General features: G+C 70.5%; 59 protein-coding genes (1 of these 59 only partly in view). 19 read left to right on the top strand and 40 right to left on the bottom strand.

Annotated features, from left to right (window positions below):
* Window positions 1–24 precede the first annotated feature (24 nt).
* The 29 genes from GPA10_RS37620 to GPA10_RS37480 all read right to left on the bottom strand — a co-directional run bounded on the left by GPA10_RS37620 (window position 25) and on the right by GPA10_RS37480 (window position 27,665).
* Complete coding sequence (locus GPA10_RS37620; protein WP_157169316.1) at window positions 25–1,152, bottom strand: DnaB-like helicase N-terminal domain-containing protein; 1,128 nt, start codon at window positions 1,150–1,152, stop codon at window positions 25–27.
* Complete coding sequence (locus GPA10_RS37615; protein ID WP_157169315.1) at window positions 1,152–2,393, bottom strand: DNA cytosine methyltransferase; 1,242 nt, start codon at window positions 2,391–2,393, stop codon at window positions 1,152–1,154. Before GPA10_RS37615 ends, GPA10_RS37620 begins: the two co-directional genes overlap by 1 nt.
* Window positions 2,390–3,262: an adenine nucleotide alpha hydrolase family protein gene (locus GPA10_RS37610; RefSeq protein WP_157169314.1), complete on the bottom strand. Its 873-nt coding sequence runs from the start codon at window positions 3,260–3,262 to the stop codon at window positions 2,390–2,392. The genes GPA10_RS37615 and GPA10_RS37610 overlap by 4 nt, the downstream gene beginning before the upstream one ends.
* Before the next feature lie 428 nt (window positions 3,263–3,690).
* Complete coding sequence (locus tag GPA10_RS37605; protein WP_157169313.1) at window positions 3,691–5,487, bottom strand: type IV secretory system conjugative DNA transfer family protein; 1,797 nt, start codon at window positions 5,485–5,487, stop codon at window positions 3,691–3,693.
* Between the two features lie 34 nt (window positions 5,488–5,521).
* Complete coding sequence (locus GPA10_RS37600; protein ID WP_157169312.1) at window positions 5,522–6,316, bottom strand: SPDY domain-containing protein; 795 nt, start codon at window positions 6,314–6,316, stop codon at window positions 5,522–5,524.
* A gap of 6 nt (window positions 6,317–6,322) precedes the next feature.
* On the bottom strand, window positions 6,323–6,931 hold the full coding sequence (locus GPA10_RS37595) for a hypothetical protein (RefSeq protein WP_198351823.1): 609 nt from the start codon (window positions 6,929–6,931) through the stop codon (window positions 6,323–6,325).
* Between the two features lie 65 nt (window positions 6,932–6,996).
* Window positions 6,997–7,860 (bottom strand): DUF317 domain-containing protein, encoded by an 864-nt coding sequence (locus GPA10_RS41985; RefSeq protein ID WP_198351822.1) that lies wholly within the window; start codon window positions 7,858–7,860, stop codon window positions 6,997–6,999.
* The gene (locus tag GPA10_RS37585; protein ID WP_157169311.1) at window positions 7,857–8,210 is read right to left on the bottom strand and encodes a hypothetical protein; all 354 of its coding nucleotides are present in this window, start codon (window positions 8,208–8,210) and stop codon (window positions 7,857–7,859) included. The genes GPA10_RS41985 and GPA10_RS37585 overlap by 4 nt, the downstream gene beginning before the upstream one ends.
* A gap of 42 nt (window positions 8,211–8,252) precedes the next feature.
* Window positions 8,253–9,059, bottom strand: a complete 807-nt coding sequence (locus GPA10_RS37580; RefSeq protein WP_343041757.1) for an SPDY domain-containing protein — start codon at window positions 9,057–9,059, stop codon at window positions 8,253–8,255.
* The gene (locus GPA10_RS37575; RefSeq protein ID WP_157169310.1) at window positions 9,056–9,445 is read right to left on the bottom strand and encodes a hypothetical protein; all 390 of its coding nucleotides are present in this window, start codon (window positions 9,443–9,445) and stop codon (window positions 9,056–9,058) included. Before GPA10_RS37575 ends, GPA10_RS37580 begins: the two co-directional genes overlap by 4 nt.
* A 622-nt stretch (window positions 9,446–10,067) precedes the next feature.
* Window positions 10,068–10,808 carry a hypothetical protein gene (locus GPA10_RS37570; RefSeq protein WP_157169309.1) on the bottom strand — a complete coding sequence of 247 codons (741 nt, stop codon included), beginning with the start codon at window positions 10,806–10,808 and terminating at the stop codon, window positions 10,068–10,070.
* Window positions 10,809–10,994: 186 nt separating this feature from the next.
* The gene (locus GPA10_RS37565) at window positions 10,995–11,870 is read right to left on the bottom strand and encodes a relaxase/mobilization nuclease (protein ID WP_157169308.1); all 876 of its coding nucleotides are present in this window, start codon (window positions 11,868–11,870) and stop codon (window positions 10,995–10,997) included.
* On the bottom strand, window positions 11,867–12,226 hold the full coding sequence (locus GPA10_RS37560; protein ID WP_157169307.1) for a hypothetical protein: 360 nt from the start codon (window positions 12,224–12,226) through the stop codon (window positions 11,867–11,869). The genes GPA10_RS37565 and GPA10_RS37560 overlap by 4 nt, the downstream gene beginning before the upstream one ends.
* 193 nt (window positions 12,227–12,419) lie before the next feature.
* Window positions 12,420–12,869, bottom strand: a complete 450-nt coding sequence (locus tag GPA10_RS37555) for a hypothetical protein (protein ID WP_343041755.1) — start codon at window positions 12,867–12,869, stop codon at window positions 12,420–12,422.
* Window positions 12,870–13,110: 241 nt separating this feature from the next.
* Window positions 13,111–14,910, bottom strand: coding sequence for a vWA domain-containing protein (locus GPA10_RS37550; protein ID WP_157169305.1), 1,800 nt, complete (start codon window positions 14,908–14,910; stop codon window positions 13,111–13,113).
* Window positions 14,907–15,998 (bottom strand): AAA family ATPase, encoded by a 1,092-nt coding sequence (locus GPA10_RS37545; RefSeq protein WP_198351821.1) that lies wholly within the window; start codon window positions 15,996–15,998, stop codon window positions 14,907–14,909. The genes GPA10_RS37550 and GPA10_RS37545 overlap by 4 nt, the downstream gene beginning before the upstream one ends.
* A 246-nt stretch (window positions 15,999–16,244) precedes the next feature.
* Window positions 16,245–16,466, bottom strand: coding sequence for a hypothetical protein (locus GPA10_RS37540; protein ID WP_157169342.1), 222 nt, complete (start codon window positions 16,464–16,466; stop codon window positions 16,245–16,247).
* Window positions 16,467–16,793: 327 nt separating this feature from the next.
* On the bottom strand, window positions 16,794–17,060 hold the full coding sequence (locus GPA10_RS37535; protein WP_157169303.1) for a hypothetical protein: 267 nt from the start codon (window positions 17,058–17,060) through the stop codon (window positions 16,794–16,796).
* An 869-nt stretch (window positions 17,061–17,929) separates the two neighbouring features.
* Entirely contained in the window at window positions 17,930–19,096 is a 1,167-nt protein-coding gene (locus GPA10_RS37530) for a hypothetical protein (RefSeq protein WP_157169302.1), read from the bottom strand.
* Between the two features lie 43 nt (window positions 19,097–19,139).
* On the bottom strand, window positions 19,140–19,583 hold the full coding sequence (locus GPA10_RS37525; RefSeq protein WP_157169301.1) for a hypothetical protein: 444 nt from the start codon (window positions 19,581–19,583) through the stop codon (window positions 19,140–19,142).
* 1,098 nt (window positions 19,584–20,681) lie between these two features.
* Window positions 20,682–21,851, bottom strand: a complete 1,170-nt coding sequence (locus tag GPA10_RS37520; protein WP_157169300.1) for a hypothetical protein — start codon at window positions 21,849–21,851, stop codon at window positions 20,682–20,684.
* Window positions 21,852–21,864: 13 nt separating this feature from the next.
* On the bottom strand, window positions 21,865–22,401 hold the full coding sequence (locus GPA10_RS37515; protein ID WP_157169299.1) for a hypothetical protein: 537 nt from the start codon (window positions 22,399–22,401) through the stop codon (window positions 21,865–21,867).
* Window positions 22,401–23,174, bottom strand: coding sequence for a glycosyltransferase family 2 protein (locus GPA10_RS37510; RefSeq protein ID WP_157169298.1), 774 nt, complete (start codon window positions 23,172–23,174; stop codon window positions 22,401–22,403). The genes GPA10_RS37515 and GPA10_RS37510 overlap by 1 nt, the downstream gene beginning before the upstream one ends.
* 222 nt (window positions 23,175–23,396) lie before the next feature.
* Entirely contained in the window at window positions 23,397–23,942 is a 546-nt protein-coding gene (locus tag GPA10_RS43135; RefSeq protein WP_246260434.1) for a hypothetical protein, read from the bottom strand.
* Between the two features lie 36 nt (window positions 23,943–23,978).
* The gene (locus tag GPA10_RS37500) at window positions 23,979–24,995 is read right to left on the bottom strand and encodes a DUF8094 domain-containing protein (RefSeq protein ID WP_343041754.1); all 1,017 of its coding nucleotides are present in this window, start codon (window positions 24,993–24,995) and stop codon (window positions 23,979–23,981) included.
* A gap of 199 nt (window positions 24,996–25,194) precedes the next feature.
* Window positions 25,195–25,812, bottom strand: a complete 618-nt coding sequence (locus GPA10_RS37495) for a hypothetical protein (protein ID WP_157169297.1) — start codon at window positions 25,810–25,812, stop codon at window positions 25,195–25,197.
* Window positions 25,809–26,678: a hypothetical protein gene (locus GPA10_RS37490; protein ID WP_157169296.1), complete on the bottom strand. Its 870-nt coding sequence runs from the start codon at window positions 26,676–26,678 to the stop codon at window positions 25,809–25,811. Before GPA10_RS37490 ends, GPA10_RS37495 begins: the two co-directional genes overlap by 4 nt.
* Window positions 26,679–26,818: 140 nt before the next feature.
* Window positions 26,819–27,229 (bottom strand): hypothetical protein, encoded by a 411-nt coding sequence (locus tag GPA10_RS37485; RefSeq protein ID WP_246260432.1) that lies wholly within the window; start codon window positions 27,227–27,229, stop codon window positions 26,819–26,821.
* Between the two features lie 124 nt (window positions 27,230–27,353).
* On the bottom strand, window positions 27,354–27,665 hold the full coding sequence (locus tag GPA10_RS37480) for a hypothetical protein (RefSeq protein WP_157169294.1): 312 nt from the start codon (window positions 27,663–27,665) through the stop codon (window positions 27,354–27,356).
* Between GPA10_RS37480 and GPA10_RS37475 the strand changes: the two genes are divergently transcribed.
* On the top strand, window positions 27,658–27,837 hold the full coding sequence (locus GPA10_RS37475) for a hypothetical protein (RefSeq protein WP_157169293.1): 180 nt from the start codon (window positions 27,658–27,660) through the stop codon (window positions 27,835–27,837). The genes GPA10_RS37480 and GPA10_RS37475 overlap by 8 nt on opposite strands.
* Before the next feature lie 17 nt (window positions 27,838–27,854).
* Here GPA10_RS37475 and GPA10_RS43130 read toward each other — a convergent pair whose 3' ends face one another.
* The 9 genes from GPA10_RS43130 to GPA10_RS37430 form a co-directional block, all read right to left on the bottom strand.
* Window positions 27,855–28,295 carry a hypothetical protein gene (locus GPA10_RS43130; protein WP_246260430.1) on the bottom strand — a complete coding sequence of 147 codons (441 nt, stop codon included), beginning with the start codon at window positions 28,293–28,295 and terminating at the stop codon, window positions 27,855–27,857.
* 444 nt (window positions 28,296–28,739) lie between these two features.
* A complete protein-coding gene (locus GPA10_RS37465) occupies window positions 28,740–30,254 on the bottom strand; it encodes an ATP-binding protein (protein WP_157169292.1) in 1,515 nt (504 codons plus the stop codon).
* A gap of 25 nt (window positions 30,255–30,279) precedes the next feature.
* The gene (locus GPA10_RS37460) at window positions 30,280–30,729 is read right to left on the bottom strand and encodes a DUF6238 family protein (protein WP_157169291.1); all 450 of its coding nucleotides are present in this window, start codon (window positions 30,727–30,729) and stop codon (window positions 30,280–30,282) included.
* 78 nt (window positions 30,730–30,807) lie between these two features.
* The gene (locus GPA10_RS37455) at window positions 30,808–31,392 is read right to left on the bottom strand and encodes a hypothetical protein (RefSeq protein WP_157169290.1); all 585 of its coding nucleotides are present in this window, start codon (window positions 31,390–31,392) and stop codon (window positions 30,808–30,810) included.
* Window positions 31,389–32,861 carry an SCO6880 family protein gene (locus GPA10_RS37450; RefSeq protein WP_157169289.1) on the bottom strand — a complete coding sequence of 491 codons (1,473 nt, stop codon included), beginning with the start codon at window positions 32,859–32,861 and terminating at the stop codon, window positions 31,389–31,391. The genes GPA10_RS37455 and GPA10_RS37450 overlap by 4 nt, the downstream gene beginning before the upstream one ends.
* An 88-nt stretch (window positions 32,862–32,949) precedes the next feature.
* Window positions 32,950–34,359 carry an SCO6881 family protein gene (locus GPA10_RS37445; RefSeq protein ID WP_343041753.1) on the bottom strand — a complete coding sequence of 470 codons (1,410 nt, stop codon included), beginning with the start codon at window positions 34,357–34,359 and terminating at the stop codon, window positions 32,950–32,952.
* Between the two features lie 36 nt (window positions 34,360–34,395).
* The gene (locus tag GPA10_RS37440) at window positions 34,396–35,094 is read right to left on the bottom strand and encodes a hypothetical protein (RefSeq protein WP_157169337.1); all 699 of its coding nucleotides are present in this window, start codon (window positions 35,092–35,094) and stop codon (window positions 34,396–34,398) included.
* Entirely contained in the window at window positions 35,091–35,405 is a 315-nt protein-coding gene (locus GPA10_RS37435) for a DUF6112 family protein (RefSeq protein WP_157169288.1), read from the bottom strand. Before GPA10_RS37435 ends, GPA10_RS37440 begins: the two co-directional genes overlap by 4 nt.
* Before the next feature lie 127 nt (window positions 35,406–35,532).
* Window positions 35,533–36,663, bottom strand: a complete 1,131-nt coding sequence (locus GPA10_RS37430) for a C40 family peptidase (RefSeq protein ID WP_157169287.1) — start codon at window positions 36,661–36,663, stop codon at window positions 35,533–35,535.
* 475 nt (window positions 36,664–37,138) lie between these two features.
* On the opposite strand from GPA10_RS37430, the gene GPA10_RS37425 reads away from it, so the two are divergent.
* The 17 genes from GPA10_RS37425 to GPA10_RS37345 all read left to right on the top strand — a co-directional run bounded on the left by GPA10_RS37425 (window position 37,139) and on the right by GPA10_RS37345 (window position 50,638).
* Window positions 37,139–37,894, top strand: coding sequence for a DNA-methyltransferase (locus GPA10_RS37425; RefSeq protein ID WP_157169286.1), 756 nt, complete (start codon window positions 37,139–37,141; stop codon window positions 37,892–37,894).
* A 204-nt stretch (window positions 37,895–38,098) separates the two neighbouring features.
* Window positions 38,099–38,713: a DUF4913 domain-containing protein gene (locus tag GPA10_RS37420; RefSeq protein WP_157169336.1), complete on the top strand. Its 615-nt coding sequence runs from the start codon at window positions 38,099–38,101 to the stop codon at window positions 38,711–38,713.
* Window positions 38,710–39,198 (top strand): hypothetical protein, encoded by a 489-nt coding sequence (locus GPA10_RS37415; protein ID WP_157169285.1) that lies wholly within the window; start codon window positions 38,710–38,712, stop codon window positions 39,196–39,198. The genes GPA10_RS37420 and GPA10_RS37415 overlap by 4 nt, the downstream gene beginning before the upstream one ends.
* A 240-nt stretch (window positions 39,199–39,438) precedes the next feature.
* Window positions 39,439–39,954 (top strand): hypothetical protein, encoded by a 516-nt coding sequence (locus tag GPA10_RS37410; protein ID WP_343041752.1) that lies wholly within the window; start codon window positions 39,439–39,441, stop codon window positions 39,952–39,954.
* 57 nt (window positions 39,955–40,011) lie between these two features.
* Window positions 40,012–40,746: a hypothetical protein gene (locus GPA10_RS37405; protein ID WP_198351820.1), complete on the top strand. Its 735-nt coding sequence runs from the start codon at window positions 40,012–40,014 to the stop codon at window positions 40,744–40,746.
* A 362-nt stretch (window positions 40,747–41,108) separates the two neighbouring features.
* The gene (locus GPA10_RS37400; RefSeq protein WP_343041751.1) at window positions 41,109–41,570 is read left to right on the top strand and encodes a hypothetical protein; all 462 of its coding nucleotides are present in this window, start codon (window positions 41,109–41,111) and stop codon (window positions 41,568–41,570) included.
* Complete coding sequence (locus GPA10_RS37395) at window positions 41,567–42,010, top strand: hypothetical protein (RefSeq protein WP_343041750.1); 444 nt, start codon at window positions 41,567–41,569, stop codon at window positions 42,008–42,010. Before GPA10_RS37400 ends, GPA10_RS37395 begins: the two co-directional genes overlap by 4 nt.
* A gap of 10 nt (window positions 42,011–42,020) precedes the next feature.
* Window positions 42,021–42,431: a hypothetical protein gene (locus GPA10_RS37390; protein WP_157169284.1), complete on the top strand. Its 411-nt coding sequence runs from the start codon at window positions 42,021–42,023 to the stop codon at window positions 42,429–42,431.
* A 30-nt stretch (window positions 42,432–42,461) separates the two neighbouring features.
* The gene (locus GPA10_RS37385) at window positions 42,462–43,361 is read left to right on the top strand and encodes a winged helix-turn-helix transcriptional regulator (protein ID WP_246260428.1); all 900 of its coding nucleotides are present in this window, start codon (window positions 42,462–42,464) and stop codon (window positions 43,359–43,361) included.
* Window positions 43,358–43,921, top strand: a complete 564-nt coding sequence (locus GPA10_RS37380; RefSeq protein WP_157169283.1) for a hypothetical protein — start codon at window positions 43,358–43,360, stop codon at window positions 43,919–43,921. The genes GPA10_RS37385 and GPA10_RS37380 overlap by 4 nt, the downstream gene beginning before the upstream one ends.
* Entirely contained in the window at window positions 43,918–45,159 is a 1,242-nt protein-coding gene (locus GPA10_RS37375; protein ID WP_425505887.1) for an MFS transporter, read from the top strand. Before GPA10_RS37380 ends, GPA10_RS37375 begins: the two co-directional genes overlap by 4 nt.
* A gap of 40 nt (window positions 45,160–45,199) precedes the next feature.
* Window positions 45,200–45,508 carry a hypothetical protein gene (locus tag GPA10_RS37370; RefSeq protein ID WP_157169281.1) on the top strand — a complete coding sequence of 103 codons (309 nt, stop codon included), beginning with the start codon at window positions 45,200–45,202 and terminating at the stop codon, window positions 45,506–45,508.
* A 57-nt stretch (window positions 45,509–45,565) separates the two neighbouring features.
* On the top strand, window positions 45,566–46,801 hold the full coding sequence (locus tag GPA10_RS37365) for an ATP-grasp domain-containing protein (protein WP_343041761.1): 1,236 nt from the start codon (window positions 45,566–45,568) through the stop codon (window positions 46,799–46,801).
* Window positions 46,802–47,017: 216 nt separating this feature from the next.
* Entirely contained in the window at window positions 47,018–47,857 is an 840-nt protein-coding gene (locus GPA10_RS37360; RefSeq protein ID WP_157169280.1) for an SPDY domain-containing protein, read from the top strand.
* 11 nt (window positions 47,858–47,868) lie between these two features.
* Window positions 47,869–48,654 (top strand): SPDY domain-containing protein, encoded by a 786-nt coding sequence (locus GPA10_RS37355; protein WP_246260426.1) that lies wholly within the window; start codon window positions 47,869–47,871, stop codon window positions 48,652–48,654.
* A 48-nt stretch (window positions 48,655–48,702) separates the two neighbouring features.
* Window positions 48,703–49,746, top strand: a complete 1,044-nt coding sequence (locus GPA10_RS37350; RefSeq protein WP_157169279.1) for a SpaA isopeptide-forming pilin-related protein — start codon at window positions 48,703–48,705, stop codon at window positions 49,744–49,746.
* A 151-nt stretch (window positions 49,747–49,897) separates the two neighbouring features.
* Window positions 49,898–50,638, top strand: a complete 741-nt coding sequence (locus tag GPA10_RS37345; RefSeq protein ID WP_157169278.1) for a hypothetical protein — start codon at window positions 49,898–49,900, stop codon at window positions 50,636–50,638.
* Between the two features lie 148 nt (window positions 50,639–50,786).
* On the opposite strand, the gene GPA10_RS37340 is transcribed toward GPA10_RS37345, so the two are convergent.
* The gene (locus GPA10_RS37340) at window positions 50,787–51,653 is read right to left on the bottom strand and encodes a serine peptidase (RefSeq protein ID WP_198351819.1); all 867 of its coding nucleotides are present in this window, start codon (window positions 51,651–51,653) and stop codon (window positions 50,787–50,789) included.
* Entirely contained in the window at window positions 51,650–56,224 is a 4,575-nt protein-coding gene (locus tag GPA10_RS37335; protein WP_157169277.1) for an AAA family ATPase, read from the bottom strand. The genes GPA10_RS37340 and GPA10_RS37335 overlap by 4 nt, the downstream gene beginning before the upstream one ends.
* Before the next feature lie 260 nt (window positions 56,225–56,484).
* Here GPA10_RS37335 and GPA10_RS43900 point away from each other — a divergent pair, with 260 nt between their 5' ends.
* Window positions 56,485–56,739, top strand: partial view of a hypothetical protein gene (locus GPA10_RS43900; RefSeq protein ID WP_343041749.1) — the 5' portion only. It continues 228 nt past the right edge of the window; only the first 255 of its 483 coding nucleotides appear in the window; the start codon lies at window positions 56,485–56,487; its stop codon lies beyond the right edge, outside the window.

Genomic DNA, 56,739 nt, shown 5'->3' with positions numbered 1-56,739 from the left:
TGGTGTCGGCCCGGACCGTCAGGGTTAGCGGGTGGTTCGCACGGGCGGTGCCGTACGGGGTGGCGGCCCGGCCCGGGGAACGCGCGGGGTGCGGGCCGGGCGCACGGTCTGTGGGAGGGGCGGGCGCGTGGCCTGCTGCCAGCGTGTGTGCAGGGTGGTGAGGTCGGCCAGGGCCCGTCGGCTGCCGGTGATCAGTTGGTGGGGGCTGTTGGCCGGGTCGTCGGCGTAGACGGTGATGCGCGCGGCGACGTCCGCGGCGCGGGCGAGCAGGGAGCGTTCCAGGATCTTCTCGGCCCAGTGCTCGGGTGAGCCGGCCGGTGTGGAGAGCAGGACCAGCAGACCGGCGGGGTCAACGCCGGGGGTGAGCAGACCTCGGTGCTGGGCTTGCCAGAGCACGGTGATGGGATCGACCGGGTCACCGCGGTGGGCCAGGGTGGTCAGGCACTGCCACAGCCCGCCGTGCAGCGGCAGCACGAAGTCGGCGGCGATGAGCCAGCGCATCTCCCGCACGTCAGCCGGGTGCGCGGTCGCGGTGGCCAGCAGGCAACGCTCCTCGTCCAGGGCATCCTCCTCGGGGCTCCTGGCAGGCGGCGGGGGGAGCGGGGTGCGGGGCGGAGAGCTGGGGTGCGAGGTGAAGGAGCCGGAGAGGCCGTCGAGGAACCGGACGAGGGTGTCGGCCCGCCGCATGGTGGTCTGCGCGCGGTGGGGCAGGGTGGTGTCGATGGCGGTCTGGGCCAGACGTGCGGCGTGGAGGCGCAGGCTGCGCCGGGCGTGGTCGGCGCGGATCATCCGCGCGTAGCTGACCGCGTGGCCCGGCCGGGGGCAGACCCGGATGAGGGTGTGCAGGTGAGAGGCGCTCAGACCGGGCGCCTGGGGGCGGGCCGCATCCAGGACGCTGTTCAGCCACGACGGGCTGCTGCGGAGCTGCTCGGGGCCGGGGGCCGGCACCGTGCGCATCCCAGCGAACAGCGCGCCGTGAGCGTGGTTGGCGAAGTGCTCGGGCTCCAGGGCGCCGATCTCGCCGAGGCGTTCAGGGTCGAGCAGGAGGGCGCCCAGCAGAGCCTGTTCGGCGTAGTGCACCGGCGGGGACGGTGCCAAACCGTCCGCCTCGTCGTGCTCGTCCTGATTGCCGGGGGCGGTGGGGTGGGGCATCAGGCGGCCAGGGTGAAGTCGTCGGCGGTGAGGATCATGCCCAGATGCGGGGCCAGGAGGTGAGCGGCGAGACGGGGCGGGACGGCGTTGCCGACCTGGTGGAAGACCTGGCCCTTGTTGCCCTGCCACGGGTAGTCGGCGGGGAAGGTCTGCAGCACCCCGGCCTCGGCGGCCGTGATCCGGATCGGCTCCGGCACCGGGACCGCGCTTGACGGCGGGGTGGCGGCGACCTGTTCGGCCTGCCATACGCACTCATTGGCGCGGTGGCCGAAGAACAGCGTCCCGGCGGGCTCGTCGATGCCGCGGGTGGTGGCGTTGGCCTGGCTGTTGTTGCGCAGCGCCCAGCGCCACTCCGCGGGCGCCGTGCCGGCGAGGGGCTGCCCGGCAGCGGTGGCCCGCGCGGTCGAGGAACGCGGCCGGTGGACGGCCGAGTTGGTGGGAGGGTGGGCTTTCCAGGTGCCGCGCTCGCGTGCGTCGCTGAGCGTCTTGCGGGAGCCGGAGGGGAACGGCTCGGGCCCGCCCCCTGGCCCGCCGCCGGCGCAGACGGTGGGCACGGGCCGGTCGGTGGCGCCCCAGCCGAGCGCCTGGGCCATGGACACCCACCGCGCGCGGCCCGGCCCGAACAGCGACTCGGGTTCGGCCACGCGGGCATGGGTGGGCGGCGGCGGGCCTGCCGTCCGGGTCCGGGAGGCGATCAGGATCGCGCGCCGTCTGGTCTGCGGTACGCCGTAGTCGGCCGCGTTCAAGATCCCGGTCCACGCGGAGAACCCCCAGGTGCGCAGGATCGCGGCGTACTGGCGCCACAGCGACAGCACGTCGGGGACCTCTTCCATCGCGACCCACTCGGGCTGTCCGTGCCGGTTCAGGGCGTGCAGGTAGCGCATGGGCTCCGCCGCGAGCAGGGACCGCGGATCGCGGCAAGCGGCCAGAAGCTGTTCGCGGCGGTCCAGCCCGTGGGCGAGGTCGGCGACCGCCTGGTGGACCAGGGGCTGGTCGACGAGCCCGAGGCGTTTGCCGGCCATCGACCATGCCTGACATGGCGGGGAGGCGATCAGCCCGGTGATCCTGCCGAAGAACGGCCAGAGGGGATAGGCGGCGACGTCCGTGCGGATCGTCAACTGGCCTGCGGCTGCACGGGTTTTGCACGCCCACTCGTCCCATTCCAGGCCCACGTCCCGTACACCGAGCACGGTCAGGGCCTGGCTCCATCCCCCCGGGCCGGCGAACAGGTCGAGGATCAACTGGCCAGCCCGAAATCGTCCTGCACCGGCTCGACGCCGCCGCGGCAGGCCCAGGGTGAGCAGCCGTCGCTCACGCCCTGCTCCAGCTCCGCCACGTCCACTTGTTCCTGGCCGAGCTGGGGCTGGAGCGCGGCCCATTCGGCGGCGGTGACGTGGTCGATCGGCGCCTGGTCGAGCGGTACTCGCGAGCGGTGCAGGAACGCTTGGCCCAGCAGGCGGTTGCCGGTCGCGTTCGCACGGGCGTTGCCCTGCCGGATGGCCGCGTCGAAAGTCACCACATCCGTCCACTCCTCAGGCGAGGTGTCCCGGATGTGCCGCCACTGCGCGTTCCCGTGAAAGGGGCAGCCCAGACAGCTCGATTTCGGAGTGTCCGCAAGACCGAGCGATTCCAGATATTTCACGCAGTCGGCGCGGCTCCAGTTCATGTCGATGAGCGGATGCCGGTTGCGCATGTATTTGACGTCGGAATCCTTGGCCCGATGGAACTCGTCAGTGGAGATGCCGACCCACTGCTCCACGAAGATGTCTCGCGGAATACGGGCGGGGTGGGGATAGCCCAAGAGTTCACGGACGGCCTTCTTGATTGGTTTGATCTTGTATTCGCCGGTGCACTGGCGTCTGGTCATCCCGGGTCTGCCGTCCTGGTTCAGGATGTAGAGCGGCATGGAGGCGAACCGGTGGTCAGGGTCGAGAGCATCGTTGCGGATGTTCCCGGCACAGACCCGAAGGATGGGAATGCCTGCCGGTGTGGCTATGTCTCGTTCCAGCCGGTCGAGGTGCTGGTATACGGCCCGGGGTTCCCAGCCGGTGTCGGCGAATATCGCGTAGTCGACTTTGGGGAGAATTCCTCGGGCGGACAGGGCCAGCATGGCGCTGGACTGGATTCCGGCACCGAGGGATATGGAGCGGAATGCAGGAATATCGGGAATAGTGCGTCCTTGGAGAGAGGGGCGCCGAGATCGGATAGCAGCAGGGATCGGGGTGATCGCGGCGTCGCTGGGAAGCCAGGGCGAGGGGCAGCGGGCCGGTGCTGTCAGCGAGGGACGACAAAGCGGGGAAGGAGCCGACAGCGGCGGGCTACTGGGAACGTGCGGGCGCTGTGGCGGGTTTGAGCGGTGCAGCAGGGGCGGTCGCGAGGGCGGGCGTGCGGGGGTGGCCGAAGCTGGCTGTCAGGACACGGATGCCGTCGGGGGTTGGCAGGACACGGTGGTCGTGCCCGATCCGCGGGGTTTCCTCGCGTGCGAGGAGTCCGCGGGCTTCCAGGGCGGACGGGCACCAGGTGCAGGCGCGGGGCCGTTCATGTGGCGGTGCCGAAATCGGACTGCCGCGGGTCCGTCTTGGCCAGGGCCCGTTCGGTGATGTCCGCCGAGGCGTGGGCGGAGGCGGCGGTCAGGGTGTCGGCGCCGGGTTCGAGGTACCAGGGGCGCAGGTCGAGCATGGCGGCGCGCAGGCCGGTGGCGAAGCACAGGGCGGTGCCCTTGGGCAGGGCACGGATGGCGTCGGCGGCCAGGATCCGTTCCTGGCGCATGGACACGGAGGTGGACTTGCCGGATTCGGAGTGGGAGGTGGAGGTGGTCTCCACGTCGTGGTCGCCGATGAGGCGGGAGAGTTTGTCGGCGAAGTCGGGGTCGTCGATGCCGGAGCCGATGACCTTGATGGTGGAGGCGGACCACAGGGCGTCCATGCCCGCGTCCCCCCATACCTTCTGGCCTTGGCGGTAGGACTGCAGGATCGTGATCGGGATGATCCCGCGGGAGCCCAGGTGGGAGTACAGGTCGGGGAGATCCGAGATTTTGCAGACGTTGGCGGCCTCGTCCAGGATCGCGAGCATCGGCGGATCTAGGCGCCCGCCGGCGCGTTCGGCCTGGGTGGTCGCGGCCCGCATCACCGCGTCCGCGCACGCGGCGATCAACGCCGAGGCTCCGCCGCCGCCGTCCTTGGAGAGCAGGTACAGGGTGTCGGTGGAGGTGACGAACTCCTGCGGCCGGAATTCCTCGATGTCCTTCTGCGGTGTTACCCAGGCGGCGATCTCGCTGTTGAGGAGGGCGGCGGCGTACTGGCGGGCCGTCTCGTAGATGCCGTCGCGGGTCTCGGGCGGGCCTTCGACGGTGCCCTTGAGCTGGGCGGCGACGGCGGTGAAGCCGTGGTCGCGCAGGATGTCCAGCGGCGTGCGGTCGGCGGGAAAGGCCAGCCACTGCATGACGTCGGTGATCGGGCGCTCGTCGAGGGCTGCGGCGAGGAACAGCTGGGAGAGGATGTTGGATCCGGCCTTGGACCAGAAGTCCCCCTGCTGGCTCGCGTCTACGCTCGCGGCGAGGAAGTGTCCGGCGAGCCTGCCCGCGCCGTCGAGGGTTTTGGCGGTCGCGAGGGGGTTCCACCACATGGCGCGTTTCGCGTGGGCGATCTGTTGCGGGTCCATCGACCACGTCCGGCCGGCCTCGGCTCGGGCGTCGAGCGTGGCGGTGAAGGCGTCGCCTGCCGCCTTGTTGGAGGTCAGCAGGACCGGTCCGGGCGCGTTGAGGATGGAGGGGATGGCCAGGGAGGTGGTCTTGCCGGAACGGGGCGCCATGATCGCGACGGCGACGTCCTCGTACCCCATCCGCACCTCGTGCCGGGTGCCCTGCAAGTTGCCGAGAAGGACGCCGGTGTCCTTGGCCGCGAGGTGCTTGGCGGTCTTCAGGCTCGGGCGCAGGGAGCGTGCTTTGGCGGTGATGGCCTTGGCCATCAGCGGCTCGATGTCCTGGTGTTTGGCCATGCCGTCGACGCGCTTCTTGCGCCCGCCGCTGCCGTTTTTGTGCCGCTGGTAGAGCACGGCGGCGCTGGCGCCGAGCGCGAGCAGGACGGTGGCGGGCAGGATGCGTGTGCCGAGCAGCAGGGACGTTTCGCCGAGTGCGGGCCAGAGCTGGTCGGGGTGGAGGAGGGCCTGGGCGGGCTGGTAGGGGGCGCCGGGCCCGGAGCCGGTGGCCCAGGCGGTGGTCTGGCCCCCGAGCCAGGCGAGGTTGGCCAGGGGGACCGCGACGACGAGGGCCCCAAGCAGGATCTTGAAGGCGATGTCGGTCGCTTCGGTGGACGGGCGGGCGGAAGGCTGGGGCAAGAGGGCGGTTCCAGGAGGGTGGAGGGCCGGCCGGTCAGCGGGGCCGTCGCGGTACGGGCCCGTCGGGCCCAGAGGGCGGCGTGGCCGGCGGCGGCGGGGTGTGGCGCCGGGCGAGGGTGCGGGTGCGGTGTTCCAGGGCGAAGCCGAGGTTGTCGGCGCTCACCCGGCCGGTGGCGGTGCGTCCGTGGGTGGTGGCCAGGTGCGGCACGCGGTGTGGTTCGCGCACCAGGGGCGTGGTGTCGGTGAGCGCGGCGAAGAGCGCGCCGACCAGATGCGGTGGTGTGTCCCCGTCTACATAGGCACGCCAGAGGGCGGGAAGATCGTGGACGGACGTTTCCACGACCCAGGTGGAGGTGCGGCCACCTTCGCGGGTGATGTGGTCGACGCGGGCCAGACCGTCGGGCGAGACCATGCCCTCGTCGGAGGTGTGACCGTCGTGGTGACGGGGTGCCTGCCAGCCTGCCGAACGCAGCGGCTCGTACGGCTCCCCCGGCGCCCCCGCCGGTGGAGTGGCGGGGTCGGTGAGGGCGTCGGTGACCGCGGCGATGAGTTCGACGGGGGTGCGGGCGCCGAAGATCATCGACCAGGCCCGCTTCTCGCCGTGGTGGGCCTGGCGCAGGGTCCACCATGGTGCGCCCGGCTCCGGGTCGGGGGTCAGGCGCAGTTGGGCGAGCTGGTCGGGGCTGGTCAGGGTGACCTGCGGGGTCAGCCGGTCCTCGCCGGTGCTCCAGTGGCAGGCGCGGTGGAGCGGCACGGTGACCCAGGCGGGATCACCGGGGCCGGCGAGGTAGCGGGGCGCGATGAGCATGATGTCGATGTCGTAGGCCATGCCCGGTCACCTCCGTACCGTCGAGGACGGTGCCGCGGCCGGAGCGGGGGCGGGGCGCGATAGTGCGTGGGCCGTGGTCAGCGCCGGAGCGCGTGGCGGGAGGTTCTGGGTGGCGGCCTGGATTTCGAGGAGAGCTGTGCCATGGCCGACCCACTCGTCGAGGCAGGACCATGCTTCCGCGTTGCGCTCGGCAAGGGCGTCGTCGTACATGTTGGTGCCCGGACGGGCGGACGGCGGCAGTGCGTCGCGGAGCGCCAGCCACTCCTGCTGCAGGGTGTCGAGCTGTTGCAGGGCGGCGTCCAGGGTGCCGAGCTGCCAGGGCCAGCGGGGCTGGATGTGGGTGGCGTTGAGGTGCTGGACCTGGACTTCGGCGGTGGCCAGCAGGTCCTTGGCGAAGGGCCGGACGCGGTTGAAGGAGCGCCAGGTCTCGGCGTCGCGCCGGGCCGCCCGCAGGCCGTAGGCGTCGGCGTCGTGGGGCCAGCCGTCGAGATCGGTGTGCTCGTCGGAGTAGGCGTCCCAGGCGGCGAGGATCTGCTCACTCTCGCGCAGGAAGAGGGTGAGCTGGTGCAGGCGCTCGCGGTGGAGCGCATCCGGAGTTTGGGAGGCAGGGGACAAGAAGACTCGCAGGGGAACGGAAGTCGGGGGAAGGGGAGGTGAGCTGGGGTGCCCGTCCGGCGCGGTCAGCGGGCCCGGCCGGTTAAGGCTACGGTGGGCGAGGCTGACCTGCCTGGAGGGCCGGAGGCGGCGCGGACGGCAGCAGGTGGTCCGCTCTGCGTGGTGAGGAGTTCGGTCTTGCGGCGGGCCTTGCGGGCCAGGGACCGGGCTGTTTCGAGTCTCGCTTTGTGTGCGGCGGCGAGTTCTTCGCCCTGGGGGCCGCGCCGCTCGTGGTGGACCAGGTGGGCGTGCGGGACGTCGTACATCGCGCGCTGCACCGGTTCGTCGACGGCCAGTGCTGATACGAAGGCGGCGAGGAGATGCTGGGGTATGACGTCGTCCAGCGTCGCATTCCACACATTGCAATGGCCGGGCAGCGGGGTTTCGACCGTCCAGAAGTACCGTCCGTGGGTGCCGGTGTGCCACTGTCGCAGGCTCAGGATTCCGTCGGGGTGCCGTGCGATTTCGTCGCCGCGCTCGTCGTGTTCGTGGGTCCATCCGGCGCCGGTGAGCAGGGGCCAGATCTCGGGGGCTGTGTCGGGCTCGGGCTGCAGGAGGGTGTCGGTGAGGGCGGCGAGGATTTCGACGGGGGTGTGGCTGCTGAACCGCGCCGTCCAGCCCCAGGCTTGTTCCGGGCGACGACCGTTGAGGGTCCACCACATGGTGTAGGGCTCCGGCTCGGGCTCCAGGAGGAGGGAGTAAAGGTGGTCGGGGCTGACGAGTGCGACCTGCGGCAGGTCGGCATCGGAGATGTTCTTCCAGCCGCCGGCCCGCAGGGCCTGGGTGATGTGCCGGGGATCGCCGCGCCCGGCCAGGTAGCGGGGCTGGGTGGCGAACCACAGCTTGCTGGTCGGCTCCGCGGCCCGGCTGGAGATGGACGGCGCGGTCACTGAGGGCGCATCCGTCGCGCGGCTTGGTGCAGGGCCTGGACGCGCTGGATGTCCCAGTGCAGGACATGCCAGTCGGTGGCTTCCTGCGCGGTGGCGCGAAGGGCTTCCGTGATCGTCTGGGTCTCCTCGTTCTGCGAGAGTCCGGCACCGGTGATGATGCGTTCGGCGGAGCGCAAAGTGTCGCCGAGCAGGATCGGGACGCCGTCGTCCGCATCGAGCAGCGGCACCAGCAGCGTCAGCGCCTCGTCGAGACAGGGGCGCTCGCGCAGGTAGGCCGCGAGATGGGCCAGGGCGCGGGTGGCCTGACGGATCTGGTCGGGCGTGGGAGCGCCGGTGGCGTGGTGGGGCATGGAGTCCTTGAGGTGGTGCGGGTGCTGGGGGTGAGGCGGGGGCTAGCGGTGGGCTCGGCTGCCAGCTGCGGCGTGCGGGCCGGCGGCTGGCGTGCGGCGTGGGCGGGTGGTGGCCCAGGAGCTGCGGGCCCAGGTGGCCGCGCGGGCGGCGGCGATCCGGGTCTGCTGCCAGGCGGAGAGCTGGTCGGGGCGTACCGAGACGGACTGGGTACGGATGCGCTGCGAGGGCGGGACGTGCCCGCGCGGGCGCATCACCGGCTGCGGATCGGCCAGCGCGGCGGAGAACGCCGCCACCAAATGCACGGGTGTGCTGGAGGTGAAGCTCGCAGTCCAGCTGGGCCCGTGCTCGGTGCGCGCCCCGGCCCACCACAGGGCCTGGCCGGGCGCGGACTGGTGGAATTGCAGCCACGCCCCGCCTTCAGGGCTCATCGCGGTGACATGCTGGCCCTGCTCCATCGCCCAGCGGCGCTCCTGGAACGGCGCCCACACGTTGGGAGCGTGTGCCGCGGGCGGCCGGGTGAGGGCGTCGGTGAACCCTGCCATGATCTCCACCGGCACCTGCCGCCCGAGAGTGGCGTGCCACGCCTCCTGCCCGGCATGGGCTGTGCCGGAGATGGTCCAGCCGCCGGGCTGGATGTAGGGGTCGTAGCCGACCCGCGCCATGCCGTCGGGGCTGTCGAAGATCAGCGGACCGCCCGGCTTCGACTTGTCCTTCCAGCCCGAGGCACGCAGGAACTCACTGACGTAGCCGAGGTCACCGCCGCCGGCCAGATAGCGGGGCTGAACCAGGTAATGCTGCTCGGCCGGCCCGGCGTCCGCCGCCCAGCCGGGCCGCTGCTGCTTCCTCACCGGCTCCTCCGGACGACCATCGCTGAGGCAGCCGGCTTCGGCGGAAAGGCATGTGTCGCGGAGGGTTGTGCGGCGACCTTCTTGAAGCTGTCGACGGGTTCGGCGAGGTCCTCGCCGACACTGTTCAGTTCATTGACCGTACGGCCCATCGCGAGGCACACCTCCGGTGGGAGCATGCCGTTGTGCGCCTGGTTTTGGGCGAAACGGGACCCGGTGCCGAGCAGGTCGGTGAGACGGGACAGGACACCGTCCTCGGGGTCGAGGACCGTGCCGAGGATCTCGCCCGCTTCGGCCCGGGTGGCCTGGCAGAGGTGTTCATGCAGGGTCTCGATCAGGCTGGCGATGTCCTCGGCGAGGCGTACGGGGTAGGTCGAGGGGTCGGTCATGGGCCTCCTGGGCGTGGGGTGGGGACGTCGGTGGCGGGCTTCGTTGGGGACGGTGTCGGGCCGGGCACCGGCCAGGGAATGGTCGTGTTCGCGGCTGCCGACGACGGCGGCGCGCAGGTAGCGGCGGAACAGGGCGGTGGCCAGGCGCGGGCTACGGCTGATCGCGATAGGCGGAGGGGCGTTGCTGGGGGTAGGAATGAGCGGTGTCCCTCGGGGCGGGGCCGACTCTTTAGTGTGGGTCCGGCCGAGTGGGGCGGTCAGCGGGGGTGGCGGGTGCGGGCGACGGCGTCCTGGTAGGCGGCGGGGTCGAAAACGTCGTCAGGGATGTTGACCATGTACCTGGCCATCAGCAGGGAGGGGATGGCGCGGGTGGCGAGCTGCCTCTTCTGCGCCTCATCGAGGTGGTCGGGGACCTCGTGCCAAGTAGACTGGGCCTGCCGTAATCACGGTCTTGCGTTGAAGGCCCAGGCTGCCGAGCAGCGTGAGGAGTTGCTCGGGCGCTCTGGCGGGGGTGTCGGCGTGGACGGTGCCGGTCAGGGGCTTGCGGTAGATCTTGACACCGGTGCCTTTGTCATCGGCTCTGTTGCCTAACGGCGCTACCTCCTTTCTTCAGGAGCGCGGACTACCGTGCACGGGCCGTGGCTGTGATGGGGGATGGCGGCGGGGGTGGGGTGGTGTCCAGGGCGGGCCGGGCGGGTGCCGGGCGGATGCTGACGCCGATCCCGAGCCGGTCGAGCTGTGCGGCAGCGTTCTGGATGGCCTGCGCCTGGCGGGCGGTGTCCTCGCCGGGGAGTACGAAGACGTTCCGGGTCTGGTCGTAGGTGCAGCCGTTGTCGATGAGGATCCGGGCGGCATCGGCCCGCTCGGGCTTGGTGACGTGGAAGTCCCGCCCGCTCAGGGTGATCACCACCAAGTCCGGCGGCTGGGCCGCGGCGATACGGTCTGCGTGGTGCCGCACCTGAGCCAGGGCCTTGTCGTAGCGCGGCAGCAGGTCCACGACGACCTCCTCGGCGGCTGTGAACGGGTCGTCCTCGACGGCGATACCGTCCGGCTCGCGTACGCCGCGGAAGGCTTCCGGGGCGATGCCGGCGGGCGCCAGGGCGCCGATGAGGAACTCCTCGCCGCGGCGGGGGCGGGCGATGACGTACAGGCGCATGCCGTCCTCGCGGGTGAGGACCGCGTCCTGGTCAAGAGTGTGTTCGGCGAGGGCGTGGGCGAGCAGGTTCATGTCCCACAGGTCCTCGGCGCGCGCGGACTGGCCGGTGTGCCGCTGATGTTGGGTGTGTTCGCTCAGCCAGGTGCCGGGGAGTTCGTCGGCGAGGGCGGTGGCGAAGGAGGCGAGGTCGGGGGTGGGGTCGGGCATGTGTTCCTTGGGGCGGGGGTGTCAGCGCCGCCGTCCGGCCAGGGCCAGCAGGGCGCGACGGGCTGGGGGCGGGGGCGATCGGTGAGGGCGGGCAGGCGCAGACGGCGGAGGCTTCACGCTCGGCGGGGCCGACTTCAGCGCCGCACACGCTGCGCAAGGTCGGGCTTTCTGCACGGGGTGGGTGGTTCACCGGCAGCGGGGCGAGGATGCTGCCGGGGGCTGGAGGGGGCGGCGGGCGGCGGTGCCGGCGCGCTGCCGGTGTCCGGGCAGGCCGGCGGCGGTTGCGTCCAGGTCCTGCTGGATGCCGTGGAGCCGACGGGCGATCCACTCCAGCCGGTGCCCGGCCTCGGGCCCGTAAGCGTGGGGCAACTCCGCAAGCTGGTAGGCGGTCTGCTCGACCATGCCGCGCACGGCGGCGAGGGGGCCGGTGGCCTCGTCGGCGAGCTGGACCACCAGCGTGGCCAGCCGGGCGGCGACAGCGGGCGGCGACTGGTCCGCAGGCCGCTCCGCGGTGAGCGGACGACGCCCTCCGTGGGGCTGCGCCGACACCAGGCCCAGGTCGGCCTCGATACGCCGGCACTCTCCCCTGAGCGCCTCGCGCAGCGGATAGGGCTGCCGGGCCCAGCCACCGTCGCCGCGGATGAGGTTGGCGACGAGGACGAGTCGCCCGGGCCGGGCCTGCAAGGCCACCCAGCGGCATGCCTGCTTGGCCCCCGGAACGGTGAGGCCGGCGGCCCGGGCCAGCCGCTCGGCGATCTCGCTCCATTCAGGCGGGCGCAGGGTCCGATCGGCGGCATGCAGCCGGACCGCCAGGTGGAAGATCTCCGGCTCGTCCGCACCGGGCGCGGCTGCGTGAGGGTGTAGATCGCGGGGTGCGAGCAGGTACTCCTGCCAGTCGGCGAACCTCCACGCCTCCCGGCTGCCCGCGGCACCCCCGGAGTCCAGTGGCGCGCTGGCCGCTACAACATCTGCGAGGACGTCCTGCTCGGCAATCGGACGCCCCAGAGCTGCGGAGAGTGCGATGGACGGGAAGGACTCTCCCTCGTAGAGGCGGGCGATCATCGGCCGTCCCGGGCGTCGGCGATGTGCACGAGCTGGTTGAGCGCGGTGGTGGAGTACCAGCCGCAGTCGATCACCGTGTCCGTGCCGTCAACCTTGGGGGTGAGGTCGTTCTCCATGGCGCGCAGGTGGATCAGGCAGTCCGGGCAGCGGCGCGAGAGGTGCACGAGGTAGCGGGGGTGGGCGGTGATGAAGGTCTGCTCGCCGCCGTTGGGGTTACGCAGCCGCCACCCGTCCTCATCGGTGGGTGTGTGCCAGGAGGGGACCACCACTGTCATGGCGTCGCCCCACAGCTCCCCTGCGGCGACGCCCTTGAGGATGACGACCTCGTCGCCGGGGCGGAAGTGGGCGTGGGACATGTCCCTTTGGGGGGTGAGGGTGTCGGCGGGAACGTAAGGCGGGCGAGCCGGTTGGGCCACAGCACGGGGTCCTTCCACAAACGTCACGGGGGCGGCGGTGGAAGGACAATGGTCCGGACGAACCCCGGTTTCGCTAACCGGGAACCCTGCGGTATAACGCTTCCCCGTGCGCCCGCTGAAGGGCTGGCGGGGGTCAGCGGTAGGGGTTTTCTGTGCCGCGGTCGTTCGCGGTGGCCGCGTCGAGGAGTTCGGGCAGGTCGGTGCCGTCGGCGTCACGCTGGTCGATCCACCATCCGGCCCGGCTGACCGCGCGGATCTGCTCCTCCAGTACGGCCCAGTCCGCCTCGCTCCAGGTGCCTTCGGTGACCAGCGCGCTGTAGGCGGCGGTGACGAGCTGGTGGCGGGAGCGCGCGCCCCAGTCCAGGGCCTTGTCGGGTCCTTCGAGCGGCGGCATGTCGAACTGCTCGGCCCACTCGGTGGCGGCCTGCAGCTCCTGGGCGCGCTTGGCGGCGAGCCAGGCTTCCTTGGATTCGGTGTCGGCGTCGCGGGCGGCTTTCCAGCAGTCGGTGCAGTCGCGGCCTTCGAGCCAGCGGGCGAATCCGGCGCGCCGGTCGGCAGGTCGATCGGACAGGTCGTGTGCCACTTCGTGTCCACAACTGTGGACAATTTTCCAGGTCGTACGGACAGCCATATTCGGGGTGGTCTCCTTGCAGTGGCGGGCAGTTCAGGGGGCATGGGCGGGTCTGTGCGGTCAAGCAGACAGATGGTGGTGGCCTGCGTCGTCGCGGAGGGTCGTGCATCAGATGCACGATTCATGCGGGCGGACGCAGGTGGTCTGGAGTGCTTGGCGATGGTCTCGGGACGCTTCCGCCTTCTGCGTCGTCTCAGCGTGTCCTGCGGATGGCGTCTGTGGCCGCCGTGGCGATGGCGGCGGGAGCGCTGGAGGGCTGGGGCAGGTGCAGCAAGGTGGTCCCCGGCAAATGGTGGGACTTGGCGGTGAGGGTGAGCTGGAGTACGGCGCAGCCGGCGGTCGTGAGCTGCTTGACGCGGGTGACGGCTTGAGCGGTTTCGTCGCCGCCGTAGTGGGCGTCGGTGACGATCACGAGGAGGCGGCCGGCGCCGGGGCGGCTGAGTTCGAGTCCGTGGTCGAGTGCGTCGATGGCGTTGCCGAGGTTGTGGTGGCCGCCTTTGGCATCGAACGTCGTCACGCGCTCTGGTGCTCGGTGGGTGGGGCGGGTCAATGCGGTCAGGTGCCTGTCGTAGGCGATGGTGGCGGTGAGGGAGTCGGGGTCGGTCAGGGCTGCTGCGCGTGCCACGATCCAGGCAGCGGACGCGACGGGCGCGCAGGCGGCACGCATGGAGCCGGAGACGTCGACGGCGATACCCACACGCAGCGGTGGGGTGGGGGAGTGCCGGCGGCGGGTGTGGGTGAAGGGTTCCGCGGTGGGGACCGACCCGGCCGCGCGCTGAGCGTCGCGGGCGAGGGCCGCGCGCATGTTGAGGCGGCCGGGCGGGGTGGGGCTGGTGGTCTGCTCCTCGGTCCGCTCGCGGTAGGCGGCGGCGCGCAGGGCGCGGCTCAGGCGCGCGGCGGCACTCTGCTCGGCGGCGGTGGGCGTGCGGGTGCCGGTGACAGGGTTGCCCTGGGGCGCCGGTGTGCCGTCGGGGGTGACGGTGGTGCCACGGGCGTTGAAGACCGACTTGGCGGTGGCGGCGGCTTTACGTCGATGGCCAGCCCGCTGGGCGCGGCCCTTCGCCTGCGCCTTGGACCGCGCGGCGATGGCGTTGGCCGCTGCGGCCTGTGCCGCGAGGTCGGCGGCGTCGGTGGCTGCCGCGTGGTCCATGACGACCCCCACGGCGCCGGACAGCAGATCGGTGAGGTTCTCCGGCACGGGCCAGGATGGGGGCGTGGTGTGAAGAGCGTCGCACCATTGTTGACCGTGGGCGAGCATGGTCGTGGAGTCGTGGTCGGCGCACTGGTGGGCCGCGGTCCAGATGCGGGTGAGTGTGGCCAGCAGGTGGGCGCCCAATACCTTTTCGCACAGATCGGCGACGGCCCGGGTCTCGCCGGAGTCCAGGATGCCGACGTCACGACGGCCAAGGACCAGGGCCGCCACGGCGGCGGCGTGCTCGATGCCCTCCAGGGTGGGGTGGGCGATGTCGGGCATGACCAGGGTTCGGGCACTGGTGCGCAGGTACGTGCGGTCCGTGGGCCGTGTGATCAGATGTGCGCCTTCGATGCGGCTCTCCTCCAGCAGGAGCGCGGCCTCGACGACACGAGGGTCCGCTGCGGCAGGAGCCGTCCAGAGGGAGTGGGCCGCGTGCGCGGCCTCGTGGACGAACACTCCCCAGGCGTCGGGATACCGCTCCTCGTCGCCCGCGATCCGCGGATGGATCTCGTGGGGCTCAAGCGGGGCGAACAGGCCGGCGTCGAACTCGACCTCGCCCAGAGTGGGGAAGAACGCGGCCGGTGCGCCGCTGCGCGTGCCGGGGCGGCAGGTGACGAGGAGGTCCTGGCGGCCGGAGAGGGCGACCAGCCGATCGCTGAGTTCGGCTCCCACGCGCAGCCACGCGGCCGGAGAGGAACGGGGCTTTGCGGGCGGGGCGCCGTCGTCGTCCCAGCGCGCGAGGTCGGCGTCGTCGTCCCGGGTGGTGGCGGGGGACTGGACGTGGTGGTGGGCGCTCATCGCGGGCGGCCCCGGTGCGCGGAGCCGGTGCTGCCCGGGGGCTGGCGGACGGCCGAGGCGGGGAGCTGCTTGCCGAGGGTGAGGGGCGCGACCTCTTTGACGCCGGCAGCCTTGATGACGGCAGCGGCGACGGCGTCGCGATCCTCCACAGGAGCGATACCGACCAGGTTCGCGAGCGCGGCTTTGGTGCCCAGGACGGCCTCGGTCTTCTGGTAGCTGAGCAGTTCCCGCAGTTGGGGGGCCCAGCCCAGCTCGCCGAGTTCGACCTGGCGGGCGAGGTGTCGGGCGACCCGGACCACCCGGGCATCGATCCTCAGCGCCAGGGCGAGGTCATAGTCCGTGCCGATCTGGATCTGCACGCTGAACCGGCTCGCGAGCGCCTCCGTCAACACTGCTCCGTGGAGGCCGGGATTGTGGCCCCCCACCACGTAGAAGCCCGGCTCGGCCTTGATGGTCTCGCCCTTGTGGGCCTTGACCTGGATCTGCCTGCGCCCGTCCATCGCGGGATACAGCGCCGCCAGGACCTTCGGTGAGATCAAGGTGGCATCGTCGATCAGCAGGGCGCGGCCCTCGGTCATCGCGGTGACCAGCGGACCGTACTGGAAGACGTAGCCTCCGCTGTCGGCCTGCGTGTACTCGCCGATCAAGTCGCCGACCGTGGTGTCGCCGTCACCGGCGACCGTGAGCAGGTCCGGGAACGCCGCCTCGACCAGACTCGTCTTGCCGGTGCCCGGAGGGCCGTAGAGCAGCACCGGCACATCCGCGTCGCGCAAGCGATTCAACGCCTCGACGTCGGGCAGATCGGCCAGCTCCCGGGGGTGGTAGAGCTGGCCCCCCGCGCGGCGGATCGGGCCGGTCTGCCTGGGCGTGGCTGCCGCCGGAATGGTCGTGCGGGCCGTGGCCGCCTGGGCGCGCGGAGGGTGGGTGCCCGGTGGGCTGATCACAGCGGTCTGTGCGGCTGCGGCGGTTCTCGCGTTCGCGCGGAACTCCGGCTGTCCGGTTCCGCCCTGGTCGGCCTCGCCGCGTCGCACCAGGGTGAGGGCGGCGTTGCGGACGGCGCCGTGGGAGTGGCCCAGCTGTCTGGCCATGTCCCCGATGGTGAGCGTGTCCGCCGGCCGGTCGGCCAGCAGCCGGGCGACCTTGGCCCGTAGTTCGCCGCCCTTGGTGCGCGCTGGACTGGTAGGCGGCCCGGGTGTGGTCAAAACGAGGGCCCTTCAATAGGTACGGGTAACGGGCGGGGTTGGCGACGCTCTGGAAGGGCTGGCCGCTCTCGGAGCGGATCACGGACTGTGCTGACATCGGCGACCTGGCCAACCGGGGCGTACCGTCGGCGCTCACCGGCCGACCGAGGGCTCGGTACAGGGGCAGGGAATGGTCGGCGACGAGCAGCTCGCTGGCTGGCGAGCAGGCTCGTGCGCCTGCTCCGTACCGGGTTCCGTCGCTCGGCAAGCGCAGCCTGGCGTTTCTTCGAAGCCGTCCTGGAGCAGGATCCGCCGGGCGGCGGCGTTGTAGCCGGTGGTGGTGATCTCGCCGGTGATGGCGTGCCGGATCGTCATGAACGGCTCTGCTGGTGTTTCGGGCAAGGCGGATTTCCTATCGGTGGTGGCGGGAAAGCGGTGGGGTGTTGGGCGAAGGCGAGGCGGGCCCGGAGCTTCCAACACCTCCACGGTGCGTGGCTGACTGCCGACATGCTCCAGGGCGGGCCTCACCGCCCCGCAGCTACCTGACTGGCCTCTCCGCACGTCTGATAGCTGGGTGTACCAACAACGGCCATGGTCAATCTCTCTGCAAAGCATGCTGTGTTCAGCGGGCCGTGTGTGCTGCGCTGCGGCGGTGGTGGCCCCCGATGCGGGCGGTGGCGCCGGATACGGCGAGCCTGACCTTCAGGCTCTATCGCAATCGGTCGGAGATCGCGGGCTGGTGACGGCCGTCAGCGGCAGCCAGGAGAGTGCGAAGGGCGCGGAGACGGCGACGAGTTGCTGGGTGAGGGTGCCGGGCCAGCTTCGGCGTCCGTAGCAGTGGCCGCCGAGCAGGCTGCCAGTGGACAGCGCGGCCGGGATCAGCCCTGCCAGCAGGTTCATCCCGAACCGTTCCGCGAGCGCGAGTGCCCGGAGGTGGAGCGCGCCCAGCGCGCAGCCGACGCCGCTCACGGCGGTGAACAGTCAGCGAAGTCCCGGGTGGGCCAGAGGCCATAAGAGCTCGGTGCGCCGGGCTGTTGGGGGGTGGGGCGCCAGGAGCGGGAGGGCGCGGAGGTGAACACGAGGGGGGCGCCGAGCAGACCGAGCGCGGCGGTGACCCCCATCGCACCGCTCGGGCCTGCGGCCGTGGCGAGTACGACGATCAGCGGGGGACCTTCTCTGCACCACCACCCGCTCGGCGGGCCCTGTCGTGCTGGAGGCAGTTTCGGACTCAATGCCGAAAGCGGGCTACGTTCCCCTCGATACGTATTAGGAAGTCGGTGATGGGGGCTCCGTCCGTGGTGGGGATGAGGGTGAGCCCCTCCGCATGGATTGCCTCATCCGCGGCAAGAGCGGCTTCCCGATCGCCTTGACGCCAGGCGTCGCGCGACGCAGCGAAGAGTGGCCGCAGCTCATCCCAAGCGGGAGCAGGCTCAAAGCGACAGTCGGTCCAGAACATGTCGCTTCCTTCCATGACCAACGTCCCTATCAACCGGTCCCGCTGTCTGAGCTGCCACCCCTGATCCGTCATTGCGTCCCCTCACTTCGTGTGACGGGCACCATAGCGCTACGACCTGCACGGCCTGTCTGACCCAGGCCCGCCACGGCTCGGCTGACGGGAGGATCGCGGTAACACTGAATGAGCAGGCCGCCGCTTGAGCGATCCGCCCCGGTCGGTGACGAGGAGGAGGGTGGCGACGGGAGCCATGCCGCTGGGGAGACGCCCGAGCAGCGTGCCGAGCAGCAGACGGGCGACGTGGCGGCGGGCGGGCAGCGGCCCAGAGCCGGTGGTGGAGGTCAGAGCATGCCTTCTGAAGCGGGGACGCCCCCCGTGTGGGGAGCTATAGGCGACGGGCGGAGGGGCTCGTGTGCGGTGTGGCTGGTCCGGAGGGCGGCGTGGCCGTGGGCGGGGCAGGGAGATGGAATATCGGGTGCGGGGTGCGGTGGGGCGGCAGGACACCGCACCCGAGGCCAGTGGCCGCGGATTCGATCTCCGTCGTCAGGATGTCAAGTTGGCGGGCCAGGACGGTGAGGCGGGCGGCGGTTTGCTGGCCCTGCCCGGTCTCCAGCGCGTCGGCGAACGTGGCGGCCCGGGCCAGGAGTTCGCTTAGGCGCGGCAGCAGGCCGCGGGAGTGGCCGGAGTCCTCCACCGCATCCAGCAGCGCCATGTACACCTCCCTTGTGTGCTGGGCGTCCTCGACCCTGCGGAGCAGCTCCGCGACCGGGACCGGTGTCGTCGAGGGACGGTGCTGAAAGGGGGCGAAGTTGGGGCGCAGGACGCCTGCGGGCACCGGCGGCGGCGCTGCCCGCTCGGCCTCGGCGATGCCGGTGTGGTGGCCGAGCACCCGCATCTGCTCACTGCCGACCCCACCGACCAGGACCAACACCTTCTGCTCATCGTCCTCGATGAGATACGCCAGGCTGATCAGCTCGTTGCGCGCCGAATACCAGACATCGGTCACCTCCAGGCCGCCGCGCTGCCACGCCGCGAGGGCACGTTCCGTCCACCGCTGCTGCTCCTCGCCGCTCAGCGGTGGCGCGGTGGGGCGGTGCTGCTTGGCGAGGTTGCTGATGATGAAGGAACGCTCGGCCCAGGCCAGGACGTAGGGCCACAACCGGACGTCGCGGGTGCCTGTGGCATCGGATTCTGCCCGGCGGGCGGGGACGGGGGCGGTCAGGATGCTGCGGATCTTACCGATGGCGTGGCCCAAGTCATCGATGAGACCCCGCCAGGCGGTGTGATGGCGTGCTGGTGGCATGGCCGCCACCGCGCTGTGCGCGGCGCGGATGAGCCGGTCGGCATGCGGCAGGACATGGCGCCGAAATACCTCGACGCTCTCCCGGCGTCTGCTCTGCGCGATGACTGACGCGGCGTGGGTGGCATTCGCGGAGTCGGCCGTGCGGGACCACGTGCGCTCGGAGCGCGCGTGGATGCGGGCGAAATGTGTGTGGAAGGTGTCCAAGTCGGCGAGGGCGGTGTCGAGGTCGTCGGCAGTGTGGTCAGGCATGAGCTACTCCGGAACAAGACGGGGGCGTTTGAGGCGGGGGGTGTCAGCGGCGTCGGCTGCTGATGGGCGACGACGGCACCGGCAATGCCGACGCCCGACGGCCGGGCGAGATGGCCGAGGCGGATACCGCGCTGCTGGGGCGGCAGGGAGTAGCGCCGCGGGCCATCTCGATCAGGGCTTCGCCGTCGCTGCGCCACACCGCTTCCGCGTCGGCGAGCGCCTCGGTATCCGCGTCGTCCAGAGCGTCGAGACTCAGCCCGTCTTCCATGCGGTCGAGGAAGAGAGCCTGGTCGGAGGAGAGAGGTGTGCCGGCGCGGATGGTGGCGATAAACGCGGTGGCGTGGCTGCGGAACCGGTAGAGGGCTATTCGCAAGTCCGTGGTGTCGTAGGTGCCGGGCTCGCCCTGCTGGGCCCAGCGCAAGTCCTCCTCGGCTTCGTGCAGGCGCGACAGGTGCACGGCCCGCTCGTAGTCGGGCAGCAGGCGCATCTGGATGAACCTGGCGGTGAGCCGGGCGTCGGAGGCGTCGATGCTACGCGGAGCCGGGCGGTGGCATGGACGTGATCTGGGCTCGGTGTCAGGGCCCCGACCACGTACGCGCCGTCCGAAGGGCGTTCGGCCAGCAGCAGTTCGGTGCCGCCGCCGTCACGGAGAATTGCCGCGAAGCCCAGCGGCGCCTTGTCCAGGAGGGTGTGCAGCGTGCCGGTCTCCCACAGGCAGTCCCGCAGGTGATCCTGGTCCTCTGGCCCGCGCAGGCCCGAGACGTCTGCTCTCCAAAAGCCCGGCAGTGCCCGCACGAGCGTCTCGGCGATGTCGCCGAGGTAGGGGCGCGGGTGGGTGGTGATGGTCACGTGGCAGTCGCGGGCGGCTTGGTGCAGACGCGTGAGCACCTGCCGTGCTGCTGGCGGGTCGTCCAGAGACAGGGTGTGGATCCGGTCGTGATTCTCGGTGAAGTCGGCCAGGTCCAGAGCAGTTTCGGCCCACCGGCGGCCGGTCCCGCTGGGCAGGGCGACGATCTTGTCATCACCGCTGAGATACAGCGTGATCGTTGCAGAGGGATTCATGGTGCCTCAAGTCGTGCCAGGTCAGCGACGGTGCGGTTGCAGGGGATGCGGGTGGGCTCGCGGCGTATGTTCACCGCCCCAGTCCCTGGCCTGCACCGTGGGTACGTCCGGCGATGGGAACCGCGGGCGGATGCGCAGGGGGGGCGCGGCGGGGCGGCGGGCAGGGCGGGGTGCGCTGTGGTGAGGTGGAGGCGGCGACCTGGGCGATGCGCCGGCGGCGTTTGAGCGGCCCGCCGCGTACAGGGGTGACCGCGGGGTCGAGGGAGTAGTCGGCCTGGACGCGCAGGCCGTGTGCGCGCAGGTCCTGGACGGCCTGGCGGGCGCGGCGCCGACCTTCTCGTCCGGGATGGGTGAGGCGGTACAGCCCCGGCAGGTCGGGAACGGGCTCGAACCCTGCGCGGCTGAGGAACCATTCGGCCCGGTGCGGGGTGATGGCGGCCGTTGGGGCGGCGACGAAGCCGTGCTCGGGATGGACGGCGAGGTGGAAGTGGTCGGACAGAGCGGTGGATCCTTTCTGCGGGAGTCAGCGGTGTGCCGCCGGAGCCCGGGATACGGCGGGGGTGGCCGGGCGGGCGGTGAGCAGGCGCGGGCTGGGAGCCGATAGCGCGACCGGTCCGCCGGGGACGGCGGCACGGGCCTGACGCTCGAACACCGCGCTGTGGGCGAGCCAGGTCTCGATGGCGGGCAGGACGGCGAGCCCGAAGCGGCTGCGGGCCCGCCTCCATCCGTCGGCGCAGAACAGGACGCCGCTGAGCCCTCTGTCCTCGGCCCAGGCTTCCTGGCTGTCGGCCACAGCGGTGCGCAAACGGTCCAGGACAGCGGCGTCCTGAGGCCAGGCGGTCAGGGCAGGGCGGCAGCGGCTGAGCAGGGCGGGTGCGTGTTCCAGGACGTGCCGGAAGGAGAGCCAGGCATAGTCGGCGAACGTGGCCTCCACCTCGGGAATCATCCGGGTACCGGCGAGCGGCACGCCGTCGCTGTAGCGGCCTGACTCCCTGATGGCCTGCAGCGTCTCGTGCTCGGCCCGGATGCGTTCCAGTGCCGACAGGACGGTGTTGAGGTCCCGGTGGTGCAGGGCGCGGCGGTAAGCGGGCAGGAAGGTGCGGGCCGCCGCGTGCGCGGCCAGGTCGGCCTCGGCGGGCAGCACCAGGGTGCGCGGGGTGCTGGGGTCCGCGCGGACGTCTTCCTTCTCGTGCTCGGTGAGCGCGCCCAGGAGGTAGCCGGTGCGGTGGCCGGGCCGCTCGACCAACAGTAGCTCGGTGCCCGTGCCGTTCCTCAGCACGGCCGAGTACGGGATCTGGTGGTCCTGGAGCGCGCGGTGGATCTCCCCGGCTTCCCAGAGCCCGTACCAGAGGTCTTCCTGGATCAGCGGGTGGCCGTAGATCTGCAACTCGGCGCTCCAGGTGCCGGGCAGGCGGTCGGCGAGGTCGTGGCCGAAGTCCGCGAGGAAGGGTCGGGTGCTGGCGGTGATCGTGATGTCGTGCTCGCGGGCGCGGTGCACCAGCGCACGCGCCATCCGCAGGGCGGATGGCCTGTCGGCGAGCGGCGCGGCGAAAGCGCCGCTGGGAAGGCGCTGAAAGCCCGCCTCGGCCAGGTCCTGGGCGGCGCGGTGGTGCTCCTCGCCGTGCGCGATGGCGACGAGCCCGTGGGTACGGCTGGTGCTGAGAACGATCTGGGTCAGGGGTGCGGGTGGCATGGGGTCCTGGTAGTCAGCGAACAGCCCGCGACGCGGGAGTCGCTGGGACGCAGTGAGGGGGCACAGGCGGCCCCGGGGCTGTGGCTAGTGCGGGCTGTCCGGCTCTGCCTCCGGACTCGGTGTGCAACTGCGCGGCGGTGGCGAGCAATTGGACGTGGGCCATGCCGCACTTTTGTGCCGCGATGACCCGCAGCATCGTGGGGGCGTCCCGCACGGGAGAGGATTCCGCTGCAGGAACAGCTTGCCGGTAGAAGCCGGTGGACATGCAGTCGAGGGCTTCGGTGAGGTGACGCGTGGCGCCGGTGACGGCCGTCATCGCCTCGGTGAGCCGCATCAGGGCGCGTCGCTCGGGAAGAGTGACCGGCTCCGGGTCGGCGAAGCGTTCCTGCACGCGTTCACCGGCGTAGGTGAGGTGGTGGGCGAGTAGGGCGATGTCGTCGGTGAGCGCCACCGGATCCACCTCCGCACCGGTGGCCGGCAACTGCCAGGCGACTTCGTTCAGGCGACGGGCGAGGTAGTCCAGGGTCGCCTGGGTGACACCGGAAGCCATCAGGTCGCTACCGCCATGCTGTCGGCGCGTGACTGCTGCAGCGCTGAGCGCAGTGCCCGTCCATGCCGGAAGGCGAACTCGCGCGCAGGGCCGCGCAGGTCGCGGTACGTGGCGCCGCCGGCCGTCATCTGGGCGGGGTGCTGGCGGTAGAAGTAGACGACGTGCGGCAGCAGTTCGCCCGCGGCGAGGTTGGTCACGCCGTTAACCATCACGAAGTCTTCCCCGGCGGGCAGGCCGCCGTGTCCGCCGGCGGCCAGGACGAGGTCGGTGCGGGCCAGCAGCATGGTCTGGCCCAGCGGGATCTGCGCCTCGGGGCTGGCCCAGTACCTGGTCACGGCGCCAGGCTGGTGCACACCGGGCGGCGTCGGACAGCGCCAGAGGGTGGTGGAGCCGTCCGGGTGCAGGTCGGCGCTCCAGCCCGCAACCCATCCCAGGCCGGTCTCGGTGATCCGCTGGTGGCGGACGGCGAGGCTGTTGTCCGGCACGAGATCATCGTCGTCCATGTAGCAGACGAAAGGGGTGCGGACCGTGCGCAGACCCAAGTTGCGGGCTGCGGCAGCACCCACCGGGCGGGGCAGGTCGACCACCCGGATGCGAGCGTCGGTGGCCAGCGGTTTGGGGAGGAGTGCGCGGTCGGCTCCGTCGAGGACGAGGACAGCCTGCCAGGGCACGGTCTGCCGCTTCAGGCTGGCGTGCAGGGCGGTGAGGTAGCCCAGGCGTTCGGGCCGCAGCCGGGTGGCGATGACGACCGTGATGTCGGGACGGGAGTGCAAGGACAGGACGTTCTCCAGAGACGGAAGGTACGAGGCCCGCTGCGGGCACGGTGACGGACGGGCGCAAGCAGACGACGAGGGCGCCCTCGGCGTGGCACGAGGCGGGCATGCGGTGGGAGACGACCGCGGGCTGGCCTGGTCGACGTGCACGCTGCGGAAGCCAGACCCGGCAGAGCGGGCGACGACAGAGCGCGTGAACAAGCAGCCGCAGAGGAGAGCTGGTTACCGGCCGGGGGCTGGTCCGGCGGGAGGGGTGTTCGGCGGGGCCGGGGGTAGGGCAGACGCCGTGCTGGTCTGGCCATCGGCCTGTGGGTTTGATGCTGGTGCGGGGTCGTAGGTGGCGCGCAGGATGGCCAGGTCGGCGTGGTGTGCGAGGGCCAGCACGTCGAGGCTGCGGCTGGCTGCCGCCATCAGCATCTTGGGCGGGGAGGACGGCTCCGTGTCGCGGTGCTGGCCGCGCCATTGGGCGGCGGCCAGGAGGTAGCCGCTGACCGCCTGGAGAACGGGTGCGGCGGCGTCCAGGAGGTGCTGGGTGACGGCGCTGGCCTGCGCGGGTGTCTCGGCGGCGGCGAGTGCGTCGTGATACGCGGCCAAATCCGGTGCAGGCACGGGAGGATCCGGCAGTGGGTGTTCGGCCAGGAAGGGCTCGGCGTCTCGCTGCGCCCAGCGCAGCAGATCGTCCCTGGTGGCGATGCCGTAGCGGGCGGCGGTGATCTGCTCGGCGTCGCGGCCGACGTTGTCGTACAGCTCGAAGTCAGGATCGGGCAAGAACTGCTCCAAGGGCGGGGACAGGGGACGGATGAGCTACGCGCGAGGCGGGGGTGCGGGGTTCGCGGGTGGGCCGGAGGCGTGGGTGCGGGCGCAGGTGTAGGCCAGGAGCGTGGCAGGCCCGGTCTTGGCGGGGACGGTGGCGGCGTTGTTGCAGACGAAGGTGTACCGGATGCGCGTGCGCGGGATGTCGTGCAGCCAGGCCCGGTCCTCCTTGCCGGGATCGAGCCGCAGGCCGGGGCGGGCGACCGTGTCGGTCTGATGGTGGGTGTGGGAGAAGAAGACGAGCGCGCCGCCGTCGATGGTCTTCAGCGCGTAGGTGTCGCGGTAGCGGTTGGGGGCGCCGGTGAAGATGCTGGAGCCCTGGCTGCCGTACTGGCTGACGGTCTCATTGTGCACCTTGACCTGCTGGCTGCTGGCCCTGCTCGCGGCGAAGATCTTCTTCTTCCCGGAGCCCCGGCCGCCGGTGGCGAAGTTGTCCAGGACACCGCGGCGCAGCCGGTCGGCGCCGACGGCGAGGCTCTTGCTGCGGTTGGCGGCAACGGTGGTGGCGTAACCGCCGGCGTCCAGGACCACCTTGGGCAGATTCCTGCCGTACAGGTCGGCGACCGAGACCAGCGCCCACCGCTGCTGGTGCGGTTGCTGGGCGAAGACGGCGAGCTGATCGGGGATCTGGTTCTTGCTGCTGGCAAGGGCGGCGGCGAACCAGCGCGGCTGGCCGGATGAGATCCGCGGAATGTACAGCTCGGCGCGCTGCGCGTCGTATGACCACGGCTGGTACGGCTTGCGCTCGGACCGGGTGAGTCCGTCGGTCTGCTGGTACTCGGCGGCCGACATGGCGTACAGCGGGCCGTCCTCGATGGTGGCGAGCAGGGCGCGGTCACGGCCGGTATTGGCCTTGTTGTTGACCCGCGCGTACCGCTCGATTGCGGCGCGGGCCTCCTGCCGGGTCAGCGCGGGCGACAGCTCCGGCTGCTCGTCGGCACTGGCGTGCGCAGCGGGCTTCTTGGCCTCGGAGCTGCCGCTGGTGCAGGCGGTCGAGGTCAGGGCCACGCAGACTGCGGTGACGGCCAGGGCAATACGGGTTTGGGGCGGCGGATGCGGTGCTCCTCAAGGAAGAAGGTGGTGGGTGATCCGCCTCCAGAGTCCGGGCGATTCCCGGTTTGGCTAACCGGGGATCGCCCGCTATGTTGTCGCCTTCTTTGAGTGCGACCGCCCCCGGCAAGGGGCCGTTGTGGTGCGCCTGCACAGGTCAGCGGAGCGTTCGAGTGGCCGTCGGTGCCCCGGTGGTGGGCACAGGCGGTGTAGGAGACAGAGGGGCGCGTCCGGTGGATGGAGCAGTGGGCGCACGTTGTGTGCCGAGTACCGTGGTGATGAGCTGGTCGGCGTCCCGGTGGAGGCTGCCGGCCGCGTCTGACAGGTACAGGTACGCATCGCGGAGCTGGTCGGTGAGGACCGTGCGTGCGGCGCGCAGGGCTTGTGCCTGCTCCGGTGTCCTGGGGCCGGCGCTGATCTCATGGAGACGGCCGATCTGGGCGACGGCTTGGCCCAGATGCGCCAGAGCCCGGCCGAGGGGGTCGGCTGCGCGCGTCAGCAGGGCGATCTTGCGGTGGGCCAGGAGGTTTGCTGTGCCGGGATGCCGCTCGGCCGCCCGGCCGTGGAAGGCTGCTTCGCCCGCGAGAGCGGCGAAGATGCCCGTCACGGCCCGGATCTGGTCTTCGATTTCCTCGCTGGTGCTGGCGAGCGGGTGGCCGGTCGGCGGGGTCGACAGGTCATCGGCGGCATGGTGGATGCGTTCGGCCAGTACGTGCAGGTGGGTTGCCTGATCCTGGTCGGCGGGGGCACGGGACGGTTCTGGCTCCTGTGTCACCGGGAGCGGCCGTGTGTGGGCGGCACCGCCTTCGGCAGCCCGGTGCTCGGGCCTGCGGCGGTCGCCTTGGTGATCTGGTGTGCGGGGGGACGGGGTGCCAGGGCGCGCATGCGGTCGGCGGCGACGTGCAGGTCTTCACCGAGTTCGCGCAAGGCGGTGGCGGCGTCCTGCAGATCGTTGCGAAGGTCGAATCCGTCGTCGTGGTCGGACTCTTGGGCCTTTTCGGCTGCCGCTTCGAAGAACTCGGCGAGCCGCTCCAGCAGGCGGTCGGTCGGTTCCAGGACCTGGTCGGTGAGTTCGGCGGCCTGCTCGTAGGAGTCGGTGGCGTTGAGCTGGTCGGTCAGGGCGAGGATCTGGCGGCCGTAGACGTAGCGGCCCTCGGGATCGGTGGGGGTGGTCGGGCCGGGCTGTGCCACAGGCTGGGCTTGGCCTGAGGGTGCGGGGGAGGGGATCAGGCGGAGTTGGGTGAGGTGCTGGTCCACGGCCTCGATCATGTGGCGGGCGCTGCCGCCGTGGCGTGCTTCGGGCCGCTCGGGGATACCGCGGTCGGTCGGGGGAGTCGAGTCGTAGATCATTTCGCCGGGGTTCGGGTCGTGGGGGCGATGCCGGGTGACGGACCATCCCTGCGGGTCTCCTGGCGGGCGGCGGCAGGGAGGATCCTGGGGTGGGGCGATGATCAGGTGGCTGTCGTCGGGGAGATCGACGTGCACCACGTAGGTGCTCAGGCCGAAGGCGATGTCGCAGGTCAGGCCGCGCTGGCGCAGCGGGGTGGTGATGTGGGCGTGGCGGCGCCACAACTCCTGCCACTTCGCGGTGTGCACGTTGCGGTGGTCGGGGAGCGGTGCGAGCTGTGAGGGGTTGGGCATGGGCTCCTAGGGCATCGTGGTGGTGCGGGCGAGGTTGTGGTGGGCGCTGCGTGCCGGGCAGGTGCAGGGTGCCGTCCTGGCCAGAGAGGCCGGGCGGCGGTGTCCGGCGCGGGTCCGGGGGCGGCTATCGAGCCAGGCGGTTACCGGCGTGGCGTGCGTGGGGCAGAGGCGCTGCTGCTCGTGGGTGGGGGCAGGGCTTTGCCCGGGCGGTGCGCTGGGTGCGTGGGGGTACTGGCCGGCGCTGTCACCTGACAGTAGGTATGCAGGGCGTGCTGCAGGTGCTCGATGGCGTCGGCGCGGCGTGCGGCCAGGATGTCGATCTGCGTGGCGGTGTTCTGCAGGACGCCGAGCGAGTTGACGGGCGACGTCCCGGACGCGACGCGCGACAGGGTGGAGGCCGCGTTCTGAGCAGCGTCAATGAGCTGCTGGTGCACGTGGTCCAGGTGGCGGGTGGCGGTGACCACGAGCCAGGCGACGGTGTCCGGGACGGTGTCGGCGGGGTGCAGGCGGGCCAGGTGTTGCGGCGCGATGCCGAGTGCCTCGTGCACCATGTGAGAGCCGACGGTTGATGCCGTAACAGCGGTGGGTGAGGTTTCCATCAGGCGTGCGGTCCCGGAGCGTGGAGAGAGGCGGCGGGCAGATCCGGCCTGGACTGGAGACCCGTGTTCATCCGGGTCAGGGCTGCCGCCCCTTGGCTTGGGCGGTGTGCTCCTCGCTCCAGCCGAAGGCGACGCGTTCGAGGTCGAGGAGGTAGAGGACGTCTTGGTGGGTGCGGAAGGCGTCGAGGCGTTCGTCGGTGTAGTCCTGGACCTCGTTGTCGGCGTTGTCGACGTGGGCGCGGTTGCGGCGGGACAGACGCTTCCACTCCAGCAGGTCGGAGTCGGTGGCGCGGGCCATCCACACCCAGATCCCGTTGCCCAGCTTCACGATGTCGGTGGGATGGAACAGTGTGCCGGCCGGGCGGCGGGCGGGGGTTGCGGTGCTCACCGAAGGCTGTGACGAGACTCTGTGCGAGCCGCTCCATCGCGGCGGCCTGCAGATGCGGGTCAAGGTCGTGACGGGTGAGCCGGTCGCGGACGGTCTCGATGAGGTCGCTTCTTCGGAACCGGCCGTCGGTATCGGTCAGGTGGAGAGCACTTTTCTCGACGACGTGCCGTAGCCGGAGGTCGGCAGCCGTCACGGCAGATCACGCTCCTGCCAGACCCTGTCCATCTCCGCCAGGGCCTGTGTGGCGTGGGCGATAATCTCGCGGGTGATGGGCGTACCGCTGGCGTAGGCGGGGTCGTAGCGCCCGAACGTGCGGGTGCCCCGAGCCTGGGCGAGCGGTGGGACCAGCTCGTCCAGGAAACGCGTGGCCACCCGGCGCTGCCGCTTGTCCTCCTCGACGCGCTCGGTGCGCTCGGCCCTGGCACCGGCCAGAGTCAGGGCGCCCTCGACGACCCGGTCGGCCAGCTCAGGGGCTTCTTCCCGCAGGTGGGCGAGCTGGGCTTCGGCCGAATTGGCCTTGGCCTTGTTCTCCTGAGCAACTGTGTACGCCTCGTTGAGTCCGGTGGCGCCGCTGATGACCGGGTCCACCAGGTCGGGCGCGTGCTGGAGCACCATGTTCGCCTTGCCCATGGTGCCCAGCGAGATGCCCAGCCGCGCACTCAGTGAACGCGAGGAATGTTCATCCGGTGAACGCTCACTGGGGTCACTCAGTGAACAGGCTTTGGCAGTGATCATGGCCATCTGGCCCTTGGCCAGATTGCGGCGGTGGATGTTCGTGGACAGGGCGTAACTGTCGGGGTCTCCCTTGTGTGTGATGAACGAGGGATCGACACCGGCGATCTCGCACGCCTTGAGGCGGTTGCGTCCGTCGATGACGCGCCCGCCGTGATCGAGAACGACGGGGTGCAGCAGGCCGTGTTCCCTGATGTTCTCAGCCAGGGCCTTGAGGTCCTCCTCCTCAAGTTCAGGGAGGAGCAGGATGGTCGGATGGAAGTGAATAGGGGTTCTCCTGTGGGGCGGCGGGAGGGAGTGGTGCGGTCGTGCTGTCCGGCGGGCCGGACAGAGACCGAACCCTCAGTGCATCCGGGCGTCTGTGTCGAAGAGCGACAGCTCCTGGGGGTGGAGCTGGTGTTGGACGATGAAGGATCGTCCGGCGACTTTCCACAGGCCGCGTCCGCGGTTGAGGTGGGCGATGGCCTCGGATTCCACGGAGGTCAGGCCCAGGAGGGTGGCGGCGGCGTGGAGTTGGTCGGTTTCCTGGCGGTAGATGATGCGGGTGGAGCAGTCGGCGAGCAGGCCCTCGGCGAGTGCGCGTCCGCGGGATCCGGCGTCGCCTGCGGTGAGCAGGTCGGAGAGGCGGTGGATGACCATGAGGTTGGCGATGCCCAGGCCGCGGGAGAGTTTCCACTGGGACTGCATGCGCTGGAGGAGTGCGGGGTGGCGCATGAGACGCCAGGCTTCGTCGTAGACGATCCAGCGCCTGCCGCCGTGCGGGTCGGAGAGTGCGGATTCCATCCAGGCGGAGGCGCAGGTCATGGCGAGGACCAGGGCGGTGTCGTCGCCGGAGCCGCCGAGGCGGGACAGGTCGATGGTGAGCATCGGCGAGCGGGGGTCGAAGGCGACGGTGGAGGGGGCGTCGAACATGCCCGCCAGGTCACCGTGCACGAGGCGGCGCATGGCGTGGGCCAGGTCACGGGAGGCGTCCCCGAGGCGGCCGGACATCAGCCCGCCGGCGGCGTCGAGGTCGTCGGGGCTGTTGAGCATGGCGGCGATGTCGCCCAGCAGCGGAGTGCATCCGGCAGTGGTGGCGTGGGTGACGACGGCGTCCAGGGCGACGTCGAGGCCGGTGTGCTCCATCGGCCGCAGGTCCCGCCCCAGCACGGTGCGGGCCAGGGAGCCAAGAAGCAGCAGGCGCCGTTTGCGGATCTCACCCGCCCAGTCCGCCTCGGCGACCGAGGGCGGGCGCGGGGCCGCGTCCAGGGGGTTGAGCTTGCCCGGCAGGCCGGGACCGAGGGCGATGGAGGTACCGCCGAGGACGGCGGCCACCGGCGTCCACTCACCCTTGGGATCACACGGCACGTAGACGCGGTAGCCGAAGGCCACCGACCGCAGCGCGAAGGACTTCGCCAGAGCGCTCTTGCCCTGCCCGATCACCCCCGCGAGCAGCACATTGGGGTTGGTGAAGCCCTCGATCTTCCCGTAGAGGGCGAAGGGATCGAAGCAGAAGCTCGCTTCGGCGTGCACGTCGCGGCCGATGTAGATGCCCTCGGCGCCGAGGCCGCCTTCGGCGAGGAAGGGGTAGGCGCCGGCGACGGTGGCGGTGGTCATCCGGTGCGCGGGCAGCTTCAGCTTGCCGCCGCGGGCGGAGGCGGGGCCGGGACGGCCCCGGGGCGGGAAGAGCGCCGACGGCATCTCCTGCTCCGCCTCGTCACCACCGGAGGGGTGCGGGGCGGTTTCGGCTCGGGCTTTGGCGGCGGCTTCGGCGAGCTGGCGGCGAGCAGCCTTGCGGGCGGCGCGGTCGGTGCCGTGCGGGGTGAACAGCGGGGAGGCGCTGGCGCATCGGGCGCGCCGGGCGGGCCGATGGGTCATCGGTGATGCTCGATTCGGATCCGGCTCATGAGGCACAGGTGGTGGTGTGGCCGTGGAGCGGAGCGTTGAGGTTGCTGGGCGTGGTCGTGCGGCGGATCGCGTGAGTGGCGGCGAGGTGGCGCTGGCAGATGGTCAGCACCGGCGGCCCCTCGGGCAGCCGCTCGGGATGACACTCCCCGAAGACCGGTGTGCCGCCGGGGGCGGGCAGCAGGTGGAAGGCGTCGTGGACGGCGGCGGTGGCCTGCCAGGTCCGCAGGTGCGCCGTGGCGAGGTGTCGTCCTGCGGCCGGATGGGCGGGGCGGGTGTGCTCGGCGAGCTGGTGCAGCAGGTGGTGCAGGGCGCTCAGGTGGGCATGCAGGGCATCGAGGTGGACGCGGTCTGCCTGCGGTGCGGGAGCGGTGCGGGTGTGGTGGCGTAGCCCGGCGGAGGCGGCGCGCATGTACGGGTACGCCTCGCTGGCGGTGGGAGAGGTCAAAGAGAGGATCCTTCCTGCCCAGGCGGCAGAGGGTGAAGACGGGCAGCAGGACCGGCAGCCGGGGCCACGGGAGTGGGGTCAGCGCGGGCCGCGTGGCCGGCGTGCTGCAGGCCGCGGAGCGCGAACTGCTGGGGCAGGGGCGCCCCCGGGCGCGCTCTGGTGGGGGCGCAGGTCGTTGTACGAGCCGGGCGCCGGTATACCGGGGTGGCTTGCGTGCGCCACGAGTTCCCCTTCGATGGCGTTGCGGTCGCCGGGGGTGCGGACGTCGTTCAGCCAGGCGTGGAAGGCGGGCAGGCGGGATAGCTGCTGGTAGGCGTTGTCCAGGGTGGTGCCGTTGACGACGAACAGCCAGGGCCGCTCGCCCGCCGCATGGCCGGGGCTTTGGAGGGCGAGGGTGAAGGCGCGCTGGGGCGGGTCGGCGACCAGGCGCTCCAGCTGCTGGACGAGGGCATCGAGCGTGTCACTGGCCTCGATCGCCGTGTCCCGCCTGGTGTCCTCGTATTCGGCGTACTGGTCGGTGATCACCTCGCCGTCCTGGTCGCGGTGGGCGTCCAGTTCGTCCTGGTGGCGCTGCCGCATCTCGCGCAGCGGGGCGAGGAGGGAGCGGATCTCGTTGAAGAGGTGCGGCGTGTGCTGGCCGTGGGTGGGGTGGGGGTGGGTCACAGGGCAGTCCGGGCGAGAGGGAGGGCGGCGAGGGTGAAGGCGTCAGGCTGCTGGTAGTAGAGGCGGCGCAGGTCGACCTGGGCGGTGACGGCGGCGGTCTCGATCTGCGCGCACGCCGCGTCCAGGAGGGCGTCGGTCTCGGCGGAGACGGTCAGTAGGCCGGTCAGGGCGACGTCCGCGTGCCCGGCGATGAGCTGCCGTTCGCGGGTCTTGACGTCGGCGTACTCGACGCTGTCGGCCTCGGAGTCGACCTGGCCGCGCCGCGAGCGCTCGGCGGCATCGGAGATGATCGCGGCCTTCTTGCGCTGCACGTCCCGCATCGCCGACTCCAGCCCCTGGGGCACGTAGATGAGGGAGAGGCTGCGCCGCACCCCGGCGGTGAACATCAGGCCGTGGAGGAACCCGGCGCCGGTCTCGGTGCGGGGCCAGTCCTCAACCCAGTAGGTGGCATGCCGGGCGGTATCGGTGGCGAGCCGGTCGTACTCCTCGACCTGCACGACCGGCCCGGCGGCGGCCGGTTCTGCCTCGGCCCGGCCGCTGTCGGACCACTGCTGCAGGCCGGAGAGGGCCTTGGGGTCGTAGGCGGTGCGGATGACGGCGGCGATCTCACGGGTGCTCAGCCAGCCGGTCACCATCAGCCCGGCGCTGCGGGCGGCCAGGGCGATCGCGGAGGTGGTCTGCTGCAGCACCGTGAACGCGCCGGCGAAGCCGCCGCCGGCCTGGGAGATGAGGCGTTTGGCGGCCTTGAGGTCCAGGGAGATGGCCAGGTACGTCTCGTGCGGGGCGGCGGCCGGGCCCGCGGCGGAGACCAGTTCGGAGTACACCTGCCCCGCCACCGGAGTTTCGGGGTGGCCTTGCTGGGTCCAGTGGCGGGTCAGGGTGTCGCCTGAGTCGGGGACGGTGCGTTCCAGGACCTGGACGCAGGCGATGTGTCCGGTGCGGGCGATGCCGGCCAGGGCCCGTCCCCAGCCGGACACGTTGTGGTTCTGGGTGGCGGGGTCGAGCAGGGCGAAGGCGCGGGAGGAGACGCGGGCGACGGCGGTCAGCGTCTGTCTGTGCGGGTCGTGCACGGCGGCGGCGCCGTTGGCGGAGTCCTCGGGGGTGACCACGCGCAGAGAAGCTGCGGTGCCGGGCAGGTGCAGGGTGCCGTCCTGGCGCGGGCGGGTGACGGGGCGGGCCAGCCACAGGGTCTGCCCGCTGTGCCGTCGCCGGGCGTAGCGCGAGACGATCGGCGCCCAGTCGATCAGGGACCGGCCGCCCCGGCGGATCATGACCAGGGTGGCGACCGTGGCCCACAGCGGGGCGAGCACGAGGGCGCCCAGGAGGCCGGTGCTGACGACGGTGACCAGCAGCAGCGCCAGCGCCGACGATACGAGGACGAGCTGGGCCAGGGTGAGGCCGAGCAGGATGCCGCGCTTGGACCTGTGGGGGAATTTGACCGTCAGGGGAGTGATCGAGAGTTCAGACAAGGGCCGTTCCGGTGATGCGAGGGCGGGACCGGAGCGGCACCCAACGCGAGATGCGTGCGTGCCGCTCCGGCACGAAGGAGGGGCGAGGTCAGATGCCGGTGGGCGCAGGCGGCGGAGGCGGTGCTCCCGCATCGCCGGTGCCAGACACGGAGGCGGAGTCCGGCGCGGAGGGCGGTGTGCCCTGCGGCGGAGGCGCGGCGGAGTCCGCGGGGCTCGACAGGAACCCGCCCCCGGACGGGGACCTCGAACCCGAGCCCGGACCGCTCTGGCCGGGTCCGCCGCCGAACTGGCCACTCGTATCGTCGGTGGCGCTGGTGGGCGCAGGCTGAACGGCCTTCTCCAGCCCGTCCTTCACGCCTTGGCCGCCGGAAGAACCACCCGGGCTGTCGGCTTCTTGACCGGTGCCGGTGCCGGTGCCGTTGCTGCTGGTGGGATGGGCGGCGATGTCGCCGGGGAAGCCGCCGCCGGGCATCGCGTCGGGGCCTTGCGGGGCTGCGCCCGCGGCGGCTGCCGCGCCGCCGCTTCCGGCGGTGGCGGCCATGGCGGTGGCCTTGCGGCCGGCGCGTTCGGTGTGCTGCTTGGCGAGCTGGGCGCCGGCGCCACCGGCGCGGTGGATGGATTCGCCGTCGGTGCCTTCGGCGGCCCAGTGCACGAACTTGAAGGTGGCATAGGGGCAGAGCAGGACCAGGACCATGATGACGATGCCGGACATGACGTCGGCGAGCGCGCCGGTGCCGTCCTTGGCGTCGGTCTTGCCCATGGCGGCGATCCCAAGAACGAAGATCACGGTCATGAGGAGCTTGGACACGACGAGGGTGGCGGTGGCTTCGATCCAGCCGCGGCGCCAGCGACGAGTGGCTTCCCAGCCGCCGCCGGCTCCGGCGAAGACGGCCAGGGTGACCATGACGAGGATGCCGACCTTGCGGACCATCATCACGCACCAGTACAGGAAGGCGCCCATCGCGGCGCCGAGGGCAGCGAAGACCGCGACGAGCCAGCCCAGCCCGGCCAGGGCCGGAATCTGGGAGACCTTCACGATGCGCCGTACGGCCGATTCGATCGACAGGTTGGATGCCTGGAACAGTCCATCGGAGAGGGCGTCGACGACTTCGATGGCGACGGTGGTCAGCGCGATGGCGCTGAAGGCGAAGATCACGCCGGAGGCGGTGCCGGTGAACGCCTGGACGAGGGCCTGACCGTCGCGTTTGATCGCGGCGCGCACCAGTTGCGCGCAGAACGTGGCGACCAGGACGACCAGGCCGATGGGCAGCAGCGTCTCGTAGTTGTCGCGGAACCAGCCCGCGTTCAAGTCGACCTTGGTGGTGGCGTTGACAGCCTTCGCGGCGAGATCGGCCGCTGCGGCGGCGAGTTCACCGGCGGACTTGGCCATCCAGTCGCCGATGGTCTTGCCCGGGTCGCTGGCGAAGTCGACGGCGTCCTTGGCGGCCCCGGCGATGCCGCACACCTTGTCGGCCAGGGGCAGATTGCAGAAACCCACGAGGGGTGTGCCCTCCTTTCGTTTCTCAGGTGCGGGTCACTGCGTGACGCTCGGAGCGATGGCGGCCAGGCGGCAGTCGTGGCCGGGGCGGCACTGCACGGCCAGGGTCACCGCGCGCTCCTCGGCCCCTCCGCCGCCGGTCTTCCAGCGGATGCGCTGCTTGCCGTTGACGGTGACGACGTAGATGTACGCCTTGGTGATCGCGGACGGATCATCGGCCAGGGCCGCCTTGAACGCGGACGGGAAGTGACCTTCGGTGACCCTGGCGGTGGCGCGCTGACGGTGGTCGGCCATGCGCGACCACAGGACGGGGTCCGGAACCTGCGCGGTCACCGAGGTCCAGTCGGCGTACGCGGACTCCTTGGTCAGCCAGGCACGCATGCCGGACAGCTGCTGGTCGCGGCTGGTGTCGCGGGTGTCGTAGGACCACAGCATCCGTGCCGCAGCCTTGGCGAAGGCGATGGGCTCGGCGACCTGCGGCGGCCTGCGCACCTGCCCGGCCCCCTTCACGCCGGACGTCGGCGCCCGCTCGGAGGGCGAGGCGCTGTCGGCGGCAGCCGGCGCACCGGAGCCGGAGTGCCCGCCACCGCCGTTGCCGCGTCCGGTGAAGAAGGCGACGGTGGTGGCCAGGGCCAGCAGCACGGTGAGGGTGATCGCGACGAGGGCGATGCGGCGGTTGGCGGACCAGCCGACGCCATAGGAGGACAGGGAGAAAGCAGGGAAGCGTTTCATCAGTGGACCTGCGACCCCAGCGCGCTGAAGAACGCCACCACGCCGTTGGCAGCGCCCAGTCCGAGCGCGGCGCCGGCGGCGACGATGGCGCCCTTCTTGCCGTTGGCCTCGGCCTGGTGGCCGCCAGTGTGATGGCCCCAGGCCCACACACCGAGCGAGACAGCCAGAGCACCGACGACGGCGACGATGCCGAACAGGTTGATGCTGTTGACGACGTTCTTCAGGACGGCAAGGCCGGGCAGGCCGCCGCCCTTGGGGGAGACACCGGGGTCGTAGGCGAGCTGGAGGGCACGGTCTGCGAGAGGGAGGGGCATAGGGGCGGCGGGACTCCTTGCGTGCGCGGACCGGATGAGGCCCGGCGAAAAGGGGGGAAACGGGGGAGTGGCGTAAGAGGCCCCGGCCGGCCGCCGTGGTGCGGGGCCTGGCGCGACGCGGGGAGTGTTACAGGACGCGGCGGACGGCGAGGATCGTCCAGTCCTTCAGCGGGGTGATACGCACCGGCTTACCGGTCTTGGGGGCCTCGATGACCAGCCCGGCCCCCATGAACAGGCCGACATGCTCCGGACGCGCCGCGCTACCGCGGCTGAAGATCAGGTCTCCGGGCCGGAGGTTCTTCGCTGAGGCGGCTTTGCCCTCGTTGACCTGCGTATAGGTGGTGCGGGACAGCTTGACGCCGGCCTTGGCGTACGCCTGCTGCATCAGGCTGCTGCAGTCACAGCGCCCCATCGGGTCGGGGCCGTGTGCGGCCGTGCAACTGCCGCCCCACTGATACATCGTGCCGAGCTGGTGCATCGCCCAGCCGATGGCCTTGCGCGCCTTGGGGGCGGCGTTCTTCGGGATCTGGTAGCCCTTGGGCACGCTGCCCTCGGGAATGCGCCCGTAGGAGGAGCCGTCCTGGGCGGCACCGCAGCCGGAGGAGGGGGTCACAGCGTCCTTGTACGCGTCACCGTCCTTGGCGGGCTTGTCCTTGCCGCCGCCGGGAAAGGTCTTCGCGATGGCGGACTGCAGGGCGGTTGCCAGGGGCTCCCACTGCGCATACGCGTCCGGGAAACCGGATGCCTGCACGGCCTGGGCGGCCTGGGTGACGGTCATCTGCTGCCAGCCGTGGACCTTCAGCAGCGCCTTGTAGAACCGCTCGCTGGCGTAGACCGGGTCGCGGATCTGCTGGGCGGTGCCCCAGCCCATGCTGGGCCGCTGCTGGAAGAGCCCCAAGCTGTCGCGGTCCCCGGAGGCGAGGTTGCGCAGCCGTGATTCCTGCATGGCGGTGGCGAGCGCGACGATCTGCCCGCGCTTGGGCACCTTCATCGACAGACCGGTGCCGACGATGGTCTGGGCATTGGGCACCTGCTCGGCGGGCAGGGACAGACCCTCGACCTTCACATCCTTGCCCGACGCGCCGTCGAGGATCTTGGTCACCTGCCTGGTGATGGCGTCGGTGTCGGCGGTGCCGGTGCAGTCGGTGAAGGAAGCGGTGGGCTGGGCCTCGCTGGCGGAAGCCATCATCATGGCCGTTCCCGCGAGCAGCAGGGGGGAGAGGAAGACGACGCCGACACCGGCGACGAGCGCCTTCAACCGGGCACGCCTTCCGGCGGCGGGAGGTCAGGCAGGGGTGGGTAGGGAACTGTCATAGCGGTGTCCTTGAAATGCGGTCCCGGCCTGCAGGCTTGGGCACGACGAGCCGCGGCCGGTGGTGGGCAGAGCAGGGCCCCAACGCGCAGACGGTGTGTTGTACCTCGCTGTACGTGTGTGTGGGGCGGTGCGGGGGCCGGGAGCTGAGAAGCGGCTCGGTGGGGTCGTTGCTGGCCTCCAAAACAGTAGGCGCTGATTCCCGGTCGGCTGGATAACATTCCGTCAGAAAGTAATTACCCAGGCTTTTTTCCCTACGGCACCGCTCCACCGGGAATCGTGCCCTACCGTGATGGCTCCTCCCCTCGCCCCCTATTCAGGGCCGCGGGCATCGTCATGCCCCTCATCGGCCCGCACGGGTTCTGTCCGCGAGCAGGAGCGTTCTTCCTCCCTTTCACCGACCCGAACTGGGGTATCCTCTTTGCCTTTTTCCCTGCACCAGGGGGACGCGCTGAGCGTCCTGGCCGGGCTTCCGGACCACTGCGTGGACTCCGTGATCACCGATCCGCCCTACAACTCCGGCGGCCGGACGGCCAAGGAGCGCACCAGCCGCAGCGCGAAGCAGAAGTACACCTCCGCCGATGCCCAGCACGCGCTGCCGGATTTCACCGGCGAGAACATGGACCAGCGCAGCTACGGGTTCTGGCTCACCCAGATCATGACCGAGGCGCACCGGCTGACCAAGCCCGGCGGCACGGCGCTGCTGTTCACCGACTGGCGGCAGATGCCGACCACCACGGACGCGCTGCAGGCGGCCGGCTGGCTGTGGCGCGGCGTACTGGCCTGGCACAAGCCGCAGGCCCGCCCGCAGAAGGGCCGGTTCACCCAGAACTGCGAGTTCATCATCTGGGGCTCGAAGGGCGCCATCGACGGCTCCCGAAACCCGGTCTACCTGCCCGGCCTGTACTCGGCCTCGCAACCCTCGGGCAAGAACCGCCGGCACATCACGCAAAAGCCGGTGGAGGTGATGCGCGAACTGGTCAAGATCTGCCCCCCGGACGGCACGGTCCTGGACTTCACCGCCGGATCCGGCTCCACCGGCGTCGCGGCCCTGCTGGAAGGACGCTCCTTCATCGGGGTGGAAAAGACCCATGAATACGCCGAGGTAGCCGCCGACCGCCTGACCGAAACCGTGCAGCAGAACCTGTCGCAGGCCGACTTCGAGCTGTCCGCATAGAAGCTTCCCGCCGCCCGGCACGGGGTGAGATAGGACTTCCGGTTCACCTTTCTTCCGCCGAGCGGTGGGTTGTAGCACTGGATCCCCGGTTAGCGAAAACCGGGAGATCCCCGGATCGTAGAGCCGGCATTCCCCCCCACTCGTCACAGCTTCAAGGAGACCTATTTCGTGCCCGAATCCATAGACCCCTCCGATGACGGGGAAATGGACCCTGTCCGGCTGCCCGCCTCACATCTGGACAGCGTCGAGGCCAGTGTCCGCAAGCTCATGGAGCAGCAGGCCGACCAGGCCCGGCAACTCGACAGCCTCTCCGCACCCCCCGGCCCCTCGCCCTTCGCGGCGTTCGGCATGCCCGGCCTTCCCGGCATGCCCGGAGGGCCGGTCCAGGCGCCGCCCGAGCCGCGCCCGATCCTGGAACTTCAGGGCGAGGAGTACGAGGACGAACTCGACGCCCTCTCCGACTGGGTGGACGGCTTCCTCATCCGGATCTACGGCGCCGAGGTCACCACCGCGGCCCCGTGGTGCAAGCAGTGGCAGGAGCACGACGACGTCGTCGCCTGGCTCCACGCCCTGTGGATGGCCTACCAGCAGCACAAAGACCCCGAAGCCGGACCGTCCGGGATGTTCGTGTGGCACCGCGACTTCCTCACCCACTGCCTGGCCCACATACGCGCGGCGGGCGGACCGCTCTCGGCCTGCCAGACCGACCCCGACCGCGACGCCCACCGCCTGCTGCCCAGCCCCGCCTCCTCGATCCGCTCCACCCGCTCGGATACGGACGGGTCCGCGGCAGGCGAGCCGGGCCGGGCCGCCGGATGAGCGGGACCGAGCAACCGCCCGCCTTCGGCCTCTCCTTCGACCCCCGCGCCCTGAGCGACCTCCTGGCGGCCCCCAGCGATATCCGCGACCTGGCCCTCGCCCAGCTCCAGGACGTCGTCAACGCCCGCCTGTTCGGCCCCAGACTGCTCGGCGAACTAGCCGACTGCCGCAAGCTGTACGTCGATCACCGCAACGCCTGGCGCATCGTCTACGCCCAACGCCCGGCCCCGACGGGCTCGGCGTACCGCGCCGAGATCCACGTGGTGGCCGTGCGCCCGCGCGAGCGCCACGAGGTGTACAGCATTACCCGTAAACGCCTGGGCATCACCCACCGGCCGTTGAGTGCGCTCGCGCACGCCGCCCGTTCCCGCTCGCCACAACTGGAGCCGCGTCGCGAAGCCCCCAAACCGACACCGCCGTCGTACGCGCCCCCCGGGCTTCTTCGACCTGTAGCGCCCCCGTCCCTGCGGGGCCGCGCTCGTTGACGCCCCTCCTTCACGGTGCTACCCGGGCTCGGGCCCTGGTCCCGGCCTTGCTCCAAGGAAGGTGTCCATGCCCCGAAACACTCCGGTCGACAGGGCTCTGACCCAGCTTGACCAGCGCATTGAGGCGGCCGTTGCCACAGCATCGACCAGCTGTGGCGGCACCGCGACCGCGGCCTGCTCGACGCGCTGCACACACGGCTGGCCGAGGCCCGCCGGGCCCTTGTCCAGGCCGAAACGCACGTGACCTTCTACCGGTCCCGGCTCCACAGCCTCACCTCCGGCCAATACCCGGTCGACGGGCCGCTGCTCAAGCGCATCGATCGGACCGTTGATCTGCTGCAGGACGCAGCCCGTACCCGGGACCAGCAGCACGCCCAGACCCTCGCCGCGCTCGAGCCCGTCGAAGCCGCTGCCCAGCAGAAGAGTCCCCGCGCGGTGGCGGACCTGCCCGCGTCCGATATCGCTGCGCTGCTCGCCATCACCCAGGGCGCCAAGCTGCACCAGAACCTGCTGACGCAGCAGACGTACACCGTCACGGCTGCCGGTACCCGCATCCCCTACAGCCAGCTGCAACGCCTCGAAGCGAACCACCTGGTGGTGCGTGACACCTCCCATCCGGTCACGGCGGGCCAGCCGGTCACCCTCACCGATGCCGGCCGTACGGCCTTGACCACCCCGCGCTCGCCCAAGGTGCCCGTCGCCGCCCCCGCACGCCGCCCCGGCACCTGGCCCGCTGCCACCCCCGCCCGCCGCTGAACCAGCACCCCGGCGCACGCGAGCCCCCCAACACCCACCTCGACTCCGAAAGCCCCTATGTCCTCATCCCCGGACTTCCATCTCGACGGCTACGAGGCAGTCAACGACGATGTCGCCGAGCTGTTCTGGCAGCACATCGACATCGAAGCAACCGAACTCACCGTGCTCGCCGAACACCACACCGACGACCGGCGGCACAGCTACTACGTTCTGCACAACCGTGCGGTGACCTGGGGCATGCCCGGCGAGCCGCAACTGGTCGCCCTCCACCTGCAGCGCGATACACAGGCCCGCACCTTCCGCTTCGAGCACGAGCAGCTGCCCCTGGTGCCCATGGCGCAGAGCTGGCTGATCGCCCGCGGCTGCCCGAAGGACGCCATCGGCCTGCGCCCGGACAGGGGCACCGACCCCGCCGACGAGGCCACCAAGGCCCTGGAGGAGCGCCTGGCTTCGGACGGCGACCACTTCGCGCTGGTCACCAGCTACACCTCGGACGATGACCCCGACCGCGTGCAGATCACGGTGCTCCTGGCCGCCATCGACGAAAAGGTACCGCCGCGTTTCCGGGTGCTGCTGCAGGAAGTGGACATCGACCACTGGACACACACCCTGCGCGAGGGCGGCTTTGCAACCTACGAGGAAGCCACGGACTGGTGGCAGGCCCACTGGTGGGGCGAGGAGGTCCCACTGCCGAGCGCCCAGCCGGCCACCCGGCAGACCGCACCGACCGCGCTCCCCAGAACGCCCACCTCCGCGCCTCGCTCTGCGTCAACTCAACGGCCACGCGCCTGAATTAGCGTCCTCATCGTGTTCCGCGGGGGTGAAACCGCGCGGGGCAGCATCTGGCGGAGCGCGGAACATAGCAGCGCATGCCCGGTTAGCAAAACCGGCAATCCTCCGGACCCTTGATCTCGATACGCCGGTCGTTGCCATCAGCCGCTCCCTGGCGTTCCTGATGTTTCCTGGAGGTCCATTCCGCATGCTCCCACCACGCTGCCATAGCCCCCCGGCCGGCGTTACCGGCGAACTTGACGCGTGGCTTGCGGGCCCTACATCCACGAACGCGGACAGCAGCGTATTCCTCTTCTTCGCCGCGAGGCAGCGAAAGGCGCCGCTGACCTGTTTCACGCATCTCTGACGAAAGGAGCTGTGCCGTGTCCGACGACGCCGACGACGTGATGGGCGTCATCACGCAGCAGATCGAGTCCCGTTTCCAGATGCCGCTGGCCGACCTTTTCCGCGCCGTGGCCAAGGCGCCGGACGCATCCCACGACGCTACTGCCGTCGTGAAGTGGTACGGCATGCTCGCCGAGGCCCAAAAGGCGCTGGAGAAGGCCGAAGACAACCTGGTCGCAGCCCTCGACCACGCCTCGGGCGAGGTGCTGGAGGACCCGGTCATGGCACTGGCCCATCAGGTCAATACGGCGGTGTCGGTGCGCGACGGGCGGGCGATGGTCGTCCGCCACTACCTCGACCCCGACTCTCCGAGCCGTAAGGGCCCTGGCGCCTGGCGCGGCGCGACAGCGGGCCCGCAGCGAGGCCCAGCTTTGCAGACCGCCCCCCTGCCGCAGATCACGCCCGCCCCGACCGTCCCCGTACGAGGAGGCACGCGGTGAGCGTCCGGCACAAGAGGTCCAGCCAAGACGGCGCCCTGAGCGAGGCGTTCGGGGACTCGCTGGAGGAGCTGTACGCGCAGGCCACCGGCCCTGCGGCGCCTGCGGCCCTGTCCCGGGCTCTGGAGCTGCGCTCCTGGCTGGCGATAACCGAGGAGCAGGTGGCCCGGGTCCGTGACCGTATCCACGACGCCACCAGCGCGGACCGTGACATGGGCGAACTGTCAGCCGATGACCTGCGGTTCGACGCGCAGTGGCTGGATGCGGCCCTGTCCGCCCGCGACGGCTACAACATGGCGCTCGGAGAGCTACTGCGCACCATGCCGCCACCCTCCGCACGCCCCGAACCGCCGGTGCGGCTCGCCGGTCCGAGGCTCACCACCACGCTGCCGCCCGCCCCGGCACCCGCGCGTGCCGGGGCGGCGCGGGCCCGCCGACCGTGAAAGCCCTCGCTTGCCCCCCACCACATCCAAAACCATCGCCGACCGCATCGAGGACCTGTACGGCCAGCCGATAGCTGTCCTCGAAGCCTATGTCGAGAGCAACCCGACCGGCACCATGCTCGCCGCCCTGACCAGCAGCCACGCCGATCTGCAGCTCGCCGAGCGCACCATCGCCTTCCAGCTCCAGCGCCTGCGAGAGCTGGCCGCCCCCCGAGGCGAGGTCGGCCCGGTCGAGGCCGGTCACCTGTTGGACTGCGCCCGCCGGATCGCCGAGTCCGTCGCCGCCCGGGACGCCCACGCCAAGACCGCCGACGCCGTGCTTAACAGCCTGCACCGCACCCCCGTCACCCCCTCCCCGCCGCCGGCGGCACCGGCCGTACCGGCTCCTGCGGTGGCGCCTGCAGCCCCTCCCGTGCGCTGAACCATCCGTCCCGCCCTAGGAGACACCCCTTTGACCACCACCGGTCTGCCCCGCTCCACCCAGGTCGACGTCGCTCGCGTCACCGAATCGCTGGAGATGATCACGCCGCTGTGGAACGCGCGGATCCTGATGACGCTGTCACTCCAGCCGCTGCGCTACGCGCGGATCAAACCCCACTTGTCCTGGCTCATCGACGGCACCCTCCACAGCAAGCTGCGCCGGCTGGCCGAGGCCGGGCTGGTCGAGCGCAGCGAAGTCACGCGGGGCCACGTCACCTACGGCCTGACCGCCAGGGGCACCGATCTGCTGCCGGTCCTGACCGTGATCGCCGCCTGGGGCGAGAAGCACCTGGAGCGGCCCCTGGTGAAGAACCAGGACACCGGGCAGATGGAACGCGTCGCCACGGTCGCGCCCGCGCGGAATGTTGAGGACACCCTCGCCCTGATCGGACCCCGCCACGCCACGCCGATTCTGTGGACGCTCAAGGCCCGCGGCGCATCCAGCGCCAGAGCGCTGTCCGCCGCAGCGATGCCCGGCTACCGGCCCAGCAACATCTACCCCCAGGTGGACCGCCTCGTCGCCGACGGCCTGGCCCACAAGGACGGCCGCCTGTACGACCTGAGCGACAGCGGACACGCGCTCGCCCCCGTCTACCGGTCCCTGAGTGCCTGGGCCAGAGGGCGCCCTCTCGCCGACACTCATGGCCTGTGGGGCCAGGCCCCCGTAGCGACGCGAGTCAAGTCCGGGCCGTGGGCAACCACCCAGCCCGGCATGACAGTACCCGCCTCTCCTGCGCCCGCAGCCGTATCTCCGGCTTTGGCCCCGCAGTCCACGGCCACGCCGGTCGCGTCCTGGAAGCCCGGCGACCTGTTCTCCCACCAGACGCCGGTACGCCACGCCCTTTCGCAGGCAGGAGGACCGCACCGATGATTTGCCTCCCGCCTGCCAGCAACTCGCAGGCGCGCCGGGCGATCGCGGCGCTGTCGTTGCGGGGCCTGATCCGGCTGGTCAGCGAGATCGACGACCACGGGCCGATCAGCCGCCGCCGCGGCAGCCTGCAGGCCGCCTTCGACGACCTGAGCACCGACCAACTGCGCCTGGCCATCGACCGGGCCCGCACCCTCGACCTCGTTGACGGCGACGAAGACGAAGAGGTGCGCTACCAGCTCACCGACAGCGGTCGGGGCCTCGCCGAGGTCTACGACACGGCCGCCCGCTGGGCACGCACCCACCAGTTCCCCACAGCGGCCAGTGACTTCGTCACCCGAGTCCAGCACACCCTGGACCTCCTCGGGCACACGCCCACCCGGGGCGGCGACGGGAGCGGGATACCCGTCACTGGGGGAGCGGTCCTCGACGGTGAGGCCATCGCCGCTCTCAACGGCCCGCACAGTGTCCTGACCGCCTGGCTCCAGGCGCACGCGCACCCCCTCCCGCGCATGCCCTTCGATTCCTGCCGTGCGGCGGATGAGATGGAGATTGCTGCGTGAGACCGAGTGCCGGGCCTCGGCATGCCCGCCGGCCGGTCCCCACGCTGCTGCGTGGTATCTACTTGCCCCGCGGCATGGATGCCGGTGCCTTCGCGATGACGACGTACGGCATCCCGCTGCTGGTGCTCGCCACCACCCACTCCGCGGCCCTGACCGGGCTGGCGTTCGCGCTGGAGTGGGTGCCGCGCCTGGGCGCGTTCGCTCTCGCCGGAGCCATGGTCGACCGCCACGGCACCACCCGCGTTCTGCGCACCGCCTCGGCGCTTCGGGCCGCCGTGGTCGTGATCGCAGCCCTTGCTCTGCCGCAGATGGAAGCCGGGCTGCCCATCACGCTGGCCGTCATGCTGCTTGCCGCCTCGACCGGTGTACTCACGGAGTTCTCCTACATCGCCGCCGAGACCGCCGGCGGCGTCGCCAGCCGCCAGGCGGGCGAGCACGCCCACCGGGTGCAGTCAGTGCTCCTGGGTATCGACCAGGTCGCCACACTGGCTGGACCCGCCGCCGCAGGAGTGCTGCTGGAACGGTTCGGGCCGGCCGGGATGCTGGTGGCGATCGCCGTCTTCTCGCTGCTGGCCTGCGCCCTCGCTCCCCGGCAGGACACCCCCGGGCGGGCCGAGAAGCCCGAGCCGGTCCTTGCGGGGCTGCGCACCGGATGGGTGACCTTGCGCTCGCTGCCCGCGCTGGGCTGGCTGGTGTGCGGACTGTCCCTGTCCAACCTCGCCATCGGCCTGCTCCAAGCTGCGGCCCCGGTGATCGTGGTGAAGGAGTTCGGGCACTCCAGCGCGGACGTGGGACTGATCTGGTCGGTGGCCGCGGTCGCCTCCCTGCTCACGGTCGCGGTGTGCCGTCGTGTGATCGACCGCTTCGGCCTGTGGCCCGTCGGCGCGCTCTCCGCCACCGTCGCGGCCTGCGCCTGCCTGGCCGTCTCCCTCACCCACACCTACACCGCCTACCTCGTGCTGATCGCGGTGCTCATGGCCGGAGAGGGCGGCATGACCGTGGTCCTGCGCACCCTGCGCTCCCACCTCATCCCCCAGCAGGTCTTCGGCGCCACCCTCTCCCTGACGATCCTGCTGCTCCTGATCCCTTTCCCCCTGGCCGGCGTCCTGGTCGCCGCGGTGCCGCCCGCCCAGCTCGGTCAGGTGATCACGGCCTGTGCGGTGCTGCAGGCCGTGGGGCTGAGTCTCGCCTTCGCTCGTCTACGCGCACACCCCGGGCTCCACGCCCACCCCGCCTGACCCTCTGCCCCTGCCGCCATTCGTCCCGGAGAACCAGCCGATGCCTATATCTGTCGCCCGCCCCTCCTGCCGCGCGGGATACAGGCCCACCATCACCGACCAGTTCCTCGCCTTCCACGCCGCACACCCCTACGTCTACCGGGCCCTGGAGGAGCTGACGGCTGAACGCCTGGCGGCCTGCGCGACCCGCATCGGGCTCAAGGAACTCTTCGAGGCCCTGCGCCGGCGACTTCCGCAGGGCCTGCGCGGGCTCAACAACAACTACACCGCGTTGTACGCGCGGCAGTTGGTGGCGGACCACCCCGAGTGGGCCTCGGCCTTCGAGCTGCGCCGCCGTCGTACCCCCTGAACCACCGCACCGTCTGCTCTGCCTTCCTCGCGCTCTCTTGGAGAATTTGTGTCCACCATCCTGGTTGTTTCCGCCGCCGACCCGCAGGCCGAGGCGTATCGCGGCTACTGCCTGGAAGCCGTCGCCGCCTACTACGACGTCGTCCTGATCACTCCGGTCGCGCCCACCTGGGAGCGGGAGTTCATTACCGACTTCGAGATCGCCGATCCCGGCGATGCCCAGGCGCTGGCCGCCGCCGGGCAGGCACTCGCCGGACGGCACGCGCTGGCCGGGGTGGTGACGTGGACCGAGTGGTACCTCGTCCCGACCGCGCGCCTGGCCCGGCACCTCGGCCTGCCATCGAACAGCCCCGAAGTCATGGCGGCAGCCCGCGACAAGGCCCGCGCCCGCACGCTGTTCGCCCGCCACGGTGTTCCCTCGGCGGCCTCCATGACCGCCCGTTCCCTGCTGGAGGCCGCCCTCGCCGTCGAAACCATCGGCTACCCGGTGGTACTGAAGCCTGCGGCCAGCGCGGGCAGTATCGGCGTGATCCGCGTCGACCGAGCCGAAGAACTTCCCGGCGGCTTCGCGTTCGCCGCCGCCGGTACCCGCGATGGCGTCGAGAGCACCAAGGTGCTGGTGGAGGAGTACCTGGACGGACCTGAGGTGTCCGTCGAGTGCGTCACCCATCGCGGCCACACCACCGCGGTGGCCGTCACCCGCAAGACGCTCGGCCGGGCGCCGTTCTTCGAGGAAGTCGCCCACAGCGTGGACGCCGCCGACCCCCTGCTCGATCAGGTCGCACCCGTCGCCGCCGCCGCTGTCAAGGCGCTGGGCATCACCGACGGCGTGAGCCACGTCGAGATGCGCCTCGTTGGCGGGCGTCCCCGCCTGATCGAGGTCAACGCCCGCATCGGCGGCGACATGATCGGCCACCTCGTGCAGCTCGCCACCGGCATCGACCTGGCCCGCGCCGCCGCCGACACCGTCTGCGGCCAGACGCCCGACCTGGCTCGCACCCGCCACAGCGCCGCCGCCATCCGGTTGCTGTACCCGGACGCCTCCGGCACCCTCACCCACTGCCACCTCGACCCGGACTTCGCCGCCCGCACCCCGTGGCTGGAGCAGGTCACCTTCCAGCGCACGGTAGGCGACACCGTCCTGCTGCCACCGGACGGCGACATGTTCAGCGCCCGCGCCGGATTCCTGATCACCACCGCACCCACCGCCATGACAGCCCAGGCCCGCGCGGAAGAGGCCCTGGGGCACCTGAGGCTCACTGTCGCCTCCCAACCCACCGCGTCCGCCGCTTAAGCCGTGTACCGCTCTCTCGGCCAGCCTCCGGTTGCCCTGGACGCGACCGTTCCGAACGCTGTCCAGCGCGGTGCGATCACACGTCAGGCCCCAGCCGGGCTCGCCTTCACCCCGGCACCACCGCACCTCTCCACGGACCTCGCTGTCCCGGGCTAGCCGCGCCGGCCAGGCACCCCCAGCCCCCGCTGGCTTCCCTTCGACTCGACGGATACGACCATGACCGATCCCACCCCGATCGAGGGAGATGTCTACGTCTTCCCGCGCTACCTCGCCGGCCTCGGCGCAAGCGGTGATCCCAGCTTCGAGCCCGTATCCAACTGGCCACACCAGCACCTCGACGACGGCGCGTGCCAGCTCCTGATCACCTCCCCGGACCACCGCATCAAGATCGGCTGGTTCGGCGACGACTTCGACATATGGAGGATCAGCGCCGCCGAGGACGCCGTCAGCGCACCCCGCTGGACGGCGAGCATCAGCAACACGATGCCGCCCGAGATCGTCCGCGACTTCCTCCAGGCCCTGGCCAGCGCATGGGAGGAGGACGGCGACAGCTTCCTGGAGAACCACTCCTCCTACTGGAGCGACGCGGTCCGGCCCCTCCTCGACGCGGGCTGGGAACAACAACCGCCCCAGCACGGCACGGTAGAGACCACCGGTCTGGACGGGCTGGTCGGCGCGAGCATCGACATCGTCAGCACCGGCTCCGACGCCGAAGTGGTGACGCTGTGGGCCGGCCCCGAGCACAGGAGCGTACGCGCACAGGCGAACTTCACCGCCCGCACCCCCAAGCACCTGATCGCCGCCATGGCCGCCTCCTTCGTCGGACCGGACCCCATCGCCCGCTACCAGGCCGAACTGCGCCCCCACCTGGCCCAACTCGTCCAGCTCACCCCCATCAAGCCACCCAAGCCTGCCGTGCCCACCCCGCTTGACGTCCAGCAGACTGCCGCCCGCCGTCGTCCGCCCGCCCTCGGCACGCGCAGCGTTCCCCGCTGGAGCACCACCACCCTCCCACCCGCCACGCCCGGTGCTGCCCTGTCCGCCCGCCGCCGCTGAAGAAACCGCCCATGCCGATGCCGAGTGACCCCTTCACCCACCTCGACCCCGACCAGCAGGTGAAGGTCCTGCCCCGCCACCTGGCCGGTCCCGGACCCCTCGACCTCACCACGGTCTGGCCCTTCCCCAAGGACTGGGTCGTGCGCCAGGCCGACGACGGCGCCGCCTTCGCCAGCAGCCCCTGCCTGCGCCTGTTCACCACCCTGGCACCCGACCCCGACCAGCCCCGCAAGGGGACATGGACGGTCACCGCCCACAGCGCTCCGTTCGGCCCCGCCACCTGGCAGGTCACCTTCGACGCCACCACCCCCGCCGAGTTGCTGCACGACTTCCACACCGAACTGACCGACCTCTACCTCCAAGACAGCAGCCAGGACCATCTGTTCCAGGACCACACCCCACCGCACGAGGCGTACGCACTGCTCCTCGCCCGCGGCTGGGGGCACGAGGTCAAGACCGACGGCACCCAGCTCTTCCGCGACCCCCAGTCCCTCGGCGTCGTCCGGCACCGCTACGCCACCCCGAGTACAGACACCCCCCTGTGGTCGGCCTCGGGCGGGCACCCGGGCGAGCCCTACTGGCGCGCACGATTCACCCGCGGTACCCCCACCACCCTGGTCGCCGCCTTCACCGCCTCCCTCGTCTCCACCGAACCGGCCAGCCGCGCGGTAAAGGACATCCCGCTCCCCACCCGACACCAGCTCTACGTCGCGGCAACGACCCCGGCACAGCAGACATCCGTCTCTACCCCGCTTCCTGCGTCTCCACCGCGCCCTGGCCCGGGCCGGACCCGCTGACCGACCGCTGCCTCCGGGCATCCTGCCCTGTACCTGGAGAGTTCCCTCTTGCACACCCGAACCGCCCGCTTCCTCTCCGCGGCGGCTCTCTCTGCCGCCGCCACCGGTTCTCTGGCCTGGGCCCCGGCTGCCTCCGCGCAGATCCACGATCCGATCCCGTCCGCCTCCACCACACCCGCCCCGCGCAACGCCACCGCGAGCGGAGTAGTCACCCTCCTCAAGAAGGACCCGGGCGGCGAGATCCTGGCGGGCGCGGCCTTCACCCTCTACGACTCCACGGGCAAGGAGGCCGGGAGCGGGACGACCGACACCGGGGGCCGCCTGTCCTTCAGGGACCTGGTACCGGGCGTCTACCGGCTCAAGGAACGTGAAAGCAACAGCCCGATGCACGGCGTCGTCGAGGACCAGGACGTCATCGTCACCCCCGGCAGCGACACCCCGATCACGATCATCGACCCGTTCAAACCCGCGGCCGTTCTGCTCAAGGCCAAGGACGGCAAGAGCGGCAAGCCTCTGCCCGGCGCCACCGTCAACATCGGCACCGGCGACAAAACCCTGCTGACCCTCACCACCGGCCACTCGGGTACCGCGAGTGCCAAGCTGCCGGTCAACACCCGTGCCAGCACCGTCTTCTGGACCAAGCAGGCCAAGACGCCGACCGGATACGAGCTGCCGAGGGGGCGAAGCGGCTTCACGGCCAAGCCCGGCGACCACGTCACCGTGCCCCTCACCTACGCCGCAACCCACACCACACCGACAAAACCGGACCCCACCCGCACGCCCGCCAAAAGGCCCACCGAAAAGCCCCACGCGACGCCGATAGAAAAGTCCACCGAAAGGCCGACGGCCAAGGGCGCCGACGAGCACGCAGATCAGCCTTCTGCGAAGCCGACCGGCACTGCGAGTTCCGGTGCGGGCGCAGCGGGCACCGCCGCCTCGGCACCCGCTGGTTCCCTCGCGCACACCGGGGCCGACGCCACCTGGTGGCTGGTCGGTGGCGCCGGCCTGCTCCTCGCCACAGGCACAGGCGCCCTCATCACAGTGCGCCGACACCACACGGAGGACGCCACCAACGACGACAACGCCCAGTAGCTACCCCACCAGCCTCACCAAGCCCCCGGAATCAACCGATTCCGGGGGCTTCGTCATGCCTCACCCCGAGCCGCCGATAGCTCCCTGGCCGGCTCTCGTCCACGTTGGGGCATGCCACGCCGCGGCAGCCGCACCCGACTAGGCTGCCGCAGTGACCAAGCCCCCTGCCCTGCCCGGAGACCCCACCGAGCTGCACCTGCACATCTCGTACAACGACGAACTGGGTGACACCCCACACGCCGACACCCTGGAGCGGTGGAATGTGGCCGTCCTGCACCGACGTCGTACACACCGGGACGACAGGGGCCCGGGAACGGTCGCGGATTGTGACGGCACGGACTGCCTCTCGTGCACGGTCGAGGAGGCCGCCGCAGGCTCGATGACCTTCTACCGGGTGCATCTCGACCGCAGCCGCAGCGGGTACGCGGCGATGGCGGAGGAGTCGGAGGACCTCTACGAGATCGCGCAGGCCGTCCTTGATCCCGCTACTGGGTACTACACGGAGGAGTTCAGCGAGCAGCTTGAGTACACCGGCTCTGCTCTGCTGGTCATGGACCGTGTCACCTTGGAACGGCCCTGGCGGGGGCACGGCATCGGCGCGGCCCTTGCTGCCGAGGCCATTCACCGGCTGATGCTCGGCGCCCGGGCTGTCGTATGTTCGCCCGGAGTCTCCGACCTGAGCGGTACCCGGTTGCGCGACCAGGGGGAATGGGACCGTGTAGTGGGCAAGATCGCTGGCGGCTGGGAGCTCATCGGATTTCGTCGCTTCAGGGACACCCTGTATTTCCTGTCGCCTGCCTGGCCGGACGTCGAGGAGGAGCGAACCGCGCTGCGCCGCAAGTTCTTGCGAATCGAGGCAGCCTGGGCGGCGCAGTCGAGCAGCCCGCCATGAGCACCGAGTAGCCGCAGCCCGGCAGTTCGTGTCCTTTGCCATCCAATCGAGTCGTTTGACAGTCAATCTAGTCGCGCGAGGAGAGCGTGCCTGCGTGCAGGGGCGTTACCTGCGACGACGGGTCATGTAAGACGCGCCTGCTGAAATCTCAGGAGATCTGGTCCGGGATTGTCGGGTTGCGGATGAAGGGAGTGATCGCCGCAGCGGTGAGCGGGGAGGACAAGTACGCTCCGAAGGTATGGAAGTCGATACGGCCCATCGGAGTGTCGGCGTGCTGGTCGACGGGGAATCGGTCGCCGAGCCGACGAGGAATCGCCACCAGGTCGCCTGTGTCGGCGAGGTTCACCCAGTATCGGACCCCGGCAGGTCGGGCACCCCGATCGGCGATGGGTGCGGGCACCAGGTGATCGAAGATCCCACCCGGCAGGCCGAGGGGGGAGCCCAAGGTCACGAAGCAGTCCACGGTCAGTTCCGGGTGAGCATGGAGAGCCTCGTACGCGACGACCGAGCCGAGGGAGTGCGCCAGCACCACGCGGGGGCGTACCTGTCGGATCGACTCGGCCACGGTGGACTGGGCGGCAGCCCGTACCTGCGGAAGGTGGAGGTAGCGGCGGACCTCACCCGCCATCTGGACGGCGAGCCGAATGACCGTCCCGATCGGGATGTTGCGGCGTAGGGAAACCCAGGACAGGATCTGCCGCAGTGGTGCAGTCATCAGTCCCTGCCGTTCCTGGAGGGTGGGTGACCCTAGGGCCAGCGCCCAGGCGATGACGAACGATTGTTCTCGTTCGTCGATGGCATGTACGTCCGGCACGGCAGCCTGCCGCTCCGCGGCGTGGGTGTGGTGAGCGTAGTACGCGGCGTGCAGGGCAGGGAGCCGGTGGTCAGCCAGCCCAGCGGTCGTGAGCCCATGCTGAAGCCTGAGCCGCCACTGCCCTGCTAGTTCGGTAGCCGCCTGTTCCGGCGAGCGGCCGCTCAGGTGGTTGCCGATGCCGTGCACTGCGACGATCGTCACTGCTCTGGTCCTTCCTCCACGTGGCAATGAACGGAGTACGCCGGGAATCGCCACGGGCCGCCGTTTGTCACGCCGTTGACCTTGGTGATCTCGTACCAGTGTGCTTCCAGCCACACGACCTCAAATCCGTCGGGCGTGAGTATGTCGACGAGAGCATCGTGAAGTTCGGCCGTCGTCGCAGTGATGGGGCGGGCGCAGACCAAGCTGGAGGAGGGCGGCTGTCCTCCCTCCCACTCGCTGACTGTGTGCAACTCCCACCCGTCTGCGCGGGCATCGCCACATAGCAGTTCGCCCGGCAACCACGCCAGGACGTGGGTGACGTGGACGGCCGGCCGCGTCGGACGGGGTGCCGACGCCGATGCGGCCCAGGCGAGGGCCGTGACATAACCGGCCTTGCTGCCTATCAGCACGCCGTTCTCGTAGGGGGCGATCGTGTGCACCTGATCGGGTACTGGGGCCGGAGGTCCGAGTGGATCACCGGATTCGGCATCCCACACCTGGACCTCCGCCTCGTTGACCGCGGCCACGAGTACCGGCCTGCCGTTCACTTGGCTGACCGTCATCACCCGAGGGCCAGCCACGGGGACGGAGCCCACGAGTGAGGCCGTCGCAAGGTCCCAGATACGCACCTGATCGTCGTCCGACGATTGCTCGGCAGCGAAGAGACGCCCGCCTTGCATCGCGATCGCTCCGATCCGGTCCAGCGTGATCGATTGCCGCAGAGTGCTGTCGACCACGGACCAGAGACAGACTCTGCGTTCGTTGTGGACGCTGATCAGGAGAGACTCGCCGCCGATGTCGCCTGCGACCAGCTGCGTGACCGGCCCCTCCGCTCCGGCGAGGACGTGGGAAGGCGACTCCTTGGTCGTGTCCCACACATGGATACTGCCGTCGGCCCCGCCAACCATGGCCCACACCGAATCGCCGTGCGGCACGGCGGCCAGTGCGGTGGCCGGGTCGGGGAGGTGAATCGTCGATTCCAGGGCATCCTCACGGACATTCCAGGTGTCGAGCTCGTTCTCCGTGGTCACGGTGACAACGTAGGACGCGTCGCCAACGGCCACGGCGGCGGCATGGCTGAGCGCGCCCAGGTCGGTCAGCTCGTGCTCCTGGGCGCCGGTGCTCAGGTCCCAAGCCTTGATCTCGCCAGACGCGAGTTCGGCGCTGAGGGTGAACTCCGAGCCGCCGAGCCGTATGGTGCCGAGGATTGCAGCGTGGTCCCAGTGGTTTTGCCCGTGTCCGAACCGCGGGCAAACGTCGAGGTCCCACACCCTCATGTTGCCGTCGCGATGGGCGGTCAGCGCGAGCTGAAAGCGGTCGACATAACGGATGTCTGCGAGTGCCAGCCCGCGGTCTTCGGGCATCGTGACGACGTAGACGGTCTCACCGTCCCCTCTCACCGCATACATGCCGGGGTGGTAGGCGATGAGGGAGAACAGCGGGAGGCGCACGTTGGTGGGCTGGATCCGCACCTCCTGGAGCGGTCCCTCCGACGAGACGGTGACGGGCCGCTCATCCAGATTCCGCAGCACCTTCGGCCCACGTCCCTGGGGCTCGGCGGAAACGCAGTGGAAGGCGAGGGATCCGTCTGCGGACTCCACACCGAGCAGCGAAGTGATGGCGGCGTCCCCAGCTTCGACAGTGTCGAGGACCCTGCCGAACGACTCGCCGAGCAGGCCGATCAGGCTGATCTCACCACTGACCCGACCGACCGCAAGGGACGTTTCGTCGCCGGTGCCGACGACTGTCAGGGCTGAGACCCCCGTGCCGTCGAGGTGCGCTTCGGCAACGATCGCACCCGTGGCGAGATCGTGCAGCCGGAGAGCGTTCCGGTCAGTCACCAAGGCAACGACCACCCGCTCCTCCAGATCCACGATCACCATTTGCGCAATGGCATCCTTGTTTGTCCGGAGTGTCGAGGAATATCGGAGGACCGCGCCGGCACGGCTCGGTGTGATGTCCCACGCTTGGAGGGAGCCGTCGGTGCCGCCGAACACGGCGAGGAGCCGTCGACCGACAACTCCCAGTGCCAGGGCCGACACTGTGGCGCCCAACTCATCCTTGCTGATGACGTGCAGCAGGGACTCCTCAGGCAAGCCCGTACTCCAGCGCGTGCAGAGCTGAGCCTGTCCGTCCTGAAGATGGTGCGCCAGTCCGGCCGCCCGGTAGGTCACAAGGCTCTGCTGAAGCCTCGCACGCCGTGTCTCCAGCAATCCGTCCTGGCCGAAGAGGCCGCCGCGACCGAATGCCTTCCGGTACGCGGCTCCGGCCCGCCGAGCTGTGGGGGTTTTCGTCCGGTGAACGGCTTCCCAGATGCTGTTGTGGTCGGCACGGACTAGGTACTCCGGGTCCAGGAACAACTGGTCGACTGCGGACCCTCCAGGTACAGCGACGGCATGCTCCATAAGATGTCGCAGCAGATACGGTGCGGCGAGGTCCCAGCGAGGCCCCAAAGCGGCCCACCGTCCGGGGACGGCCGAGAACAGCTCGTGGAAGAGCTTGTCGGCGAGCCCGTCGAGTTCGGTCCCCGCTTCACGAAAGTGTTCGGTGATCGCCTCGTGGAAGAACCGGTAGAGCTGACGTCCATCCGCGTCGATGTTCGTCCGCAGATAAAAACGGGCGAGAGCCAGCTTTTCGCGGGCCTCGCTCGGGGTCAGCGGGCGGAATTCCTGTCCTGCGGCCCTGGCGGCAGCGGTGGCCGCTGCCGCCACAAGCTCCAGCGGCATACCCTGACCCCGCGCTTGTGCCAGCCCCACCATCAAGTGCCGCATCCACGGGTCGCCGTCCAGCGTAGTCCGCAGGTGCAGTTCGAGCAGGTGCGGCAGGCTCTGCGGCAACCGGGCGACCGCCTCTGCAGGATTCAGGGGTACACCGGTCCGCAGGAAGTCGGCGAAGAGCGCTGCGACTAGGAAGGTGCTGCGATCGCGGCTATGAACGATCGCGGTGGCAACCGCACGGGCTACGGACTCACGGAGGGCCTGGTCGCTGTAAGCGGGTGCGCTGTACAGAATGTCGGCGATGTAGGTCGTGAGGTCGTTCGCGAGGTCCTCGACATTGGAAGAGGTGTCCAGGTCGAGCAGCATCCCGCGGGCACCGGCTGCCTCGTAGAACAGGTGGCTGTCCGTCGGCGGCGGGCGCATTCCCACGAGCGCCCGGAAGGCGGGGCGGCCGTCAGAACGGAGCGTACGTAGGAGCTCGGGTAGCAGATCGTCGACGATACGGTCGCTCTCCATGGCTTCGTCAACGGCATCGAGGATGAGTACCACCGGTTCCGGCAGGTCTTGGGCGATGCGTTTGAGTTCGTCCAGAGCTTGCTCACTGGTAGCGGCGGCCGGCTCGGCGTCCTCGGGGGTCAGTTGAACGATGATCGAAGCGATCACCTCGTCCGTGCTCCGGTGCCGGGCATGGACCGCGACAAGAGTCGGATATCGACGCTCCGGGCGGTACCGAGCAGGAATGCGGCCAACCAGCACGGTACTCAGCTCGGCGAGCTGGTTGTGCGCAAGGAAGACCGTCACCCCCAGCAGCGCCGACTTTCCGGCCCCGGGGCTTCCGGTGACCAGCAACAGGGGTTCGTCGCTAGCCAACCAGAAGCGAATCTGGGTCAGCTCACGGGCCCGCCCGGTGAATAGGCAGCCTGTCATCGTAGCGGCGTCGTCCAGGCGGCCGGACGCCCGGGTGAGGAAGTGCACCGGGTCTAGACCGGGGTCGAAATCCGCAGCCAGTTCCCGAACTGCCAACCGCAGGCGGCTTCGAAGTCTCTGCCAGCCGTCAGTGCTGAACGCGGGGTTGGCGAAGAACTCCGGTACCGGCAACGCGGCGGCCCGGCGCGGCGAGTGCATTACGGTCTGCGGATACCCCTCGCCGAGGCGGACCAGTTCCCGCGCGATCTCGTCAGCAACAGCCTCCACCGGCACGTGGGACAAAGCCGGAGAGATATCCCAGTGCCCCCGGCGGAGCCGCTCCAGAGCCAGAGCCGTGGCCTTGGTGAACCGCGCGTCGAAGGCACTCTCGTCCGCCGTGCAGGCCGCAATCACCCAGGTCCTTCGGTCGCCCTCGGGAACGTCCTGGAACAGCTGGTAGTCCGTCGCGGCCCCCGCTCCGCAAACATCGAGCAAGAACAGGACGGGAGATTGGTCGGAGCCGTGCTCGACCTCATTCAGCCATCGGCCGACATCGATCGCCGACTCCGGGAGCTCGGTCGGACGGCTGTCGTGTACGGGCAGGTACAAGACCCGGCCACGAGAGACCCCGTGACCGGCAAAGTGAACGATACGCGGCTGGCCCGCCGCATCGTGCCGCAGCTGCCGCCAGCTTTCCTCAATGCTGACCCGGTCCGCGTCGATCACCGGTTCACTGACGTGCAGCCCGTCGAAGCGCGAGAGCACCGTGGCGAGTTCACGCACCTGCGGTTCAATCGACGGCAGCGGAGGCAACCCTTCCGACGTGGGGCTCCACTCGCCGTCGACCGTGCTCTCAAAGGCCCCAACTCCGAGCAGAAGTGCTCGAATCATCATCCCCCCGTGCCCGTGCGATTCAGTCTCCAGGCTATCGGGATCAAGGCTGCTCACCCCTCACGGCTGGATGCACTGTCACAGAAGCCGAAACGGCTGGGTTCGCTGACAAGCGCCTCGATTGGATGGCAAAGGACAGTTCGCCGGGGGCAGACAGGAAAGATCGCCAAAGGGCTGGTGGAAGCAGCAGGGTCATGTCAACGTGGACGACCTTCCTCGAAAACCCCAGGTCAAAGAGGTGGCTCCGGTGACCGTGGACGCGTCCGCGCCCGGCTGCCGCATGAGCTTCGCCACCGATACACCGAAGGAGATACGTCTTGGCCCCGGAGCTGACCGTCGGCGACCTGCTGGAGAGTCTGTCCGCCAGCGACCGTGAGGTGGTGGTTCGTCTGTGGATCAACCCCTTCGCCCGCACGGCCCGCCGTATCGGCGGCGTGGTTGCCACGCGTGATGATGCCGATCGGCCGGTGGTGTTCGTGGCCGAAGCCAAGGACACCGAGCTGCTCGCCACCCTGCCGGAGACGACCGTCGGTAGCCTGCTCGACCAGTTGTCGGCCTGCGACCGTGACGCA

The sequence above is a fragment of the Streptomyces typhae genome (assembly GCF_009755605.1).
Taxonomy (GTDB): Bacteria; Actinomycetota; Actinomycetes; order Streptomycetales; family Streptomycetaceae; genus Streptomyces; species Streptomyces typhae.
This window is presented reverse-complemented; position numbering and strand designations above follow the sequence as displayed.

What these genes read in the sequence shown, in the direction of transcription:
- GPA10_RS37565 (WP_157169308.1), bottom strand. Translation starts at nt 11,870, where the DNA reads ATGATCGCCCGCCTCTACGAGGGAGAGTCCTTCCCGTCCATCGCACTC.
- GPA10_RS37620 (WP_157169316.1), bottom strand. Translation starts at nt 1,152, where the DNA reads ATGCCCCACCCCACCGCCCCCGGCAATCAGGACGAGCACGACGAGGCG.
- GPA10_RS37370 (WP_157169281.1), top strand. Translation starts at nt 45,200, where the DNA reads ATGCCTATATCTGTCGCCCGCCCCTCCTGCCGCGCGGGATACAGGCCC.
- GPA10_RS37515 (WP_157169299.1), bottom strand. Translation starts at nt 22,401, where the DNA reads ATGGCTTCCGGTGTCACCCAGGCGACCCTGGACTACCTCGCCCGTCGC.
- GPA10_RS37530 (WP_157169302.1), bottom strand. Translation starts at nt 19,096, where the DNA reads ATGCCTGACCACACTGCCGACGACCTCGACACCGCCCTCGCCGACTTG.
- GPA10_RS37575 (WP_157169310.1), bottom strand. Translation starts at nt 9,445, where the DNA reads ATGACCGACCCCTCGACCTACCCCGTACGCCTCGCCGAGGACATCGCC.
- GPA10_RS37380 (WP_157169283.1), top strand. Translation starts at nt 43,358, where the DNA reads ATGATTTGCCTCCCGCCTGCCAGCAACTCGCAGGCGCGCCGGGCGATC.
- GPA10_RS37550 (WP_157169305.1), bottom strand. Translation starts at nt 14,910, where the DNA reads ATGAGCGCCCACCACCACGTCCAGTCCCCCGCCACCACCCGGGACGAC.
- GPA10_RS37420 (WP_157169336.1), top strand. Translation starts at nt 38,099, where the DNA reads ATGGACCCTGTCCGGCTGCCCGCCTCACATCTGGACAGCGTCGAGGCC.
- GPA10_RS37490 (WP_157169296.1), bottom strand. Translation starts at nt 26,678, where the DNA reads ATGCCCAACCCCTCACAGCTCGCACCGCTCCCCGACCACCGCAACGTG.
- GPA10_RS37560 (WP_157169307.1), bottom strand. Translation starts at nt 12,226, where the DNA reads ATGTCCCACGCCCACTTCCGCCCCGGCGACGAGGTCGTCATCCTCAAG.
- GPA10_RS37570 (WP_157169309.1), bottom strand. Translation starts at nt 10,808, where the DNA reads ATGCCCGACCCCACCCCCGACCTCGCCTCCTTCGCCACCGCCCTCGCC.
- GPA10_RS37540 (WP_157169342.1), bottom strand. Translation starts at nt 16,466, where the DNA reads ATGACGATCCGGCACGCCATCACCGGCGAGATCACCACCACCGGCTAC.
- GPA10_RS37355 (WP_246260426.1), top strand. Translation starts at nt 47,869, where the DNA reads ATGCCGATGCCGAGTGACCCCTTCACCCACCTCGACCCCGACCAGCAG.
- GPA10_RS37520 (WP_157169300.1), bottom strand. Translation starts at nt 21,851, where the DNA reads ATGCCACCCGCACCCCTGACCCAGATCGTTCTCAGCACCAGCCGTACC.
- GPA10_RS37585 (WP_157169311.1), bottom strand. Translation starts at nt 8,210, where the DNA reads ATGCCCCACCACGCCACCGGCGCTCCCACGCCCGACCAGATCCGTCAG.
- GPA10_RS37360 (WP_157169280.1), top strand. Translation starts at nt 47,018, where the DNA reads ATGACCGATCCCACCCCGATCGAGGGAGATGTCTACGTCTTCCCGCGC.
- GPA10_RS37465 (WP_157169292.1), bottom strand. Translation starts at nt 30,254, where the DNA reads ATGACCCATCGGCCCGCCCGGCGCGCCCGATGCGCCAGCGCCTCCCCG.
- GPA10_RS37545 (WP_198351821.1), bottom strand. Translation starts at nt 15,998, where the DNA reads ATGGCCAGACAGCTGGGCCACTCCCACGGCGCCGTCCGCAACGCCGCC.
- GPA10_RS37485 (WP_246260432.1), bottom strand. Translation starts at nt 27,229, where the DNA reads ATGGTGCACGAGGCACTCGGCATCGCGCCGCAACACCTGGCCCGCCTG.
- GPA10_RS37405 (WP_198351820.1), top strand. Translation starts at nt 40,012, where the DNA reads ATGTCCTCATCCCCGGACTTCCATCTCGACGGCTACGAGGCAGTCAAC.
- GPA10_RS37600 (WP_157169312.1), bottom strand. Translation starts at nt 6,316, where the DNA reads ATGGCCTACGACATCGACATCATGCTCATCGCGCCCCGCTACCTCGCC.
- GPA10_RS37435 (WP_157169288.1), bottom strand. Translation starts at nt 35,405, where the DNA reads ATGCCCCTCCCTCTCGCAGACCGTGCCCTCCAGCTCGCCTACGACCCC.
- GPA10_RS43130 (WP_246260430.1), bottom strand. Translation starts at nt 28,295, where the DNA reads ATGGGCAAGGCGAACATGGTGCTCCAGCACGCGCCCGACCTGGTGGAC.
- GPA10_RS37525 (WP_157169301.1), bottom strand. Translation starts at nt 19,583, where the DNA reads ATGCGCCTGCTGCCCGACTACGAGCGGGCCGTGCACCTGTCGCGCCTG.
- GPA10_RS37610 (WP_157169314.1), bottom strand. Translation starts at nt 3,262, where the DNA reads ATGCTGGCCCTGTCCGCCCGAGGAATTCTCCCCAAAGTCGACTACGCG.
- GPA10_RS37415 (WP_157169285.1), top strand. Translation starts at nt 38,710, where the DNA reads ATGAGCGGGACCGAGCAACCGCCCGCCTTCGGCCTCTCCTTCGACCCC.